We start from the raw sequence: 46,398 nt of genomic DNA on the forward strand, positions 1-46,398 counted from the left end.
ACGGCGACGAAGCCGCGGTGAACCTCGCCGAGATGGTCCTGCGCATGCTGGGCGTCCCACCGGACGACGCCCACGAGGTCGCCCGACGCCCCCTCCCCGGCCCCGCCTCACCGGCCACCCCTCTCGGCGGACAGGTCCGGTGACTCGGAGGCCCGCCCGGTACAGGGAGGCGGGCCGGGTCACCTGACCCGGCCCGCACCTGAGTATTCCGCTGTGTCACCGTAGGCCCGGCTCGCACCTCGTGCGCCCCCGGCGCGTCAGGGGTGTGCGGCGAAGTACCGGGCGATGCCCGCGATCCCCTCACTCACGGCTCGCTCGACGATGGGCGCCAGGGCCTCGGGAAGGATCTCCTGGCTGTAGACCACGCGTGAGCCGTCCACGTCGGGAAGCACGTCGATGGTGCCCAGGTGGAAGTCGATCGGCTGGGGCATGCCCGCGACGAACCGGTACTGGAAGCGGCGCAGCGCGTCGTCCTTCGTCACCACGAGGGACTTCAGCGTGCCCTCGGGCGTGGTCAGGTGGCGGTGGGTGCCGTCGAAGTGGGCCTCCTGTACGGCCGGGAACCACTGCGGAATCTTGCTCACGTCGGTGAGGACGGCCCAGACTCGGTCGGGGTCCTGTGCGACTCGGGTGTCGAAGCGGAACGTTGCCATAGGGACTCCCTGATGGTGGTGATGACGGCTTTGGGCAGGGGCAGTACCCGGCAGGATCGAAAGCGGTGGCGGGAGCGCTTTGTGGATCGCCGAAGGGTGCCTGCGTGCCGGCTACGGCGTGGTGCAGTTCCGCATGCTCGTGCAGATCGGTCGACACGGTCGCCGGATACAAGGCCCGCGCGGCCTGCCACCGCCGGTCAGGACGCGGGTCAGGCGCCGATCATGTTGAAGCCGCCGTCGGCGTTGAGGTAGGCGCCGGTCATGTGGGCGGCGTCGTCGGTGGCGAGGAAGAGGGCGGTGCCCGCGAGTTCGGCGGGGCCCGGGATGCGCCCCATCGGGGTCTTGGCGATCATGTCCTCGCGGCGGCCGGACTTCCAGTCCGCGCGGCTGAGGAGCATCTCGGTCTCGATGAAACCGGGGGCGAAGGTGTTGACCCGCACGGCGGGGGCGAACGCCTGGGCGTAGGACTTGGTGATCCCGAGGATGCCGTACTTCGCGGCGGCGTACTGCGGAGCGCGGGCGCTGCCGCGCACGATCACGGTGGAGCCGATGTTGACGATCGCTCCGTGGCCCTGCTCCAGCATCCTTGAGCCGAACTCGTGGACGCACAGCATCGTTCCCTTGATGTCCACCGCGAGGACGTGGTCGATGGACTCCTCGGTGAGTTCCCGCCAGGACATCTGGTCGCCCGCGACGTCGCCGACGTTGTTCACCAGCACGTCCAGGCCGCCGAAGTGGCCGAACACCTCCTCGGCCATGCGGATGACGTCGGCGTGGACGGCGATGTCGGCCTGCACGGTGAACGCATCGCCGCCGGCCTCCTTGATCCGGGCGACCGTTGTGTCGGCTCCGGCCGCGGAGTTGCGATAGTGGACGGCGACGCGGGCGCCCTCCTGGGCGGCGCGGACGGCGATCTCGGCGCCGTAGCCGGTGCCGGCACCGGTGACCAGGACGGTACGGCCGTCGAAGCGGCGGGGAATGCTCTGCTCTGTCATGGGACGTCCCTTCAGAGGTGTACGGCCGTGAAGCGCTGCCGGATCTCGCCGATGCCCTCGATACGGCTGACGAGTTCGTCGCCCTCGGTGAGATATCGGGGCGGATCCATCCGGTTGCCGACCCCGGCCGGGGTGCCGGTGAAGACCAGATCGCCTGGGAACAGCGGCACTACGGCCGACAGGCGGGCGACGAGCTCCGGCACCGGGAAGATCATGGACTTGGTGCGATCGTGCTGGACGGGCACACCGTTGAGCAGCCCGGTGATCTCCAGGTCGTCGGGGTCGTCGAACTCGTCCGGGGTGATGAGGACCGGCCCGGTGGGGCCGAAGCCCGTATACGACTTGCCGAGACTGAACTGAGCGGGTTTGCCTCGCAGTTGTGTGACGCGTTCGGAGAGGTCCTGGCCGACGGTCAGACCGGCGACAGCCTCCCAGGCCTGGTCCTCGCTCGCCCGGTACGTCTCCCGCCCGATGACGGCGACGAGTTCGACCTCCCAGTCCACCTTGCCCGCCGGGAGGGCCACCGTGGTGTGCGGGCCGGTGACGCAGGCCGGGAACTTGGTGAAGACGAGGGGCTCGTCGGGCGGGGTGAAGCCGGCTTCCGCGGCATGCGGCGGGTAGTTGAGGGCGATGGCGAACACTTGCCGGGGGCGCGGCACCGGCGCGCCCAGTGCGGTCGGATCGACGGGGATGTCGAACGCCCCGTCGGCCAGTCCGGCCGCCCACTCGCGCAGCCGGGGCCACTCCTCCAGCAGGGGCATCGGGTCGGTGGGCAACCGTCCCTTCGAGGCCCATCGGACATCCGCGGCCCGGTCACCGCGGACCACGACGGCCCGCCCGTCGATGACGCCGAGTCTCACCAGTCCACCTTCTTCGGTACAGGCGTTCCGTGGCCCTGCTCCCAGCTGACGATGGGGTTGCGCAGGACGCCGAGCCGTTCGACCTCCGCCTCGACGACGTCACCGGGCTTGAGGTACATGTCGGGATCGCCGCTGAAGCCGGCGACGCCCTGCACCGTGCCGGTGGTGATCAGGTCGCCCGCGCTGTAGCCCTGCGGGGAGTGGTAGGCGACCAGATGCGGGATGGAGACCGACATCCGGTTGGTGTTGGACTTCTGCCGGACGACGCCGTTGACCCTCAGTTCCATGTCGAGGTTCTGCGGGTCGGGGATCTCGTCGGCGGTCACGATGTACGGGCCGACGGGGCAGAAGGTGTCGATGGCCTTGCAGAAGGAGAAGACGCCCGACTCCATCTCACGGCGCTGGATGTCGCGGGCGGTGATGTCGTTGAAGACGACGTAGCCGGCGATGTGCTCGGGAGCGTCGTCCACGCCGAAGAACTTGCCCGGTTTGCCGATGACGACGGCAATCTCCAGCTCGTAGTCGAGTTCGCTCGTCAGGTGCTCGGGGTGGATCACCGGCTCGTCGGGGCCGACGATCGCGTCGACGTTCTGGAAGAAGACGATGCCCTTGTGCATGGGGTGCGACCAGTCGACGTTCTTCGACTCGTCCTCGTGTTCACGGAAGTTGCCGGAGGTGTGGAAGAACTTCTTCGGCACGATCGGCGCGCGCAGCGTCACGTCGTCCAGGGCCAGGCGGTCCCCTGTCTCCGCGACCAGGCCCTCACGCTCGAAGTACTCCCGCGTACTGGCCACTTCCAGTGGAAGCACCAGCCGCTCTTCGAGTTCGAGCCTTCCTACGCGTCCGTCGTCGAACGTGACCAGCTTCATCGTGTACCGCTTTCGGTCTGGGGTGGGTCGCAGGGATCTGCGGGCTCTTCTCCCGCGAAGACGCGCAACTGCAGGGCGAGCAGGGCGTAGTAGCCGACCAGGGCCGTGAGTTCGAACAGGCCTCGCTCTCCCCACGCGGCCACCGTGTCGTAGTACTCGCTGTCGCTCAGCGCGCCGGTTCGGGTCAGCGCGGCGGTCGCGGACAGCGCCGTCCGCTCGGCCGGGTCCGGCAGGTTCGGCAGTCCTCCCGAGCGCAGGGCGTGCAGTTCGGGTTCAGTGAGGCCGTGCGCCCGGCCCACGGCCTCGTGCGCCGCCCACTCGAAGGCACTCCCCCAATGGGCGGCGACGACCAGGATGGCCATCTCGCGGACCCGGTCGGTCAGGACCGACTCATAGCGCACCGCCGCCCCGACCGCCTGGACGGCCAGCCCGACGGGCGGGCTCAGCAGCATGGCGTTGAACGGTCCGCGCAGCCGGCCCCCCTCGTCGACGAGGGCGAACGCCTGTGGTCCCGCGGCCCGGGGGCCTGCTGTGATGGTCCGGTAGACCTCGCTCTGCTGCTCGTCCAGTTCGCCGGGCAGCAGTCCGGCAAGGCGTGCGGTCATCCGCGCTCCCTTCGAGGCAGATCCAGGGTGTCGGGGGGCCGAAGGAGTCGGAAGCTCAGACGAGCGTGCGGCCGCCGTCCACGTAGAGCACCTGTCCGGTGACATACGAGGCGCGAGCGGAGGCCAGGAACAGCACGGCTCCGACCACGTCCTCCGGCTGCCCCAGGCGTCCGGCGGGGACCAGGCCGGTCATCTCCTCACGCATGCCGGGCTTCGCGAGGTAGGCGCGGGTCAGCTCGGTCTCCGTGTAGCCAGGGGCGACGGCGTTGACGGTGACCCCTTCGGCGGCCCATTCCCGGGCCATGACCTTCACCAGCTGGTCGAGGCCGCCCTTCGACGCCGCGTACGGGCCGTGGTGGCGGTGCGCGAGCAGGGAGGAAACGGAGGAGAAGAACACCATGCTGCCGTGGCCGGCCTCGCGCATCAGCCGGCCGGCGGCGCGTCCGGCCCAGAACGCCGTCGAAAGGTTCAGGGTGATGATCCGGTCCCACACCTCGTCCGGTGTGTCCACCACGGGACGGCGGTCGTTGGTGCCCACGGCGTGTACCAGCACGTCCAGGCCACCGAGTTGGCGGGCCGCCGTGGCGACCGCCCGTTCGCAGGCCTCGGACGACGTCAGGTCCGCGGTGAGTGTCCGTACGACGGCGGCCCCGCAGTCCGGATCGTCGCGCAGGGCCTTGAGGCGGGCCTCGTCCGCGTCGACGACCGTCAGCCGTGCTCCCGCTTCCGCCAGGCCCCGGACGCAGGCGGTGCCCAGTCCGCCGGCCCCGATGACGAGCGCGCGGCAGCCCTCAAGGCCGAGCCACCCGGCGGGCGGCCTGTGTGTCTGTCTCGAAGAAGCCGTCACGTGAGCTCGATTCCGGCCCCGGCCGCCACCCGCTGGTAGTCGGCCCCGACGTCCCGCAGGCACATCTGCAGCATGTTGTCCGCCAGTGCGTTCCCGCTCTCGCTGAGACCGCCGTCGTGGATGGACAATGCGCTGCGCGGTCTGATCTCCCGGGCGTAGTCGATGACTTCGCCCGTCTTGGACCACGGGCCGTGGACGGGCAACAGGAGCGTGTCCACCGGGCGCGTGGGGACGGTGAAGGCGTCGCCCGGGTGGAAGACGGTGGCTGTGTCGGTGTCCCCTACGAGGAAGCCGACGTTGGTGACCCGCGGCAGGTCCGGATGGACCACGGCATGCAGTTCTCCGTGCACCTCGACGCCGATGCCTTCGATGTCGAAGGCGTCCCCGTCACCGACCACGGTGACCCGGCCGCCGCCGAGCCCGGCAAGCTGGTCCGCCACGGCCCGGTCGGCCCAGATCCGCAGGCCGGGGTCGGCTTCGGCTGCCGCGCGCAGCACGGGCTCGGCGAAGTGGTCCACATGCTCGTGGGTCACGAGCACGGCGTGGGCACCGTCGAGCGCGTGCGGGTCGGAGTAATTGCCGGGGTCGATGACGATGACGACGCCGTCCTGCTCCAGCCGGACGCAGGCGTGGCCGCGCCTGGTGAGTCGCATGGGTCTGCTCACTTTCCCAGTTCGTCGGCGGGCACCCAGGTGCCGTGGAAGCCGTACCGGAGCCGGAAGGGGATCTTCACGGTGGCGATCGGGCCGGCGGCGATGTCGAGGGCGTCGAGGACGACCAGGTCGTGCCGCATCTGATCGCGCCGGCCGACCAGCGCCAGCAGATAGCCGTCGCCCTCGGCGGCGTCCGCCGACTTGGGTACGAATACGGGCTCCTCGGGCGCGGAGTGCTCGCCCGGGGTCCAGAAGTCCGTCGCGCCGGTGTGGTCGTCGCGGTGGATGAGGGAGTTGAACGGCGGGCCCATGGGGCCGATCGCGGCCATCGGCACATCGGGGTGCATGCCACCGACCCAGGAGTGCCGGTTCTTCTCCATCAGCACGCGGGGGTCGACCCGGGGCATGTCACCGGGCGAGGAAAGGAGCTTCTCGCTGCGGTAGGTGTCGGTGGCGTCGTCCCAGTGGGCGGCGCCCTGGGTGAGGTCGAAGGTCCAGCGGTGCAGGAACGGCGGCTGTTCGGGCAGGAAGCCGGCGGTCGTCTTGGGGAACTGGGAGAACCAGCCGGACTTGGTGGTGAAGTGGTCGCCGACGAGGGTGTCGCCGTCCGTCCAGGCGTTCAGGGTGTGCGTCTCCAGGAGCCGCTCGCTGCGGAACCACTTGATGCCGCTCACGCCCTCGTCGCGGGGGATGATCGCGACGTAGGTCTCCCGGTTCGGGTCCCAGACGAAGTACTGCTCCTCCGTCTTCAGCTGCTCCGGGTCGGCCACCATGGGCGAGATCGTGAAGACCAGGTGGTCCCGGGTGACCAGCCAGTCGTGCACCATCGACGAGTACGGCACCTCGAAGGTCTGGGTCCGGGTGACCTTGCCGTCCGCGGCGATCTCGTAGATGTGGATCTGCTTGTCGGGCAGACCGCTCGCGTTGTAGGCGAAGGCCATCAGTTCGCCGGTGCGCGGATCGTGCTTGGGGTGCACGGTGAAGGTACGGCCCGGGATCTGGCCGGAGAAGTCGTAGACGCCCTTCGTCTCCAGTGTGGCCGGATCCAGCTCGTACGGAAGGGCCGCCTCCTTGAGTGCGAGAAGCTTGCCCGCGTGCCAGACGATCGCGGTGTTGGCGTTGCTGTCGTCGATGCCGGCGACGGAGGGGTCGTCGGTGTAGGGGTTGCGGTAGGCGCCGAACAGGGCCTGGCGCGCCTGGCGTTCGAGCTGGAAGCGCTGGGTGCGGACGTAGCGCGTCTTGAGATCCGCGTGTCCGTTGTCGAACCGCACCATGTGGATCATGCCGTCGCCGTTGATGTACACGTCGTTCGCGAACCGCGGCGGGTACTGGGTGTCGGCGGCGGCGCGATAGAAGGCACCGTTCAGCTCGGGGGGTATACGGCCCTCGACCTCCAGGTCGTATACGTCCGCCTCGATCCGCGACGGAGCGAAGAACCCCTGGAAGTGCCGCGTGTCCGGGAACTGCATCGTTTCCGGAGGCGGCTGGGTGCCCACGGGCTTCTGCCCGGGTGTCCCGTCGGACTGCGTCGTTGCAGTGGCCATGGCTCTCTCCCTTGTGGCAAGGTCGGATCAAGCGAAGGATTTGATTGATTGATTCGTCGGCCGGCGGCGCTCTGTTGCGAGAAGAGGCGCAGCGGAATCTGATGAAACCGTGCTGATCGGCTGGTGCTGACCATCATGTCCTCGGGATGTCATCGGCGTCCAACACTGAAACACGCACGAAACGATCGGAGAATGCGATGGATCTGCGGCAGATGGAGTACGCGGTGGCCATCGCCGACGAGCTCAACTTCACCCGGGCCGCGGCGCGCTGCCGCATCGGTCAGTCCGGGCTCAGCCACCAGATCACCCAGCTCGAGCGGGAGGTCGGTGCCCGGCTTTTCGAACGGACGAGCCGCAGCGTCCGGTTGACCCACGCGGGCCAGACCTTCGTCGCCTGCGCGCGACGGGTGCTCCAGGCGGTCCAGGAGATGCAGGCCGAGATCGCCTCGCTCGACGGGCCTGTGCGAGGACGGTTGCGCATCGGTTCGCTGCCGCTCACGGCCGGGAAGATCGACCATCTCGGCCTGCTGCGGGAGTATCAGGAGGCGTACCCCGCGGTTGAGGTGACCGTCTCCGACGCGGACGGTGTGGAAGCCGCCACGCAGCTCCTGACCGGCGAACTCGAAGTCGCCGTGATCGCCCTGCACGAACCGCAGTTGCCCCAGGGCATCGCGTACCACCTGCTGCGTCTGGCGCCGCTCGTGGCCGTCGTGGGCCGCAGGCACCGGCTGCGCGGAACCGGCGTCATGGATCTGGGCGAACTGGCCGACGAGCGCTTCCTCGAATGCAGCCCGGACACCGGACTGCGCATGCAGGTGGACGCCGCGTTCGACCGGGCGCGCGCCCGCCGCCGCAGTGTCTGCGCGTTGCGCAGCGCGGGAGACCTCGCCTCACTTGCGTTGGAGGGCATCGGAGTCACCATCGTGCCCCGGCCGGTGGCCGACGCGGTCATCCCGGGCGATCACGCCGACTGCGTCCTGCGCCTCGACGACCCGCAGGCGCTCCAGCCGCTGGCCCTCGCCCATCGCGACCCCGCTCCGGCCTCTCCGGCCGCGCAGGCGTTCCTGCGTCTCGCGCTCACCCGCCTGCCCGGGCCGGGGGCACTCGGGTTGGAGGAGGTGCCGGGTTCGGCCGAGCCCGGCGAGCGGTGACGGGCTGCTGTCCGGGCCGTCGGACGGGCCCCCGGCGGCAGTGACCGGCGGTTTCTACGGCCTCTCGCGCTCGTTCGTCCTGTACGGCCGCGAGGTGACCGTCTTCTGCACCGCCCGTGCTCACACGCACGACCGTCACGGGGCGGAGGCCAGCTGCCGGAGCTTGCGGACCGGCATCGTGTGGTTCACCGTCGCCGCCGCGCCGGCCGACCAGCGCAGAAGCAAGGAACTGCCGTCGGCATCGACCCGATCCGGTTCACCGAGTTCAGCCGGCTCCCCTGCGACCTTCGCCTCGACGCCGAACTGGTTGGTCCAGAAGTACGAGGGAAGCGAAGCCCCGGCCACGTCCTCTCCCAGCAGTGCGGCCGCGGCCACCCGCGCCTGCTCCACCGCGTTGGTCCAGTGCGGACGGCGGCACGTCCCACGGACCACCGCCGCATCCCCCGCCGCGACGATGCCGTCCGCGACGCGGCCGCGAGAGTCGGTGACCACACCGCGGTCGAGTGTCAGGCCGGAACCGGTGAGCCAGTCGACGGCGGGTACGTCCCCGACCGCCGACACGATCACGTCGGCTGTGAGAAGGTCACCGTCGGCGTCGACGCCCTCCAGCGTGTGGGATCCGACCAGCCGGACGCCGCAGGGCACCGTCCTGAGCACCACTCCGTACTCACGCGCGGCACTCGTGATCATCTCGGCGAGCACCGGCCCGAGCACCCGGCGCAGCGGCGGGTCCCGGTCGACCACCGTGACCTCCAGGCCGAGAGTCCGGCACGTCGATGCGATCTCCATGCCCAGCAGCCCGGCTCCGACCACCAGGACGCTGCGAGCGCGCCTCAGGTCCTCGCGCAGCGCCGCGCAGTCGGCGAGTGTGCGCAGCACCCGTTCTCCCGACATGCCGCGAGGGCTCAGCCGCCGGGCCCGCGCCCCTGTGGCGATCACGAGACCGTCGTAGGGCACCGGCTCGCCGCTGTCGAGGATCACCCGGCGTGCCCTGGTGTCCAGCGAGACGGCCCGGGCCCCGAGCCGCAGCACGACGCTGTCGTCGAGGGGCGGCAGTGCGGTGGAGGCGTCCGTCGCCTCGCCGGACAGCACGCTCTTGGACAGGGGAACCCGGGTGTAGGGCTGCTCCGTCTCCGCACTCAGGAGCGTGACCGTCCCGTCGAAACCCCGCACACGCAGCCAGCTCGCGGCGGTCACCGCGGCGATCGAGCCACCCACGACGACGATCCGCTTCATGACGTCGCCCGCAGGGCCGCGACAGGGCAGGAACGCACCGCCGCGAGGGCGGTTGCGTCGTCGTGCTCACCGCCGGGGACCAACTGCACCATTCCGTCGTCGTCCACCTGGAACACCTCCGGTGCGACGGCCTCGCACACAGCGTGCCCCTCACAACGGCCAGGAACGATTTCGATGCTCACGGTCACAACCTTCCGGTGGTTACGGTGACCGGCAGGCTGTCCAGCCCGCGGATCACGTTGTTCAGGTGCCGGCGCGGCGGGCCGGCGAGTTCGATGCGGTCGACACGATCAAGCAGCGCGGAGAAGACCGCCTGCGCCTCGATGCGCGCCAGCCCCTGGCCGGCGCAACCGTGGACGCCGTATCCGAAGCCGACGTGGTCCATCGGCTTCCGGTCGACCTGGAAGCGGTCCGGATCGGTCCACTTGCGGGAGTCCCGGTTCGCCGATCCGAACAGCAGGCTTACCTGTGCCTGCTCCGGGATCACCACGTCCTCGTACGCGACGGGGCGGGTGGTCCTGCGGAAGAACATCTGAACGGGCGATTCGTAGCGCAGGATCTCTTCGAACACCGACGGCACGAGGCTCCGGTCCTTCCGCAGCGCCCGCCACGCCTCGGGTCTCTCCGCGAGCAGCCACAGACCGCTGCCGATCGCGTTGATGGTGGTGTCCATGCTCGCCACGAGGTACGCCCGCAACAGCGGTACGACCTGATGCGCGCCGATCACTCCTCGGTCGGCGGCGCGGTGGACGGCCTCGCCCCAGCCGCCCGGTTCGAGGTTGTCGCGGCTCATCATCGCGGCGAGTTCGTCGAACAGCGTCTCGGCGATCGGCAGGGATTGCCGGGTGCGGTCGTTGAGCGGGCCGAAGGTGTTGAAGAAGGCGTCGGCGAACCGCAGCACCTCCTCCCGTGCCGCCAAGGGCATCCCGATCAGGTCGGCGACGACACTCACGGGGAAGACGCGGGCCAGGTCCCGGACCACGTCGAAGGTCTTGCGCTCCACGAGCGGGGCGACGAGTTCTCCGGCCCTGCGGCCGATGTCCGTCCGCAGCCTGGCGAGGGCGCGCGGCGCCAGGCTCTCGGACAGGACACCGCGCAACACCTCGTGTTCCGGCGGGTCCGACGCGAGAACTCCGCCCCGGCGCCGCTCGTTCAGAGCCGGTTCGAGACCGACACTGTCGACCGAGGAGAACCGCCCGTGATCGCCCAACGCCGCACGCACCTGCGCGTACCGCGGGAGTACCCAGCAGTCGTGGCGCGACAGGTAGACCGCCGCCCCGAGACCGCGCAGGTCTTCGTAGACGGGGTACGGGTCGTTGAGCACCTCGTCGTCGAAGATGTCCACATCGGAGACGGGTGTGGTGGTCGAGATCATCCTTGGTTCCTGTCGCTGTGTGGTCGGCGCGCCGGCGCGGGGCGGGCGCCTCGCCGGACCTTCAGAAGGGGTAGGAGGCGTGCTGGGTGGCGAGGGTGATCCAACGGGTGTTGCTGAAGGCCTCCATGCCCCAGCGGCCTCCGAAACGGCCGTAGCCGGAGGACTTGACACCGCCGAACGGCGCCTGAGGGTCATCGGCGACGGACTGGTCGTTGATGTGGACGATGCCGGTCCGCAGCCTTTGGGCCACCCGGAGCCCGTGCGTGCCGTTCTCCGTGATGATGCCGGCGGTCAGACCCTGGTCGGTGTCGTTGGCCATCGCGACGGCCTCGTCGTCGTCGGCGAAGGTGTCGACGACACAGACCGGCCCGAACGCCTCCGCGGTGTGCAGGTCGGCGTGGGCAGGGACCGCGCTGAGGACGGTCGCAGGGTGCACGGCGTCCTCGTTCTCGCCGCCGACGAGCACGGTGGCGCCCTTGGCGACCGCGTCCTCGACCAGGGCGGCGATCCGCCGTGCTGCGAAGAGCCCGCATCGCTGGTCGGGGTCCGTGTTGACCAGCGGGCCGATCACCGCGGCCGGGTCGGTGGGATCGCCGGACGGCAGCGCGGCGACCTTGGCCGTGAACTTGGCGGTGAACTCCTCGGCGAGCGACTCGTGCACCAGGATCCGGTCGGCGGACATGCAGATCTGCCCGGAGTTCATGAACGCCGCGAAGGCGGCGGCGTCGACCGCGTAGTCGACGTCGGCGTCGTCCAGGACGATGACCGCGTTCTTGCCGCCCAGCTCCAGGAGCGCGGGCTTGAGATGGCGAGCGGCAAGCTCGCCGATGATCCGGCCTATGTGCGTCGAGCCGGTGAAGTTCACCGCGCATACCGCCGTGTGGGCGATGAGGGCTTCGGCGATGTGCGGAGCGTCGGCGGGGTCGTTCGTGATCACGTTGAGGACCCCGTCGGGCAGTCCGGCATCACGCAGCACTTCCCCGATGAGGAGTCCGGCGGACAGAGGAGCCACTTCGCTCGGTTTCAACACGACCGTGTTGCCGGCGGCGAGAGCGGCGGCTACCGCGCGGGTCCCGAGAATGACGGGGGCGTTCCACGGCGAGAACGCGGCTACCACGCCCAAGGGTTCGCGCACCGCCAGGCTGAGGGCGCCCTCGTGCGGGGTGGTGAGCACCTCGCCCCGGGGAGCGGTGATCAGAGCGGCTGCCTCGCGCAGCATCGTGGCGGCGAGTGTCACGTTGAACGAGGCCCACAGCCGGGTCGCGCCCACCTCACCGGCCATCAGGTCCACGACCTGCTCGCGCCGCTGCTCCATCAGGTCGGCGGCGTTGACGAAGATCGCCCGACGGGTGAACGGATCTGTCCTCGCCCAGTCCTCGAACGCGGCGTGGGCGGCGTCGACGGCGCTGCTGACGTCCTGGACGCCGGCCGCGGCCACGGTGGCGTACATCGCGCCGGTGGAGGGGTTGATGACGGGCATGGTGCGGCCGGATTGCGCAGCCTGCTCTTTGCCGTCGATCAGCAGTTCATGTGTGATGGCCATGCGGGCGGCTCCTTTGCCGGGAAGGTTGCACCGCGGGCGCGATGCGGGGTTCGCCGGTCCACGCGGTGGGTCTCCGCACCCAGGGAGACAGTCGGGCATGACAGGGCCGGGCCCGCTGTCGGCGACGCCACCGGCGAGGACGGCTCAGGCCACGCCGATGTCTGCGGATGCCTTTGTGTGGATGGCGAGAAACTGCGAGCGGGGCACGCCGGAGTGGTCGGCGCCCTTCGCCCGTTGTCGAGCGGCGCTGTCTGTTGTTGCTGTCCCTCGCTGATGATGCTGCTCAGCCGGCGACGAAGTCCAACACGGATGCTGGCACGCAGCCATCGAAGGTGACGATCGATCAGTGCCAGTTCGTCGGGTTCACACCCTTGCACGACGGCCCGGAGAGCGTCTCACGCTCCGCGCGGTCCATGGCGTGGGACATCGACGATTCGAATCCTTCGATCATTGCGTGCGCGATTCAGCGTTGGACCACGGCCTGTGCCGCTAGGCATCATCGACGGAACAGCGAGCGTCTCGCGTGAAGCGGCCGGCCTCCTCGTGGACCGCCCGAGCCGAAGATGACGCGGACTTCTGCAGAAAGCACGGCACTCACAGCGGATGCACACCGTGACAGCCGCACCGGCTGACACGGCGGCCGTCGACCCTGGAGCCAATGATGCCCCCAACGACCCTGCCCTCGAGCGACGTCGACCTTTTCGCCACCACCACGCTTCTCGATCCGTATCCGGTGTATGCGCGCCTCCGGGATGCGGGACCGGTGGTCCGGCTCAGCCGGTTCGACGCGTGGGCGTTGCCGCGCTACGAGCAGGTCAGTGCCGCGTTGCGTGATCACGAGACGTTCAGCTCCGCGTCCGGAGTGGGCTTCGGGGCCGGGATGAACGAGCTGATGGCCGGCGGCGTGCTGGCCTCCGACCCGCCTCACCACACCACCCTGCGCGGCATCCTCTCCCGGATGCTGATGCCACGGGCGCTGCGGGACCTCGGTCCCTCGGTGACCACTGCGGCGGAGGAAATCGTCGACCGCTTGGCGGCCGGTGCGGAGTTCGACGCGGTGTCCGACCTCGCCGAGGCATTCACTCCGAGGTTCGTCGCCGATCTCATCGGTCTTCCCGAGGAAGGCCGCGACCAGCTCCTCGAGTTCGGCGCCTCCACCTTCGAGGGTCTGGGTCCCCTGGGGGAGCGGACACCTGCCGCGATGCGACAGCAGCAGGCTCTGCTGCAGTACGTCACCACCACCGCCGCCCGGGACCGGCTGACCGAGGGCGGTCTCGGAGCCCGCGTCTGGGAGGCGGTCGACTCGGGCGAGATCGACGAGGCCGCCGCGGTCACCCTCATGATGGCGTTCCTCGCCACGGGCATGGACACCACGATCCTCTCCCTGGCGGCCGCCGTCCGGCTGTTCGCCGAACACCCCGACCAGTGGGACGCGCTGCGGGCCGACCCTTCCCTGGTGCCCGCCGCCTACCTCGAGGTTCTGCGCATCGCGTCTCCGGTCACCGTTTTCAGCAGGGTGACCACGAGGGACTGGGAGTGCGACGGCGTCACCATCCCCGCGGGCGATCGCGTCGCCGTCATGTACGCCTCCGCCAACCGCGACGAACTCAAGTGGGCCGACCCGGAGCGCTTCGACATCACGCGGAAGCCCTCCGACCATCTGACGTTCGGCGTCGGCATCCACGCCTGTGTCGGCCAGAACCTGGCCAAGCTGGAGGCGCACGCCCTCCTCACAGCGCTGCTCGCGCGGGTGCGCCGGTTCGAGATCGGCAAGCCCGAGTTCATCGTGAACAACACCCTGCACGGACTGGGCAAGCTGCCCTGCCGCATCGTCACCTGAGCGAGCCGCGAGGACGAATCCCTCAGGCTGCTGGTCCCGTACGGCTCACGCCGCACTTCCTGCGGTCCGCACCTCCGGTCTGGACCGCCGCGACGAGCGTGGCGTCGGCCCGCCGTGCCGGGGAACGCGGGCTGAAGATGTGCGGTGGCTTCGCCGATGTCGAGAAGCTGGCGCCGGTGTTCGCTGCCTATCGGGAGGGTGCCCGCTCGGCGGGGCAGCCGACGGGGCCGGACCAGGTCGCCGTCCGCCGCAAGGTCGTGCTCGTGGAGGACGAGGCGGACCGGGACCGGGCCGCACAACTCGGCCGGGAGGCCGTCGACGAGCTTCACCGCTTCCGCGTCGATGTCATGAAGCTGCCCGACGCTCCGAGAACGCGGAGCTCATCCACGGCACTCCCCCACAGGTGGCCGACGAGATCATCCGCCAGTGCCGGGCCTCTGGCGTCGGCAACTTCCTGGCCGGCTTCCACATCTTCGAGCCGGAAGCGCTGCGCAGGACCCACGAGTTGTTCGGCCGCGAGGTCGTTCCCCGACTGCGTGAGGCAGAGATCGATCGACCCGGGTGATGAGTGAGTCCGACCTGCCGTCACGTCAGTTGTGACCGATGCGTCCGTGTCCGGCAATGCGGCGGCCTGCTCGAACCGCGCGCCCCCGCGTCCGGACAGGCAGTCGTAGAAGTCGCCACGAAAGCATGCCGGCAATACGAACGCCTGCCGCTCGTCCGGCCACGGCGTCCGGAGCGACCGTCGACGAGTTCGCCTCACATACGGGTGCCCGCTCTGGGCCCATCGATTAAGTCCTTTGACATAGCTATCTCTGTATACCTATATTGGAGGCATGCCTCAGCACAGCGCGTCCGCGCAGGACATCGATCACGTGTCCGCTGCGCTCACGGCATGCCTGCCCGCGCTGCACCGGGCGCTCGACCGGCAGGTCGGGCTGGACTTTCCGCACCCCAAGCCCCCCGAGGCCCAGCTCGCGCTGCTGCGCCATGTCGAGGCCCATGACGGGGTCACCGTGCGCGCGGCCGCCGAGGCGCTGCGCATGAAGCCGAACAACGTCAGCGCGCTGGTCAGCCAGATGACCGAGCAGGGACTGCTGGAACGCCGGCAGGACCCCGCCGACAAGCGCATCGCGCACCTGCACCTCACTCGCACCGCCCAGCAGCGGCTCACCGAGGTCGCAGACCTGATGGGGGCCCATCTCGGGCACGCGCTGCGCTCGCTCACCGACGGCGAACTGGAAGCCCTCGGCGCCGCGTTGGGCGCGCTCCGATCACTCACCGAGCAGCTGCACCGCCCCGCACGCTGAGTGGCGCGCCCCTAAGTCGTCGCTCCGGCATCCAGGACTTTCCGACGAAGACAGGCACTGTCGTATGCCCTCCATCACCACCACCGATCTGTCCACTCCTCCCTCAACCACCGACCGACCGCGCGGCCCGCGGGCCAAACCCTGGCTGACCCTGATCGCCGTCGCGTTCGGCCTGTTCATGGTCGGTCTCGACGGCTCGGTCGTCTCGATCGCCAATCCCGAGATCGGCCGGGACCTCAACGCCTCGACGGCCGATCTCCAGTGGGTGACCAACTCCTATCTGCTGGCCCTCGCCGCCGCGCTGATCCTCGGCGGCAAGCTCGGCGACCGGTTCGGCCGCCGCACCTTCTATCTGGTCGGCGTCGCGGGCTTCACCCTCGCGTCCGTCGCCATCGGGCTGGTCGGGTCCATCGAGGGCGTCATAGCCTTCCGGGCTGTGCAGGGCTTCTTCGGAGCCCTGCTGATGCCCAACACGCTGGGAATGCTGCGGGCCGTGTTCCCGCCGCGGAAGTTCGGCATGGCCGTCGGTATCTGGGCGATGGTCTCCTCGGTCTCCACCGCCCTCGGACCCATCGTCGGCGGACTGCTCGTCCAGCACGTGAACTGGGAGTCCGTCTTCTACATCAACGCCCCCATCGGAGTCCTCGCACTCGTCTTCAGCGCCGTCGTCCTGCCGCAGAGCAAGAACGCCGCCGCCGCCGACGAGAGCTTCGACGTCGTCGGCGTCGTCCTGCTTGCGCTGGGGCTGCTCGCCGTCGTGTTCGGCGTCGTCAAGGGCGAGACGTGGGGCTGGCTTTCGAGCGGCACGCTGGGCTCGATGGCGGCGAGTGTGGTGATCCTGCTGCTCTTCGGCCTCCACGAGACCCGGACCGCCGCGCCTTTGCTGCCCATGCGTCTGTTCCGCAACCCGGCACTGACCATCGGCACCGTCATCACCGCGCTCAACTTCTTCGTGCTGCTCGGTGTGATCTTCTTCGTCATGCTCTACCTCCAGAACGTACGCGGTTTCTCCCCCGTCGAGGCCGGTGTGCGCACCCTGCCGCTGAGCCTCACCTCGGTCGTGGCGTCCCCGCTGGGCGCGGCGCTCACAGCGCGGTTCGGGCCGCGTCTGACCATGCCGCTCGGCATGGCGCTCCAGGCCGTCGCCTGCTTCGCGATGCTGGGGTGGAGCGCGGAGTCGTCGTACACCGCCATGTGGCCGCCGTTCGTCGCGCTCGGTCTGGGTGTCGGCATGGTGATGGCGTCCTCGTCCGACGCCGTCGTCGGCAACGCGCCGGTGCAGGACGGCGGGGTGGCGGGCGGCCTCCAGTCGACCGCGCTCCAGATCGGTGGCGCGCTCGGTACCTCGGTGCTGGTGTCGCTCATCGGCAGCAGGGTCGGCTCGACCCTGACCGGCGAACTGACCGGGGCAGGAGTACCGGTCCAGGCTGCGCAGGGGCTGAGTGAGGCGAAGGACGCCGTGGCGATGGGAGTCGCGCCGGTCTCGGGTGAGATGCCGGCCCAGCTGAAGGCCGCCGTGGTCGAGGGAAGCCACCAGGCGTTCATGAACGGCGTGCATACGTCGGTGCTGGTCGCCGGTGTGCTGTGCGTCGTGGGCGCGGTGGTGGCGGCCGTGGGCGTGACCGGGCGGCAGCAGCCCTAGAAGGCACATGAAGATCTTGAGATCTCGGCCTCGCCGTATGAACGGCGGGGCCGGACTCGTTGCGTGGCGAATGCAGGGCTCCGGTTCGTCGGCGGTGACGAGGTAGGGCCGAGGGTGGCGGCCGCGTCCCTGCCTTGCACGGGCCCAGCCGACCTGCATCTCGCGGTACCGCAGGTCGTCGGCCTGCTCCGGCGTCAGGTCCCGCCCCTGCCGACCGATGACGGCGGTGACCTCCAGGTCGACATCGAGGACTTCGCTGCCCGACGGTACGCAGAGCGTGGCGGCTCCGGCGCGCAGGAGCACGTCGAGTCCATCGCCGGAGCGGATCAGCTCCGTGAGCGAGCGCGCGCCGGGAACTGGGCGGAGGGTGCCGTACAGCTCCAGGGTCCTGCGGTCCTCGACAGCATCGCAACACATCTGCACTTGACACAGCCACTTATCGGTAACAGTGTATCCATTATGAGTACCTGGTCTGAGCCGCAGCTCGATTCCCGGTTCGTCGTGGTGGACGGGCTGCGGATGCACTACAAACGCGCCGGGCACGGGCCGGCGCTCTTGCTGCTGCACGGCAGCGCGTCGTCGCTCCAGCACTTCGACCGTGCGGCGGACCTGCTGTCGGAGTCTTTCGACGTGATCCGCCCCGACCTGCCGGGGTTCGGCCTGACCGGCCCGCGTACGGACCGCGACTACCGCATCCCGGCCTACGCCGCGACGGTGGCGGGCTTCCTGGAGACGCTGGCCGTGCCGCGCTACGCGGTGGCCGGCAACTCCCTGGGCGGCAACATCGCCTGGAACCTCGCGCTGGACCACCCGGAGCGACTGACCGGCCTGGTGCTGGTCAATGCCACCGGCTACCCGGAGAAGGCGGTGCCGACGGGCATGCGCCTGGCCCGCAACCCGCTCCTGCGCCCCGTTTTGCGGCGCGTGATGCCGCGCGGCGCCATCGAGCGCAACCTGCGCTCGAACGTCGGCCCACGCTCCACGATCGTGGACGACGCCATGGTGGACCGGGCCCACCAGCTCATGAGCCGGTCCGGGAACCGCTCGGCCTTCGTCGACTTCTGCAACACCGACCAGCCCGACCGTTCGGCACTGATCCCCCGCATCGCGGCCCCCACGCTCGTGCTGCGCAGCGCCGGCATCGACGGCCAGCACTTCACCCGCGACATCCCGGGCGCCGAGGAGCTGGTGCATCCGCACGGCGGTCACCTGCTGCCGGAAGAGGAACCGCAGTGGGTCGCGGACGCGATCGCGCAGTTCCTCGGCTCCACCACCGACACCCCCACGCACTGAGGCCGAGGAGGCCCGTTCCATGAAGTACTTCGTCGCGTCAGGCGAGGACCTCCACCTCACCCCCGCGTCACGGCGAGCTCTGCGCGGCAGTTTCATCGAGCTGTCCGACGGCGTCACGCACTACGAACTGACCGGCCCCGAGGACGGGGATGTGGTCGTGATGGCAGGCGGACTGACCATCCCGCTGTTCTACTGGGACGGTCTCGTCACCGAGCTGCACGCCCGCGGCCTGCGGACGCTGACCTGCAGCGCGTACGGCCGCGGCTACTCGGACCGGGTGCGGGCGCGCTACGACGAGGGTCTGTTCGCGCGGCAGCTGTCCGAGCTGACGGACCGGCTCGGACTGACGGGGCGGCCTCTGCACCTCGTCGGTACCTCCATGGGCGCGTTGGTCGCCATGACCTACGCCGCCCGGCACCGATCGTCGGTGGCCACCCTCACCATCGTCGGCCCCGCCGGTCTCGCGAAACCGCAACCGACCTCGCCTCACCGGCTGCTGCGCAGCGATCTGCTCGCCGGCCTCGTCGCCCGGCGACGCGGACGTCAGATACTCCAGGGGCACCTCGGGCACAACGTCCGCGACCCCGAGCTCGGTGCGCGGCTGACCGGGATGGTCCTCGACTCGTTCCGCTTCGAGGGTTCGCTGTACGCGGTCTTCGACACGCTGCAGCACCTGCCCGTCTCCGGCCGTGACGACCTCTTCCGCCAGACCGGGACGCTGGGCATCCCGACACTGCTCCTGTGGGGCGACGAGGACGACGTCACGCCACTGGCCCACTTCGACACGGCACGCGCCTTGCTGAAGCCCCGGCACCATCACGTGATCCCGGAATGCGGGCACATGGCCCCGTTCGAACGGCCCCACAACGTCGCCGACCAGATCGCCCCGTTCGTGACCGCACAGAGCGAGAGGCTCGACTCGTGAACAACCCGCGGGTCATCGACGTTCTGGTCATCGGCGCCGGACCTTCGGGTACCGCCCTGGCGATCGACCTCGTACGCCGGGGACTGGACGTACGGATCGTCGACAGGGCTCCCCATGCTTTCGACGGCTCCCGCGCCAAGGGCGTACAGCCCCGCAGCCTCGAAGTCCTCGGAGACCTCGGCGCCCTCGACGACGTGCTGGCCGGCGGCAGCATCTACCCCAAGCTCGGGATCCATGCGGGACCCCTCGCCGTGCCGTGGAAGATGTTCCCCCACAAGGAGGCGACCCCGGACGTCCCCTATCCGAACACCTGGCTCATCCCTCAGTTCCGCACCGACCGCGCCCTGCACGCCCGGCTCGGCGAGCTCGGCGGCGTGATCGAGTTCGGCAGGGAACTGACCGAGCTGACACAGGACGAGGACACGGTCGTCGCCAAGGTGACGGGCACAGACGGCACCGAGGAGATCGCCGCCCGCTATCTCGTGGGCGCCGACGGCGGCTCCAGCGCGGTGCGCAGGCAGCTCGGCGTCGGTTTCGTCGGGACGACGGACGACAGCGACCGGATGCTCATCGTCGATGCCTCGGTGACCGGTCTGACCCGTGACCGGTGGCACATGTGGCCCGGACGGAGCGGCAAGTTCGTCGGCGCCTGCCCACTCCCCGGCAGCGACATGTTCCAGTGGATGATCCGGCTGACGCCGGACGAGGAACCGCCTTCCACGAAGAACGGCATCCTCAACCGGATCCACGACCACACCCACAACCGGCGCATCCAACTCCACGAGATCCACTGGAAGTCGGTGTTCCGGCCCAACATCCGCCTGGCGGAGAGCTATCGCCGAGAACGTGTCTTCCTCGCCGGTGACGCCGCACACGTCCACACCCCGGCCGGCGCCCAGGGCCTCAACACCGGCATACAGGACGGCTACAACCTCGGCTGGAAACTCGGCCAGGTCCTCGCCGGAGCGGACCCGAAGCTGCTGGACACCTACGAAGCCGAACGGCAGCCGATCGCCGCCGGCGTCCTGGGCCTGTCCACCGAGAAGTGGGGCGGCATCGCCAAGCTCGACCCGTCGAGCATGAAACGAGGCAAGGACGAGCAGCAACTCACCCTGACCTACTACGGCGGCCCGCTCGCCCCCGCCGACGGCATGCGCACCGGGACACTGCGCGTGGGTGACCGCGCCCCGGACGCCGAGCTGCTCGACGCCGACGGCGTTCCTGCCCGGCTGTTCGACGCCTTCCGCGGGCCCGACTTCACCGCCATCGCCTACGGCCACGGTGCCGCCCGGGACCTCGAACAGCTCCCCTGGCCGACCGCGGGCGCCCGGCTGAAGCGGCTCACCGTCGGACCGGCCGCCGCCCACGGCCTCACCTTCTCCGACCCGAAGAACACACTGCGGCGTGCCTACGGCCTGACCGGCGACACGCTGCTGCTGATCCGTCCCGACGGCTACATCGGGCACATCGCCACCCGGGACTTCCTCAGCACCACACAGACCGCCGTCCGGGCGATGACCCCGCAGGCAAGGAGCCGCACCATGCCCCAGCGCAGCCACCCCTCCCCCGGTTCGGGGGCCACCGCATGAGCCCCGTACTGCTGCGCGGAGCGCGCGTCATCACGATGACGCCGGGCCGGCCAGACGCCGAGCCCCTCGACATCCTCGTCGACGGCGACCGCATCGCAGCCCTGGCCGAGAACATCGAGGCGCCCGACGCCGATGCCGTCGACCTCTCCGGCCGTATCGTCATCCCCGGCCTGGTCAACGCCCACCTGCACACCTGGCAGACCGCGCTGCGCTCCGTGGGCGCCGACTGGACGCTGATGCAGTACCTCACCCATCTGCACGGCGAGTGCGTCGGGCACTACACCCCGGCCGACATGCACATCAGCAATCTCGCCGGCGCACTGAGCCAGATCAACTGCGGAACGACGACCCTCGGCGACTGGTGTCACAACGTCCTGTCGCCCGAGCACGCCGACGCGGCCGTCGAAGGACTGGTCCAGGCCGGGATCCGCGCCGTCTTCCTGCACGGCACGCCCTACCGTTCCCCTGAAGCCCCCCATCCGCTCGCCGAGATCGACCGGCTGCTCGACGGGCCCGTGCGCGACCACGCCCTCCTCACCCTGGGCATGGCGGTCCAGGGGCCGCAGTACTCCTCCGTCGAGACCGCGGTGGCCGACTTCCGGGCCGGCGCGGAGCGTGGTCTCGTCGTCTCGACGCACCAGAGCGGCGGTGAACCCTCACCCGGCTGGGAGGCCCTGCGCGCCGCCGGGCTGTTCAGCCCCCTGACCAACATCGTGCACGGCATCGACCTGCCCGACGACTGGATCAAGACGCTCGTCGATGCCGGCGTCACCTTCACCACCACCCCCGAGAACGAACTGGGCCAGGGACACGGCACGCCCGTCACCGGCTCCCTGCTGCGTTCGGGGGCGGCGCCCTCCCTGGGTACGGACATCGACACCGCCGTACCCGGCAGCCTCCTGACGGCCGCCCGGATCGCCCTGGCCCACCAGCGCAGCCTGGACCACGCCCAGCACCGGCAGACGACCGGCACGCACGCCGACACCCCTTCGGTCACCGCCAAGCAGGCGCTGGCCTGGGCCACCGCCGAAGGGGCGAAGGCGCTGGGCCTGGCCGACCAGGTGGGCCGGATCGAGGTGGGCATGCAGGCCGACCTGGTCGCCGTCGACGCCCGGGCGCTCAACCTGTGGCCGGCGCACGACCCTGTCGCCACGGTCCTGCACGCCGACATCGCGAACATCGAGGCCGTGATGGTCGCCGGCACCTGGCGCAAACGCGATCACGCCCTGCTCACGTCCGGCCTCGACGAGGTCAAGGACCGGCTCTACGCATCCGGAGAACGACTGCTGCACACCATCCGGCCCGCGGGCTCCCCCACCTGACACCGCAACAGCCCCGAAGGCACGAACGCGCGCCGCGCGCGACACTCCCTCGTCGTCGGCGCGACGTCTCCCCGCCCATGCGAATGCTCGGCAGTCGACTCGGCACCACCGGGGCGGCACTCTACTGGCACGTCAGGAGCAGAACGATCCACTCCTGCCGCCGCTGACATCGTCCGGGGCCGTATACCGCTCCCCGGTCTCGACGACCTTCCGTGGCGAAGGAGCAATCCGTTCGCAGAACTTGCCAGGGTGATCGCGCCGCTCTGTCAGGCCTCGTCGCGCAGATGGGCAAGCCCGCTGAGAAGAAGCTCGAGACCGAAGGAGAACTCGTCCTCGATCGGAACGGGCAACACCCCGGCCACGGTGACGGTGGCCGGGAACAGGTCCGGATCAACGCTCTGGAAGACGGCCGCCGGCTGGGCGTCGTCGGGCTGTCCTGCGCCGCCATGCCCGTTGGCCTGCACGGCGAACCCGAGGACATAGCGGGCCAGGGTCGCGAACGCGTACGCGGCGACTCGCGGCGGGAAGCCACAGTCGAGCAACACCGCGACGCAGCGCTCCCGCAGTGCCATGGCGTTGGGCCCAAGGGGAATCTGCTCGACCAGCAGGCGCGCCGCGTTCCGGTGCCGGGCCAAGGCGTCGAACATGGTGTGGGCGACCGTCCGCAGCGCCCGCTCCCAGCCCAGAGCGGTGAGTTCGTCGCCGTTCAGCTCCACGCTGCCGAACATGCGGTCCACGACATGGGCGACCAGCGCCGCCCGGTTGTCGAAGTGCCGGTACAGCGTCGCCGTGCCCGAGCCCAGACGCTGGGCCAGCGTCCGCATCGAGAGAGCGTCCGAGCCCTCCTCGTCCACGATCTGCAGTGCTGTAGCGACGATGCGCTCCAACGGCACCGGCGGCCGCCCCGGAGAACGCCGAGCCGCTGCCGCGTCCGCTCGCGCGGGCACAGGGTCCACCACGGAACGTCCCACCTCCTCGGCCAGCACCATAACAGTAACGCCGTAGCCGATATAGAGGTCGCCGATCGGACGAGACGCCTGATCATTTTCCCGGCACGCGGCCGAGGAAAGGCACTGCACGGCCACCACCGGCGGCGCTTCGGCGAACCTCCCCGGCACGCCACGGCCGAATTCCCGCCTGCACAGACCTTGACACCTTCTCGCCGAGCGGCAAAGAATTCCCGCTGCAAACACCGGAATGAAACGATTCAAAACCGTGGCGTCGCCGCATCCCCTCTTCCCCGGTCTCCGCGCCCCCCAACCCCCGCATCACCGCACATCGACAGTAGGAGCCCGCATGTCCTCTGTAACGCGCCGGTCCGTCCTGTGCTCCGCCATAGCCGTGGCGCTCACACCCACCCTCGGCTCGGTGCTTGTGCCGGGTCTGGCTCCCGTGGCGTCGGCCGCCGTCTCCTGGACCGCGAAGTGGATCTGGGCTCCATCCAGCTCGACGAACCAGTGGGTGGCGTTCCGCAGATCGTTCACCCTGGGTTCCGCACCGTCCAAGGCGGTGACGCAGATCGCGGCGGACTCCAAGTACTGGCTGTGGGTCAACGGCACGCTCGTCGTCTTCGACGGGCAGCTCAAGCGCGGCCCCGACCGCACCGGCACCTACTACGACGAGATCGACCTCGCCCCGTACCTCACGAGCGGTCGCAACACGGTGGCGCTGCTGGTGTGGTACTTCGGCAAGCAGGGCTTCTCACACAGCAGCAGCGGCAAGGGCGGTCTGCTCTTCCAGTCCGACATCACCACGGGTTCCACCACCACCCGGCTCGTCAGCGACACCAGTTGGAAGCACATCGTCCACCCGGGCTACTCCAACAACACCGGCGGCACCCAGGTCAACTTCCGTCTGCCCGAGTCGAACGTCTACTACGACGCCCGCAACGCCACCGCCATGGCCGCCTGGGAGTCGGCCGGTTTCGACGACAGCGGGTGGAACGCCCCCACCGACCTCGGAGCCGCTGGAGCCGCGCCCTGGAACAATCTCGTCCGCCGGCCGGTACCTCAGTTCCGGTACTCGGGCCTGAAGTCCTACGGCAACGCGTCGTCGCTGCCGTCCACGGGACAGGGCGCCACCGCCATCACGGCCACCTTGCCGTCGAACCTCCAGGTCACGCCCTATCTGAAGGTGGATGCTCCGGCCGGTGCGGTGATCGGCATGCAGACCGACCACTACGCCGACGGCGATGGCCTGACCGGCCTCACACCCGGGGCGGAGAACAACGTCCGCGCCACCTACGTCTGCGTGGGCGGGGTCCAGGAGTTCGAGGCGCTGGCCTGGATGAGCGGCACGGCGGTGAAGTACACGATCCCCACGGGCGTCACCGTCCTGGACCTGAAGTACCGGGAGTCCGGCTACGACACCGACTTCGCCGGCTCCTTCAGCAGCAACGAAGCCTTCTTCGACACCCTCTGGGGCAAGGCGGCGCGCACGATGTACGTCAACATGCGCGACAACTACATGGACTGCCCCACCCGCGAGCGCGCCCAGTGGTGGGGCGACGTGGTCAACCAGCTCAAAGAAGGCTTCTACACCTTCGACACCCGCTCCCACGCCCTCGGCGCCAAGGCCATCGCCCAGCTGACCGCCTGGCAGAAGCCCGGCGGAGTGCTGTACTCCCCCATCCCCTCCACCATCTGGACCGCTGAACTGCCCGTCCAGATGCTCGCCTCGGTGTGGGCCTTCGGCACGTACCACCTGTACACCGGCGATTCCGACGCCGTCTCCGGCACCTACCCGGCGGTGAAGGCCTACCTGAACCTGTGGAGCCTGGACTCGGCCGGGCTGGTCAGCCACCGCGCCGGGGACTGGGACTGGGAGGACTGGGGCAGCAACATCGACGCCCGCGTCCTGGACAACTGCTGGTACTACCTGGCCCTCGGCACGGCCATCACCCTCGCCGGCCTCAGCGGCAACAGCGGCGACGTCGCCTCCTGGCAGGCCAAGCGCGACAGCATCAAGGCCAACTTCGACCGTGTTCTGTGGAACACCTCCAGGAACGAGTACCGCTCACCCGGCTACAACGGCGACACCGATGACCGCGCCAACGGCCTCGCCGTCGTCGCCGGCCTCGCGCCCGCCTCCCGCCACCGGGCGATCACCGAGGTGCTGCGCACCCACCTCAACGCCAGCCCCTACATGGAGTTCTACGTCCTGGAAGCGCTTTACCTCATGGGAGCGGCCACCGTCGCCGAGGAGCGGATGCGTAACCGCTACGCCGCCCAGGTCGCCGACCCCGCCTGCTACACCCTGTGGGAGATATGGGACAAGTCGGGCGGCACCGACAACCATGCCTGGAACGGCGGCCCCCTGTACACCCTGTCCGCCTACGCCGCCGGGGTCCGTCCCACCAAGCCCGGCTGGGAGACGTACGACGTCGTCCCGCAGACCGGCACCCTCACGAAAATCAACACGGTCACGCCGACCGTCAAGGGCGACATCCGCTTCGGCATCACGCGTGACGGCGACCAGGTCACCCTGACCCTGACCTCCCCGGGTGCGACGAGCGCGCGGGTGGGTGTCCCGACGTACCGCGGCTCATCGCCGGTCATCAAGGCCAACGGAACCACCGTCTTCACGGGCGGCGCCGCCACCGGCAGCGTCCCCGGCCTCAGCTATGCGAGCAAGGACTCCTCGTACGTCCACTTCACCCTCCAGCCGGGCAGCTGGACGTTCACGGTCACGGGCGCCGGCCGCCTCGACAACCTCGCCCTCCGCCGGCCCGTCACCAGCAACAGCAGCCTGGAGAACGGCGACTGGGGCAAGAACCGGCTCACCGACGGCAAGCTCACCAGCGTGACCGGAGCCAAGGGCTACACCAGCATCGACTTCCCCTCCGCCGACGTCAGCGCGAACCCCGTCTGGGTGGAGATCGACCTCGGCACCGACACCGACCTCGACGCCGTACGGCTCTTCCCCCGCACCGACACCCCGGCGGCCGGCGGCGGCACGGCCGGCTTCCCCGTCGACTTCACGATCCAGACCCGCCCCGACGGATCCAGTACCTACACCACCGTCCGCACGATCACCGCCGAACCCAACCCGGGCGGGCTGGTGCAAACGTACGGCTTCAAGACCACGACCGCCCGCTACGTGCGCCTGCAGGCCACCAAGCTCGGTACCCCTCCCGTCGACGAGACCACCAAGTACCGCCTCCAGCTCGCCGAACTCACCGTCCCCACCGCCGCGACCGCCGTCACTGCCAACTACACGCTGGAGAACGGCGACTGGGGTAAGACACGCGTCCTCGACGGCAAGCTCACCAGCGTGACCGGCGCCAAGGGCTTCACCAGCATCGACTTCCCCTCCGCCGACGTCAGCGCCACCCCGCTGTGGATCGAGGTCGACCTCGGCGCCGACCGGGCCATCGGTTCCGTCACCCTGCACCCCCGCACGGACGCCGGCGCAGCGGGCGGCGGCACAGCGGGCTTCCCCGTCGACTTCACGATCCAGACCCGCCCCAGCGGGACGAACAGCTACGCCACCGCCCGCACCGTCACCGCCGAACCCAACCCCAACGGAGCCGCTCAGACGTACACCCTCACGTCCGCCACCGGCCGCTATCTACGCCTGAAGGTCTCCAAGCTCGGCAAGCCCGCCTCGGACGAGACCAACAGGTACCGCCTCCAGCTCGCCGAGATCCGCATCAAGTAGCGGGTCATACCGGGACGGGCGGCGGTGCAGGGCGTTCACCGCGACCTGCACCGCCGCACCCCCGGAGAAAGCGACGACGCGGCCCGGCGGCATTCTCGCCCCCAGCGAGTCGCCCGGCACAGCCGTCCCGGCGAAGCTGGGGCCGGAGCAGACCGGGCGGATTCCAGGAAGCGTCGCAACACGTGATCATTCCGGTGCTGCGACGAGCTCAGTGACCATCGGGTGACGCGGTCATGGACGCGAGGACCTCACGCGCCACCCGGAAGCTGTCCAGCGCGGCGGGTACTCCACAGTAGACAGCTACTTGCAGGAGTACCTCCTTGATCTGCTCGGGCGACAGTCCGTTGTTGACGGCGCCGCGGACGTGCGTTGCCAGTTCGTGCGGGCGGTTCAGCGCCGCGAGCATGGCCAGATTGATCATGCTCCGCTGTGCTGGCTCGAGGCCCGGGCGGTTCCAGATGTCGCCCCAGCAGTACTGGGTGACGAGCTCCTGCATGTCCCTGGAGAAGCTGTCGGCTGAGGCCAGGGAGGCGTCAACATAGGCATCGCCCAGCACCTTGCGGCGGGTGGCGAGGCCCTGGTCGAAAAGATCTTGATTCAGCACCGAATTCTCCTTACTTGGAGGAACGCTTAAAATCGTCGATTCCACTTGGGTGGAACGCGTTCGGTCGGCGACACCGCCGCTCAATCGCGACCGAAGACCCGAAGCAGGTGGTCCGTTATGTGAACGGCGACCTCGAGGGGCCGTTCCAGTGCGCTCAAATGGGCCGTGTCGAGGTATTCCACGGTTCCATCTGCTACTGACTTGGCTATCAGTTCCAATGCTTCGGCAGGCGAGGCGACATCCCGGGTGCCGGCCAGAGCGAGAACAGGGCAACGGAAGCCGGGCAGGTGATCCACTACGTCGAATCGCCCCAACGCTTCCCATGTTTGAGCCCAGCGCTCCGGTGTGATCTGCGCGAGAGCATGCCGGATGTAGCCGTTCACCTCGTTGTCTGCCGCAGGATCCGATACCCACCTGGCGAGCGTGTCGTCGACTTGGCTGGCGACTCCATTGACTTTGCCTCGCGTGGCACGGTCGTACATGGCGGCCCGCGGGAACTGGGAGGACGTTCCCAATAGCGCCAGGGATGCGATGCGGTCGGGTGAGGCCAGCGCGGCCGCCTGCCCCACTGCGCCACCCAGGGACAGTCCAACAACATGGACCGGCCTGGTGGTCAGGTTCAGGCAGATCGCGAGGAGGTCGTGAGCCAGTTGGTCGATTGAGACGATCGATTCTGCTGCGGCCGCGCCGTGACCACGAAGGTCATAGGCGGCCAGAGTGAATGGTTTTCCGGTGACGGAAAGCCGGCCAGCGATCTCGTACATCGTCCGATACCAGGCGTGTCGATCAAGGAGGGCGGAGTGAACGAACAGGACCGTCGACGATTCACCGGCAGGCCCGGAGGTGAGTTGACTGAGCAAAGTCTCGTGGTCACCGGCCAGTACGGCATTGCTGTGGGGAAAACGCGGCCAGGGCGTAGTCATGGGGCGAGGGTATGTCGATCACAATTATCTAGTCAACCAGTTGACGACTTCGCCCGTGATTCTTTGGTCGGCCGAGAGCGGCCGAGCACGCGCACGCGTTCTCGCGGGTTCTACTGGCGCCGCCAGAGCACAACCCGGACGCAATAGGAGGAAGCCCTTGTTCGAGCGCTTCTGCGGGCGCTGATGCGAGAACGTGGACCCCCACCGCCAACTGTGGCCTGTCGGCCTTCACATGAGCGCCACCTGGAGCAGCCCATCAGGTGTGGCGTGTAAGCTACGTGCGTGTCAACTCCGTCGAAGCCCGGCCGTTCGAACAGGAAGCCGCGCGATGAGTCCGGGCAGCGTCCGGCGTCAGGGCCCATCATCCCGCTGATCCACCGTTCCGTCGTTGCCGTCACGAACTACGTCGAGCATGGTCTCCGCGCTGCTGGGTACGACATCTCGCCGCCGCGCGCGGGAAATGTGATGCGAAACCTGACCCCTGACGGGGTGACGATTGTTGATATCGCGCGGGCGTGCGGGGTGAGCAAGCAGGCCGTCAGTCGGCAGGCAGAGGCACTACGAGAATTGGGTTACGTGGTCATCGAGACCAGCGCCGCTGACGGGCGGGTGAGGATCGTGAAGCCGACAGCCAAAGGCCTCCAGTCCAGATACGTCGCTGACCACGTGTACGAAGAATTCGAGGCTGACCTCGAAAAACGGGTCGGAGCGGCCGATGTCGCAGCCTTCCGAAGGGTCATGGCAGCGATACATGAAATCGGCGAGGGTACCGACACGACATGAGAGTGACCCAAGTCAAGGGAGTGAAATGCCGGTCAGCAGGGAACGGCTTTTCCCGGGGCGGCGGGTTCCTCGGACAGCACGAGGTCGAGGAATTCGAGTCGCCCACCTTTCCTTGGCGTTGACCTCGCAGTCCGCGACGGTCGAGTGCATCGCTCCTGATCACCGCCGGGAGTAGGTTGTTCGACAGCCTCTGCCCCGCCCAGCGGACGCACCGAGCGGGGCGAAGGCGACCGGAACCCTGTGGCTCCGGCCCCCAGTGAACCGGCGGAAGCGGATCGGGCGGCTGCGGCCTCGCCCGCGTGGCCGTGCAAGCCGGTGACGATCTCGGTGAGCTGGGCGGCGACCTCGGCGTGGTTGGCTGCGAGACAGCCAGTCGATGGCGTTCTTCAGGACTGCCGGAATGCTGCCGATGTACTCGGGGCCTATGGGCCGCGGCGGTCGACCGCACGACGGGTGCTCATCAGGCGGTGGACCTCGCGCCCAGTACGAAGTCGGCCGCGCGCTCTCCGATCATGATGGTCGGACCGTTCGTGTTGCCGCTCACCAGGGTGGGCATGATCGATGCGTCGGCGACCCACAGGCCCTCGACCCCGTGCACCCGCAGCGTCGGGTCGACGACCGACTCGCTGTCCACACCCATCCGAGCCGTGCCGACCTGGTGCTGGCCCGTCACCGTCGCCCTGCGGACGTACTCCCGTACTCGCTCGCGGGTGCCGAAGTCCGGCCCAGGATGCACCTCACCCTTGTGCAAGGACTGCAGGGCCGGCTGCTCCCCGATCTCCCTGATCTTGAGCAAGCAGTCGACGAGGACCTCGAGGTCGTCAGGCTCGGAGATGTACCGCGGGTCGATCAACGGCGCCACGGTCGGGTCCGCGGAGCGCAGCGAGACGGTCCCCCGGCTGAGCGGGTGCAGCACCTGGCCGGTGATGGTGAAGCCGTACTCCGGCAGCCGCCCGCTGATGAAGGGGTACACGAAGGACATCAGCATCGGCTGCACGTTCGGAGCCAGCAGCCCCGGCCTGGTCCGGCCGAACACACCGGCCTCCAGTCCCTGGGTCTTGGGGAACACGGGCTCGGCCGTCTCGAAGATGACCGGGCTGGTGACGTGGTCCTGCAAGTTGCGCCCGACGCCCGGTACGTGCACCTGGACGTCGATGCCCAGCGAGCGCAGCTGCGCCGCGTCACCGATCCCGGACAACTGCAGAATCTGTGGGGTGCCGAAGACACCCGCGGACAAGACCACGCGATCGGACCGGACCTGGTGGAGCTCACCGCCGCGCAGGTACTCCACGCCTGTGGCCCGGCCGCCCTCGACCAGGATCCGGATGACGGTGGCCCCGGTGACCACCGACAGTCTGGGGTTGTCGGCAACGGGGCGGACGTAGGCCTCCCAAGACGAGACCCGGCGACCGTCGCGAATGGTGGTCTGCAGGTAGCTGACGCCATCGCTGAGCCCGCTGTCGTCGTTGTAGTCGTCGTTGTAGGGGTAGCCGGCCTCCTCGGCCGCCTCGACGAACGCCCTGACGATCGGGGAGGGATCGGGCAGGCGCTGGATGTGCAGCGGACCGCCCACGCCGCGCCCCCCGACTGCTCCGCCGTCGTAGTCCTCGAGCTTGCGGAAGTACGGCTCGACCTCGCTCCAGGTCCAGCCGGCCGCACCCTGCAGCACCCAGGCGTCGTAGTCCGACGGGACGCCGCGGGCGTAGATCATGCCGTTCAGGGAGCTGGTGCCGCCCAGAGTGCGGCCCCGCGGCTGCAGCAGCTCCACGCCGTTGGCGCTGGTCTGCGGCACAGTCCGGAAGTTCCAGTCGAACTCCGAGCCCAGCAGATGCACGGACTGCAGCGGGTCGTGGATGGCCTCGGCCTCGTCGGACGGGCCGGCCTCCAGCACCGTGACCGCCAGGCCGGCATCCAGCAGGCGGCGCGCGACGACGGCACCCGCCGAGCCGGCGCCGACCACCAGGGCCTCCGGCCGGTCGTTGTTGGATGTGCTCATCTGTCATGCTCCTCTCGTGCCCCTCGGTCGCCGAAGGGGACATGGTCCGACGCGGTGGTCACCGCGGCAGGTAGGTGCTCTTGAGGATTTGGTAGGCCTCGAGACCCTCCGGGCCGAGCTCGCGGCCCATTCCGGAGGCTTTGGTGCCGCCGAAGGGGGCGGCCGGGTCTGCCAGGAAGCCGTTGACGCCGATCGCGCCGGTGTCGATCCGGGAGGCCACGGAGAGCCCGCGCTCGACGTCGGGGGTCCAGACAGTGCCGCCCAGGCCGTACGGGGAGTCGTTGGCGACGCGTACGGCGTCGTCGTCGTCCGTGTACTTGATGATCGACAGCACCGGCCCGAAGATCTCCTCGCGGCCGATGGTCGAGCGGTTGTCCACGTCCGCGAACACCGTCGGGTCCACGAACCAGCCCTGCTCACGGGGTCGGCCGCCGCCGGTGGTGAGCCGGGCGCCCTCCGCCTTGCCCTTGGCGATGTAGTCCTCGACGCGCTTCTGCTGCTGAGCCGTGGCGAGCGGGCCGACCCGCGTAGCGGGGTCGAGCGAGTCGCCTACGGGCAGAGAGCGGACGAAGTCGGTGATGGTGTCGACGACCTCGCCGTAGCGGGAAGCCGGCACCAGCACGCGGGTGCCCAGGTAGCAGGACTGCCCGTTGTTGAGCATGGTGGCCATGAAGAAGCCTTCGAGGTCCTGGGTGAGGTCGGCATCGTCGAGGACGATCGCCGCCGCCTTGCCCCCCAGCTCGAGGGTTACCGGGCGCAGCATCCGTCCGGCTGTCTCGGCCACCCAGCGGCCGACCTTCTCCGAGCCGGTGAACGACAGCTTGTCCACCCCGGGGTGCTCCACAAGGTAGGCGCCGGTCCTCGGGCCGCCGGGCACGATGTTGATCACACCGGCCGGTAGCTGGGCCTCCTCGGCGGCCTCGGCGAACAGCATCGCGTCGAGGACGGTCTCGGGGCTGGGCTTGATCACCAGGGTGCAGCCCATGGCCAGCGCCGGACCGTACTTGTGGGCGCCGATGGTCTGGGGCACGTTCCATGGCACGATCGCGCCGACGACCCCGACGGGCCGGCGGCTGACCCGGATCCGGCCCATGACGCCGTCGCGCTCGCTGTCGAACTCGATCTCGCCGGTACGCAGCATGTTCGCGTAGTAGCGCAGCATCATCTGAGGCATGGTGTTCTCTGCCCGGCCGGAGATGGCGATCGGCATGCCGTTCTGCGAGGAGACGCGGATCGGCATCTCGTCCGCGCGGGCGTCGAGTGCGGCGGCGAAGCGCTCGATGGCGTCCGCCCGGCGCTCCGGGGCCCAGTTCGCCCAGCCAGTGGGGTCGTCGAAGGCCTTGCGGGCCGCAGCCACGGCCGCGTCGACGTCCGGCTCCAGGGCCTCGGGTACACGTCCGATGGCCTGTTCCGTGTTGGGCGAGATCACGTCGATCGTTGATGACGACGAGGGGGCGACCCACTCGCCGCCGATATAGAGGGACTTGTACATCAGGCTCATCGCGTGCTCCGCACGATCGTGGCCCCGTGACTTTGGTCCAGGGGCGCTTGGGGTTGGCAAAAGGTGCCGTCGCGGAGCATCGCTGAGCGCACGTCGGCTCGTCGTCGCGCGGGGCAGAGGGGTACGTCGGTGTGGTGCTATCCCTGAGCGATCTTCTTGTCGTATCGGGCCCGCGAGACCAGGTCGGCCGCTGCGGACCGGCGAGGAAGACAGCCCGCTCGAGCTGTTGTTCCTCGTCGGGAGGCTGTTCCCTCGGGGCAGGGAACCCGAGCTGCGGCGGGCGTCAGCCCGGCGTAGGAAGCCGGGTGAGCCGCGGACAGGAAAGCGGTGCCGTCCCCGGTGTTACCAAGGATCCTTGTTCCCGTCCTGGACGCCGATCCCCGGCATGGACGTCAGGACCGCGGCAGGTGTGATGTCGTCGATCAGGATCCGGGCCGCAAAGCAGAACCGGTCGAGCAATGTCGGCACGGCTGGCTGCTGGATGCGCGGGCCGACAACCCGCTCAAAGTACGGGTGGATCATGTAGCACACGATCTCAGGGGGTGTGGGTGTCGATACGAGCCCGGACCAAGGTGCTGTTCCGCTGGCGCCGCTGGCCTTTGCCGTTCCAACGAGGGCCGGTGGAGCGGAAGACGTCGTCGGTGACGGCGGCATTCGTGTAACCCCCGTCGGCGTAAATCACGGTGCCGGTGACGAAGTTCGAACTCGGACCGGCAAGGAACAGAGCCGGTCCGATGAGATCTTCCTCGCTCGCGAGCCGGCCCAGAGTCATCCTGCGTAGCCGCTCGTTGCGTTCGACCTCGGTGTATTGGGTGGAGTCGGTGGCGCCGCGGGCCAGGCCCATGCAGCGCACCCCAAAGGGGCCGAGCGACTGGGCGACTGAGCGGGTAAGCCCGTCCACTGCGGCCCGCGATGTGCCGTACAGAACGGCACTTCCGGCACCCAGCACGCCCATGATCGAGGTGATGTTGATGATCTTGCCGTACCCGCGGCGGGACATGCGCTCACCCAGCGACTGGCAAGTGAGGAAATAACTCTTCAGACCGATCGCCATGCTTCGGTCCCACTCCTCCTCTGAAATGCCAAAGAACTGACCATGACCGCCCCAGAGTGCCGTGTTGATCAGGATCTCTATATCGCCGATCTCCGACTCGGCGGCCTGCGCCATCTCGTCCGCCGCGGCGCCAGAGGTGAGGTCCCACGTCCCATATCCGACTTTGCCCGGCGTGCGCTGCGCGAGATCAGCGGCGTTACGCTCAAGAAACTCCGCGGAATCTTCCCAGTCCTGGATATAGACCGATGCACCCTGGTCGGCGAAGGATTCTGCCAGCACCCGTCCGAAACTTGCTCCCGCGCCGGTGACGAGAACACCCTTACCGTCGAACTGCCCCATTTGGTTACTCTCCTTTTTGCGCTTTGCACACGCGCGGACCAGCGAGCCTGTTGCGCGACGATCCAAAGTGCTGCTGAGCTGATTCACGCGTCAACGGCAGTGGGGTCCACGAAGTCTTTCCAGCCACCCTTTTCCCGATGGGCTGGCTTGCCTGAGTACGGCGCGGTGATGAACTCCCACTGATGCCCATCCACCGGGTCGTGGATGTAACACCCCCGGCCGCCATAGAGGTTGTTCACACCGGGCTCGTCGTAGAACATGTCCTGATACGGCTGCACACCGTGGCGCTTCAACTTCTCCAGCACGATGTCCAGTTCTCCCTCGGACATCAGAAAGGCCAGGTGTGTTGTCGGGATGTGGTCATTCGCGACGTTATCCTCGATGTTCTGGAACTCGATGTCAGTCTCACCGGTGTGCACCCGGACGAAAGGTCCGAACGCAGTGGCCTCCGACTCCACCATATCGGCCAGGAATTTGGCCGCCGCCCACTTGTCCTTGGTCAAGACGATCGTGTGGTTCAGCGATATGGCCACCGTTGCCTCCGAACGAGATGTCGACGCTAACGCATTCGAACGTACTCCCACGTGCAGCAGATCGTCAACCTGTTGACGACTTGATTGGGTCGAGTCCCCGTTGCCGGGGCGCGCAGGCCGGCGAATCGTCCACCGAGACGGTCCAGCCCACGTCGTCATGGGCGGCCGCGTCCTCGAGGACGGCCGCGAGGACCCATTACCGTGTGCCGTCCATGGCCCACCTGATCAGGCGCTTGTGTCCGGCCTGAAAGGGGCCGAGCTCTTCTGGCAGAACGCGCCAGGGTGAGCAGGTGCGGTCCACGCGTCAGCTTCCACAGCCCAGCGGTGGTCGGCCCGCCCGAGGCCACGGACCGGAGCGGTCGGCATCAACAGCTCGATCCGGTCCCGCATCGCATCAGTGATCACCCATCGGACAGACACATCCGATCAACTGATCAACCCAGCAAAGAGACCCGCTCTAGAAGACGAGCGGACGCGTTTCCCCCGGGGTGCGGCCGAAACGGCTCCGGAAGACCCGGGTGAAGTGGGCCTGGCTGGCGAAGCCCCAGCAGTGGGCGACTTCGGCGATCGTCAGATGGCGGGAGCCTGGATCGGCGAGCACCTGCCGGGCCTTGCCGAGCCGCTGTTCGAGAATGTAGCGGGAGGGGCTCACCCCGGCCGGCTGGAAGATACGGCTCAGGTGCCGCGCGGACACTCCGACCGCCTCGGCGACCTTCTCCGAGCTCAGCCCGGGGTCGGCAAGGTGCCGGGCTATGTAGTCCTTGGCCACCGCCAGCTGGGAGAGCGTGGCGGGCGGCGCGGAACCGCCGAGCGCCGGTGCGGCCAGCGTGCGGACGAGGTCCAGCACGGTGGCCTGGGTGCTGACCGAGTCCTCGCCGCCCTCCCCCGTCACCCAGCCGGCCAGCAGTGCCTCCAGTGCGGACGTCCGCGCACCTTCGGCCGCCGACGTCCTGCCGAGCAGTATCGGCGCGGATACCTCGCCGGGGGCACATTGCGCGGCGAACACCTCACGGGGGATGTCCACCAGAAGTTGCCGCATGGGAGAGGGGAAACCGAACAGATAGGGCCGACGCGTGTCGTAGAGGATCACGTCGCCCGTCCGCAGAGTGACGCAGCCGCCCTCGTGGAAGAACACCCCGCAGCCCGCTGTCAGCAGCGTGACGAAGATGGAGTCCTTCGGCAGGGTCCGACAGGTCTGTGGGGTCCGTTCGATGACGTGCTCGTTGCCGGCGATCTCTGCCAGCCGCAAATCTCCCAGCTCGACGTTCGTCTCCGTGGCCAGCAGGCCCTCCTGCGCGTATGACGAGCAGGTCAAGCCCACCAGGGCCTGTCGGTTGTGTTCTTCCCAGAAGTCGATGCGGTCCGCCGGATCGACCGACTGCGTGGACACGCAGGAGACGATAGGCAGGTTCACCTGAATCTCCTTTCCAGCCCGTGCATTCCCGACGACTGTGAGGCAGGACCGCTCTGCTGTGACGCCAGGCCGTCGATGCGGTCGCTGGGCTGGGCCTCGTGCTCTGACGTGAGGGGCCGTCAGAGGTGCGTGGTGGTGTCTCCCGGCGAGGGTACCCCCGGTGCGCTGCCGCGTCACGGGCCGCGCCTGAAGCCAGGACCAGCGTTCGCACTGGCGTGGCCGTGCGCCGGCAGCCGGGTGAGAACGGTCGCCGTCCGCCGGGCCGAGCGGTTCAGACGGTCGAGGAGCCGTCATCGACCGGAGAGTTCCGAACGCTGGGAAAGAGCCGCGCCGGGGAGGACCGCCCCCGTCGCCACAGCAGACGGCAAGTGGAAACGGGGAGCGGACCTCAGCACCTCTTCAGCCTCTCTTCTCGCGGTCTGAGGTCCCCTGCACCGCGGTCCCGGATGATGCCGCGCAGGGAACGAGGTGGTCGGGGCGGTCACGGTGTGCGCCCGGATGGACGAGGATCTTGACCTGGTTTCCCGGACCGTCCAGCAGCGCCTCGAAGCCGTGGGGAACCAGGGCGTCGAGAGCTATGGTCGAGGTGACGACCGGTGTCAGGTCCAGCCCTCGCTCCGCGACGAGCCGGACGAGTTCCGGATAGGTGTCGCGGTAGCCGACGCTGGCGACGATCGACTGCTCGTTGTTGACCAGCGCGAAGGTGTCCAGGGATACCTCCCGGGCCAGGCCGACGAGGACGACCCGGCCGCCGCGCCGGGCCGCGGACAGGCAGGTGCGCAGGGCGCTCTCGGATCCGACCACCTCGAACGCGACATCGACGCCCTCACCACCGGTCAGCTCTCGTATCCTCTCCCCCGCACCTTTCTCCGGGCCCGCGTCGATCAGATCGGTGGCGCCGAGTCCGGCCGCGCGGCGCAGGCGAGCGGGGGAAACGTCGACGGCGACGATGCGCCGCACGTTGCGTTCCGCGGCGAGCCGGACGGTGAGCAGGCCCACCGGCCCCAGGCCGACCACCGCCACGGTGTCCGGGGTGGGCCCGGCACGCCGCAGTGCGTGCAGGGCGACCGAGGCCGGTTCGAAGAGTGCGGCCTGCTCCAGTGACACGGTCTCCGGGAGGCGGTGCGCCATGTAGGCGGGAATGACGGCGTACTCGGCCATGCCGCCGTTCCCCATCAGCCCGGCGAACCCGAAGTGCCGGCAGATATTGTACTCGCCTGCGCGGCATCGCGGGCAGGCCCCGCACCGGTAGTTCGGTTCGACCGCCACCCTGTCACCGATCGTCAGGCCGGTCACCGACGGTCCGAGGGCCGTCACCGTCCCGCAGAACTCGTGGCCGAGGACGAGCGGGGCTGTGGCCCCGGAGCCGGGATGCGGCTCCGCGACGGGGATGGCGTGCGGCCCGTCGGCGTACTCGTGCAGGTCGCTGCCGCAGATACCGCAGTAGGCGACCTCGATGAGCACCTCGCCGCGCCGAGGTGTGGGAACCTCCACCTCGGCTATGCGGACGTCCCTGGCTCCGTACCAGACAGCGGCCTGCATACGCTGCGTGCCGGCCCTCATTCGGCCGCTCCCGTCACCATCGCGCCCGAACCGACCGCGACCGCGGCCCGCTCGGCCCGCCGGCGCAACACCCGCGGCGCCGTCTCCCGCAGGCCGAGGGAGAACAGGACGACGGCGACGGCACCGCCGGCGGACATGAACATGGCCGTCTGCAGGCCCCAGACGTCCGATGCGCGCCCGGCGATCATCGGGGCGAGGAAGCCACCGGCCAGCTCGCCGACCCCCATGACCAGGCCGAGTGCGGTGGCCAGCGCTGCACGGGGCACTGTCTCGGCGGGGATGGTGGCCATGAACAGGGTGAAGCAGCCGAGCCCGGTGTAGGTGAGCACGACGACCAGGCCCAGCACCACCGGATCGGTGACATAGACCATCGCGAGCGGGCACAGGGCCGCTGTGGCGGAGAACGCGATCATGGTCGGCTTGCGGCCGATGCGGTCGGAGACGGCCGGGGTGAGGAAACCCCACAGCACCCACCCCGCGCCCAGGCAGGTCATGACTGCGCTCATGGTGCTCGGGGAGAAGCCTTTGACGGTCAGCAGGTAGGTGGGGGTGAAGGTGACGATGACGATGAACCAGGTGAGGTAGCAGCACGCGACCGCCATGCACAGGACGATGTTGCGGTGCCCCAGAACCTCCCGCACCGACGGCTTCGGGGCGGCCGTCGTCTCGGGGACGGCCTCGGCATCGGCGGTGGCGACATGGATCCGGCCGCCGGGCGGCACCTCCCTCACCGACGTGGCGATCCAGGCCGCGATGAGCAGACCGGGCACGATGGTGACGAACAGGGCCGTGCGCCAGCCATGGAGCTCGGCCAGCCACACCACCGCCGGCGGAGCGAGGATCCCGCCCATCAGGCCGGCCGACGAGCCCTGGAGCAGCCCCATGTTGAGACCGCGACGGCTCTCCCGGGACGCCTCCACCATCAGCGACTGGGCCAGCGGCAGCACGGCTCCCTCCGCCACGCCCATCAGGGCCCGCGCGACGAGCAGACCGAGGAAGCCGGTCATGAGCCCGCCCGCCGCGGAGAAGCACGAGAAGAGGAGTACCGCGGCGATCAGAATGGGCTTGCGTCTGCCGAGCTTGTCCGACAGACGGCCGGCCACCAGCCCGGACAGTGCCCACGTGAGGGCCAGCACTCCCGACAATGTGCCCAGTTCGGTGTTGGACAGATGGAAGTCCTTGCTGATGAACGGGGCAAGGAACGGCAGCGCCTGGCGGTCGAAGAAGACGAATCCAAAGGCCAGGAAAAGGATCAGCAGCAGCCGGTTCTCATAGCGGTGTGCTGCACCGTTGCCGGCCGCGGGCGCTTCCGCGCCGGGCCGCACTCGGGTACGGAAACGTGACATCGGAACCTCGTTCGGAGCGGCGGGACCGAGGTCACCGGAAGAGCGAGTTGACGTAGTCGGCACCGATGCCGACTTTGTCGTAGTGATTCCTGCACAGCTCGATGTAGTCGTGGACATCGAAGTAGCCGGTGGTTCCGCCGTCCTCGTCCAGCCAGATCAACGGACCCTTGACGATGAAGAACGCCTTCATCGGCTCGTCGCTCTCGTAGGCCACCAGCGTGTGCCCCTCGCCCGGAGCCTCGTAGACGAAGTCACCCGCCCGCGCGGTCCAGGGGCGCTCCAGGTAACCCCACTTGCCGGAGATCGTGTACGCGAACACCTCGTGCGGGTGGTAGTGCCGGTTGACGAGTCCGGCCTGCGTGGCGCAGAGGATGTCGGCCCAGGAGTTGTCCTTGACGTTGATCCACAGGGGGCGTGAACCCACGGTGTCGCTGAGCGGCGCGTAGTACCGGTCGTCGTCTGTGGCCACCTGGGACAGGTAGACCTCCGGCTGTGCGTCGGGTTTCACCGAGTCGGTGATCGGCTTGAGGCCCTTCCAGAATTCCGACTTGGCTTCCTCGGGCATGTTTCGGCTCCTTCTCGTCGAGGTGGCCGACAGTGAACCCTGAGAACCGAGCGCGGGTCTTTCCCGTGGCGGACATGGCGGATTGCCTGTTCGGGACATGCGCGGGCCGCAGTCGTTGACCGCAGTGCCGCCTCCCTTGGGTCTGGAGCGGAAACCCCCTGATCTTCGATGTCCGTCAAAGCGGATCAAGCCCACTCCGGCTCCAGCGGCAATGAGGATCGGGTGGCTGGCTCGGCGTAGTCGTGGCATCGTCCAGTCGCCAGGTCCTCGCCGTGCTGGTGACCGCCAGACGGCCGTCGCATCGATGGGCTCGACCGCTACATCCGCCGTGCACGTGATGACGCCCGGCATGGAGCATTACGTCAAGAGCCGGTACACCGCGGCTGTGGCGTGCCCGCCTGGCCGGCCGCGGTGAAGCCGAACGACGTGGTGGCGCCCGGTGAAAGGGAACCGTTGTGGGCGGCATTGCGGACGGTGGCCCGGCCCTGGGCCGCTGACAGGGAACCGTTCCAGAGGCTGGTGACGGTCGAGCCGTTCAAGTCCCAGGCGACAGACCAGCCGGTGAGTGGGCCGGTGCCGGTGTTCTTGACCGTGACCTCCGCCTGGTAGCCGCCGGACCAGGACGAGACGGTCTTGAAATCGGCGACACACGTCTCGGGTGCGGGCTGGGGGCCCGGGCCCGGTCCGGGGTTCGTGCCGTAGGTCAGGCCGTGACCGTACGGGAAGAGAGGGCCCTTGCCGTCGCCGTCGTTGATCGGTTGCTGAGACGCACTGCGCATCCAGGTCATGGGCAGTTTGCCGCTGGGCGCATGGTCGCCGAAGAGCACGTCTGCTACTCCGCTCCCCTCCGTGCCGGGCAGCCAGGCCGCCAGCAGGGCCTTCCAGTCGGGCAGTTGGGCGGCGATGTCGAGCGGACGGCCGGAGACCAGGACCACTACGACAGGTACTCCGCTCGCCTTCAGCCTGGCGAGGGTCTGCAGGTCCTCCTGGTCCAGTTCCATGCTCCCAGGCCGGTCTCCACGCATCTCCGCATACGGTGTCTCTCCGACGATCGCCACGGCGGCCGAGTAGCCGGCGTCGATGCCGTTGCCGTAGCGGTTGTACGTGACCTGGGAGGAGCCGGCGGCGGCCCGGATGCCCTCAAGGATCGTGGTGCCCTCGGTGATCGGGCCACTACGGCCCTGCCAGCCAAGGGTCCAGCCGCCGCTCTGGTTGCCGATGTCGTCGGCGGACTTGCCGGCCACGAACAGCTTCGCGTTCTTCGCCAGCGGCAGGATGCCGCCCTCGTTCTTCAGCAGGACCTGCGAGGCGCGTACGGCCTCGCGGGCGAGCGACCGGTGCTCTGCGGATCCGACACCCGTCGTGTACGAGCGGTCGGTGAGCGGGTTCTCGAAGAGGCCGAGCTGGAACTTCTTGGTGAGGATGCGGCGGTTTGCGTCATCGACGCGAGCGACAGGGACCCGCCCGGCGGTCACTTCGGAGCGCAGCAGGCCGAGGAACTTCTTGTAGTCCTGCGGAACCATCACCATGTCCACGCCCGCATTGACGGCCGTGGCGATCTCTGCACCCGTGAAGCCGCTCTGCCCGTCCAGCTGGTCGACGGCGGCCCAGTCGGACACGACGAACCCGTCGAACTTCAGCTCGCCCTTGAGCAGGTCGGTGACCAGGTACCTGTGTGCATGCGATTTCACGCCGTTCCAACTGCTGTACGAGAGCATCACCGAGCCCACACCCCGCCGCACCGCCTCCTGGAAGGGCGGCAGATGGATCGCGCGCAGCTCGGCCTCGGACAGTTCCGTGTTGCCCTGGTCGACGCCGCCGGCGGTTCCGCCGTCACCGAGGTAGTGCTTGGCGGTGGCGAGCACCGAGGCGGGGCCGGCGCCCAGGGTCTCGCCCTGCAGGCCGGTGATGAACGACGTCATGGACGTGGGCAGTTCGGGCTTTTCGCCGAACGACTCGTACGTGCGTCCCCACCTGTCGTTGCGGGCCACACACAGACAGGGAGCGAAGGACCAGTCGATGCCGGTGCCGGCGACCTCCTCGGCGACCGCGCGCCCGACCCGCCGTACCAGGGCGGGGTCCCGGGCGGCGCCGAGACCTATGTTGTGCGGGAAGATCGTCGCCCCGTACACCGCGTTGTGGCCGTGCACGGCATCGATGCCATAGATCATCGGGATGGCGAGTGGGGTACCGAGAGCCGTGCGCTGCAGTGAGTCGTAGGTGTCCGCCCACGTGCGGGCGTTGTTGGGGCTGACCGTGGAGTCTCCGCCGGAGAGCACCGAGCCGATGCGGTATGCGGCGAGGTCTGCCTGCGGCACCAGGGCATCCTTCTCGACCTGCGTCATCTGCCCGAGCTTGTCGTCGAGCGTCATCCGGGACATCAGGTCGGTGACACGGTCTGCCACCGGCAGGGCGGAATCCCGGTACGGCAAGGCCTCGGAAGCCGTCGAGGCGGCGGATCCACCGGCTCGAGCGGGCAGTGCCGCGCCGGTCAGGCCGATCACTGTGAGAGCGGCGGCGCACAGGGCGGCGACGAGCGTGGGACGTCGGGAGGACGGGGCGAGGCTCTGGCTCATGGCGTAAGGCCTTTCCGGGGGGCGCCGGAGGAGCGAGGGAGCGGAATGGTTGCCCCGGGGCCCACCCTTTCGGCATGGGAGTGGAGGGCAGGCCCCGGGGCGGTCCGGTGAGGAGATGGTGCGACGTGCCGCACCGGGTCACGCGCAGGCGGTGCCGTTCAGGCTGAACCCGGTCGGCCTGGCGAACGAACCGCTGTAGGTGGCCTGGAAGCCGAACGTCTGGCTGCCACCGGGCGCGATCTGCGCGTTGTGGCCCAGGCCGCTCGCCGTCACCGCCCCGGAGGAGGGGGAAACGGTGGCGTTCCAGGCGTTGCTGATCCGCTGTCCGGAGGGCAGGGCGAAGGACAGCTTCCAGGCGTCCAAGCGGGACGAGCCGGTGTTGGTGATCGTGACGTCGGCGGTGAAGCCGCCCTCCCAGACGTTCGGCGCGTAGGTCACCTTGCAGCTCGCCTTCGGGTCGCCGGGGTCACCCGGGTTGCCCGGATTGCCCGAGCCGCCGGTGTTGACGGTCGACGAGAAGGAGTTCACCGCGAGTCCCGCACCGTTGTGCCACGGCTCGAAACCGGCCTGCACGCTGGTCAGATACCAGTCGTTCTGCGCCATCCCCCGGGAGACGGTCTGCCGGACGAAGTCCATGACGTCGAAGCTCCATCCGCTGATCGCCGAAGGGGCGACGAAGGAGATCACGTCGTTGGAGCCGTTGTTGCCCGTCCACACCTGCCAGCTGCGTCCGCCCACGGAGGCCGTGCCGCTCGGGGAGCCGATGGGCTGGATCGAGCCGACCTTGTTGAACCAGATCATGATCTCGGTGCGGTTCACCCCGTCGGTGCGGGGCGTCGGATCCAGCCAGATGTCGTACGAGGCGTTGTACGAGGCGTCGCCGACGAAGCCGTAGGAGATGCTGCTGGGCGCGCTGCTGATGCCGTTGATCCGAGCCGGGAGGTTGGTACCCGGTGAACAGTTGGTGTAGTGGCAGCCGTTGTAGACGGAGGGGTAGGACTTCGGGGCGCCGTTGGTGGGCACGGAACCGTCGGCCTGAGTGACACGGAAACCTGTGTCGGTGGCGGTGACACACTGCGTCGCGCTGGTTCCCCAGCGGTTGTTCTGGACGACGTAGCGCCCCTGGATGACCGTCGAGCCGAACGGCTGACAGATCGTGGTGTCGGCCTGCGTCGCCGGCGCGACGGCCACCAGGGCGGCCAGGGTGGCGAAAGCCGTGAGCAGCGCACCGAACAGGGTGCGCGCGGTGAGTGGGTGACGTGGTGACGATCGCATGTGGGGGCCTCTTCGGGAGAGTGGAGCGGACGGGTGACGCAGATGCGGGACGCCCCGCCCGATGAATGTTGGGAGCGCTCCCACTCATTGCTTCGGTGAGGGACTGTAGAAGCGCTCCATGTCCCTGACAACCCTTCAGACGGTGAATCCAGTGAAGTGATCTGGAATGGCCAGGTCACGGGTCGACGGGAGGCGCAGTGGCGCTGCGTTCACTCGGGCGTGTTCGGCAGCGCTCCCCAGGCTGCGCGAGGAGTCGTCGGCCCGGGCCGCCGCACAGCCTGTAACGGTCGCACCGTCGGGGGCGTCGCGGTCCGCCGGGCCGACTCGTTCGAACCGGTCCCGGCGGACACTCACCGTGTCAGAGGATTACGGCAGCGGCGGGTAGGCGTTCTGCATGAGCTGGCGGAACTGGGCGGAGAACCAGTGCCCGGCCACTGGCGCGTTCGGCAGGGCACCGGTGGGGTTGTTCCCGTTGCGGGCATTACCGCCGTAGGTGGGGTCGCACATTCGGTCGAAGCCCTTGCCCTCGTCGTTGGGGACGGCGGAGCTGGAGCCGTCGGACTCCCCCGGCGGCTTGACCCACACGTAGGCGTCGATGCCGGCGGCCGGAGCCGCGGTGTGCCGCTCGCCGAGGCCGGCGCCGCTCTGGTTGCACCAGTTGCCGGCGTGGATGCGCCGGTCGATGCGGCTGCCGTTGACGTAGTCGTCCACCGAGGTCTTCGGCCCGGGACCGGCCGGCCGTGCGGAACCGCCCCAGCCGTTGCGCGAGGTGTCGATCAGCATGCCCAGACCGGAGTTGAAGCCGGCCGCGACGAGCTTGTCCCGCAGGGCGAGTGCGAACGACTGCTCATCCACGTACTGGTTCCAGTCCACCCACTTGGACTGCCGAACCGTCTGACCGTTCACCGAGTCGGTGACCTTGTAGTGCGGCTCCTTGGTGGGGCTGGTGTTCGCGGTGTTGACGATGAACCCGGCCACGTCGTTCACGCTCGCGCCGTTGGTGGTGGCGGTCCTGTAGAACTCCTGCACGGCGGGGCCCAGGTTGCTGTCCCAGCCCAGCCAGCCGTGGTGACCGGCGTCGATGTAGTTGTAGACGTTCGGAATGGCGCCGAGCTTGTCGAGAGCGTAGGCGACGCCCTTCTCGTAGTTGCCGTTGGCCTTCATGGCCACGCAGGCGTCGGTGGTGGTGGGGGTGCCGCCGGCGTTGGTGACCAGGTTGGGCAGCGAGTCGGGCTCGATGACGGTGGCGACCCTGAGGGAGGCGTACTTCGACTCGGAGAGGATCGAGGCGATGGGGTCGATGTACTGGGTCTTGTACTTGTCGAGGTCGTTCGGGCCGAGTTCGCCGTTGGACGCGAGGGCGGCGCAGTCGCGTCCCGGAAGGTCGTAGATGACCAGTTGGATGACCAGGTCGCCGGAGCCCTTCTGCTTCAGGGCCTCGTCGAGGTGGGCGCGCAGACCCATGCCGCCGTTCACACCGTTGATCGCGGCGATGCGGTCGAGCCAGACGGCGGTGGGCTCGTCGGCGATGCGGCTGCCGCCCGGCTCGGCGGCGGCCTTGGCCGACCACTCCGGGTTCACATAGGCCTTGGCTCCGACGTAGGGATTGGCCACTCGGCCGTCGGTGCCACCGCCGTTGTCGCCTCCGTCCCCTCCGTCGCCCGGATCGCTTCCGCCATCGACGTTGCAGGTCACGCCGTCGAGAGTGAACGTGGCGGGGATCGCGTTGCTGCCGCTGTAGCTGCCCTGGAAGCCGAAGCTGACCGAACCTCCGGTGGCGAGCGAGCCGTTGTACCCCTCGTTGGCGGCGGTGACGGCCGCCCCACTCTGGCTGATCTTGGCGTTCCAGCCGTTGGTGACCCTCTGATTACCGGAGTACGACCACTTCACCGACCAACTCGACTTGGCGGACGCGTTGTTCGTGATGGTGACGGCGGCGGTGAATCCGGTGTCCCACTGGTTCTGCACCTTGTAGTCCACCGTGCAGGGCGCGGCGGCGGTGGCGGCACCGGCGGGTGCCGCAAGGAGCGCAGTACCGGACGTTCCGGTGAGGAGCGCGAGAGCGGCGAGCAATGAGGTCCTGGTGCGACTCATGACTGGGGGTTCCTTCTCCTTTGGGGATGTTCTCTGCTGTTCGATGCGCAGGCGATCACGCAGTCAGGTGCCGTACGACGGCGTTGCACCGTCGCATTCCGAGATCAGCGGGGTTCCGGTCACCGGGGGCTTCGCTAGGACGCCGGCACTTGCACACCCTTCGGGCCACCGGGGACGCCCCGTCCAAGAACGGGGCGTTGACGGTGTGCAGGCGATGGAGTGGTAAGCGCCTGGTACTGGCTGCCGGCAGGGGATGCGTACGTCCGAGCGGCGCACCGCTTGTCGGCGTGCCGACGGCGGTGCTGGTCGACCCTCGGATCCTGTCGTGCGCTGCGAAACGGTCCGGGCTGATCCTTCACGGCGCCGACGGGTTCACACCCGCTCGATCCGGTGTGACGCGTGTGGAGGCTACGAGATCGTTGCCGCCTACCGCGGCTCCGAGCAGTGAAGGTGGGGGGTGTCGCATGAGCGACTCCTTGCAGTTTGGCGCCCCTTGACCGGCGCGTCGACTGATGGAACCGCTCCCACTGGTGCGAGCAAGGTAGCGCCGAACGGCACGGTTGCCCAGAGGTTCTGCGAAACTTTCGATGAACTCAACCGTTCTCCGTCTTCGACTCTTCAAGCGTCTTGACCGCTGTCATGCTCATCCCCATTATGGGAGCGCTCCCACTGGCCAAGAGTTGTCCTTCCCCGAGCCGCTAGCCGCTAGGAGGAACCAGTTCATGGATCCCGGACGCAATCGCAGAACAGTTCGGCGGGTGTGGACCGCCGTGGCGGCCGCTTTAGCCCTACCCCTGTCGATGCTGGCCACCGGCACACCGACCGCGCAGGCTGCGGCACTTCAGTGCAGTGTCGACTACAAGACGAACGACTGGGGCTCCGGTTTCACCGTGGACCTCACCCTCACCAACCGCGGCACGG

40 protein-coding genes and 3 pseudogenes are annotated in these 46,398 nt (G+C 68.8%); 13 read left to right on the forward strand and 30 right to left on the reverse strand.

Going from position 1 to position 46,398, the window contains the following annotated elements; all coding sequences use genetic code 11:
• Positions 1–257: 257 nt before the first annotated feature.
• The 8 genes from ADK65_RS25910 to ADK65_RS25945 form a co-directional block, all read right to left on the reverse strand.
• A complete protein-coding gene (locus tag ADK65_RS25910; RefSeq protein ID WP_053673151.1) occupies positions 258–653 on the reverse strand; it encodes an SRPBCC family protein in 396 nt (131 codons plus the stop codon).
• Positions 654–862: 209 nt separating this feature from the next.
• Positions 863–1,648, reverse strand: a complete 786-nt coding sequence (locus ADK65_RS25915) for an SDR family NAD(P)-dependent oxidoreductase (RefSeq protein WP_053673154.1) — start codon at positions 1,646–1,648, stop codon at positions 863–865.
• 11 nt (positions 1,649–1,659) lie between these two features.
• Entirely contained in the window at positions 1,660–2,508 is an 849-nt protein-coding gene (locus ADK65_RS25920) for a fumarylacetoacetate hydrolase family protein (RefSeq protein WP_053673156.1), read from the reverse strand.
• Positions 2,505–3,377, reverse strand: a complete 873-nt coding sequence (locus ADK65_RS25925) for a fumarylacetoacetate hydrolase family protein (RefSeq protein ID WP_053673157.1) — start codon at positions 3,375–3,377, stop codon at positions 2,505–2,507. The genes ADK65_RS25920 and ADK65_RS25925 overlap by 4 nt, the downstream gene beginning before the upstream one ends.
• Positions 3,374–3,982, reverse strand: coding sequence for a carboxymuconolactone decarboxylase family protein (locus tag ADK65_RS25930; RefSeq protein ID WP_053673159.1), 609 nt, complete (start codon positions 3,980–3,982; stop codon positions 3,374–3,376). Before ADK65_RS25930 ends, ADK65_RS25925 begins: the two co-directional genes overlap by 4 nt.
• Positions 3,983–4,037: 55 nt before the next feature.
• On the reverse strand, positions 4,038–4,829 hold the full coding sequence (locus tag ADK65_RS25935; protein WP_053673162.1) for an SDR family NAD(P)-dependent oxidoreductase: 792 nt from the start codon (positions 4,827–4,829) through the stop codon (positions 4,038–4,040).
• Positions 4,826–5,482, reverse strand: coding sequence for an MBL fold metallo-hydrolase (locus ADK65_RS25940; protein ID WP_053673164.1), 657 nt, complete (start codon positions 5,480–5,482; stop codon positions 4,826–4,828). Before ADK65_RS25940 ends, ADK65_RS25935 begins: the two co-directional genes overlap by 4 nt.
• Before the next feature lie 8 nt (positions 5,483–5,490).
• A complete protein-coding gene (locus ADK65_RS25945) occupies positions 5,491–7,026 on the reverse strand; it encodes a carotenoid oxygenase family protein (protein WP_234352958.1) in 1,536 nt (511 codons plus the stop codon).
• A 197-nt stretch (positions 7,027–7,223) separates the two neighbouring features.
• On the opposite strand from ADK65_RS25945, the gene ADK65_RS25950 reads away from it, so the two are divergent.
• Positions 7,224–8,177 carry a LysR family transcriptional regulator gene (locus tag ADK65_RS25950; RefSeq protein WP_053673168.1) on the forward strand — a complete coding sequence of 318 codons (954 nt, stop codon included), beginning with the start codon at positions 7,224–7,226 and terminating at the stop codon, positions 8,175–8,177.
• Positions 8,178–8,312: 135 nt separating this feature from the next.
• On the opposite strand, the gene ADK65_RS25955 is transcribed toward ADK65_RS25950, so the two are convergent.
• From ADK65_RS25955 to ADK65_RS25970, 4 genes are all read right to left on the reverse strand, one after another.
• Positions 8,313–9,413: an NAD(P)/FAD-dependent oxidoreductase gene (locus ADK65_RS25955; RefSeq protein ID WP_053673169.1), complete on the reverse strand. Its 1,101-nt coding sequence runs from the start codon at positions 9,411–9,413 to the stop codon at positions 8,313–8,315.
• Positions 9,410–9,601, reverse strand: a complete 192-nt coding sequence (locus ADK65_RS25960) for a ferredoxin (RefSeq protein ID WP_078956142.1) — start codon at positions 9,599–9,601, stop codon at positions 9,410–9,412. Before ADK65_RS25960 ends, ADK65_RS25955 begins: the two co-directional genes overlap by 4 nt.
• Positions 9,598–10,788: a cytochrome P450 gene (locus ADK65_RS25965; RefSeq protein ID WP_053673171.1), complete on the reverse strand. Its 1,191-nt coding sequence runs from the start codon at positions 10,786–10,788 to the stop codon at positions 9,598–9,600. Before ADK65_RS25965 ends, ADK65_RS25960 begins: the two co-directional genes overlap by 4 nt.
• 61 nt (positions 10,789–10,849) lie before the next feature.
• Positions 10,850–12,331 carry an aldehyde dehydrogenase family protein gene (locus ADK65_RS25970; RefSeq protein ID WP_053673172.1) on the reverse strand — a complete coding sequence of 494 codons (1,482 nt, stop codon included), beginning with the start codon at positions 12,329–12,331 and terminating at the stop codon, positions 10,850–10,852.
• 661 nt (positions 12,332–12,992) lie between these two features.
• Here ADK65_RS25970 and ADK65_RS25975 point away from each other — a divergent pair.
• The 5 genes and pseudogenes from ADK65_RS25975 to ADK65_RS25985 all read left to right on the forward strand — a co-directional run bounded on the left by ADK65_RS25975 (position 12,993) and on the right by ADK65_RS25985 (position 17,123).
• A complete protein-coding gene (locus tag ADK65_RS25975) occupies positions 12,993–14,171 on the forward strand; it encodes a cytochrome P450 (protein WP_234352959.1) in 1,179 nt (392 codons plus the stop codon).
• Between the two features lie 17 nt (positions 14,172–14,188).
• Positions 14,189–14,488 (forward strand): annotated as a pseudogene (locus ADK65_RS39990) (LLM class flavin-dependent oxidoreductase); the annotation flags it as partial.
• A gap of 86 nt (positions 14,489–14,574) precedes the next feature.
• Positions 14,575–14,736 (forward strand): hypothetical protein, encoded by a 162-nt coding sequence (locus tag ADK65_RS39370; RefSeq protein WP_234352960.1) that lies wholly within the window; start codon positions 14,575–14,577, stop codon positions 14,734–14,736.
• 271 nt (positions 14,737–15,007) lie between these two features.
• Entirely contained in the window at positions 15,008–15,481 is a 474-nt protein-coding gene (locus tag ADK65_RS25980; protein ID WP_053673176.1) for a MarR family winged helix-turn-helix transcriptional regulator, read from the forward strand.
• Positions 15,482–15,545: 64 nt separating this feature from the next.
• A complete protein-coding gene (locus ADK65_RS25985) occupies positions 15,546–17,123 on the forward strand; it encodes an MFS transporter (RefSeq protein WP_053673178.1) in 1,578 nt (525 codons plus the stop codon).
• A gap of 75 nt (positions 17,124–17,198) precedes the next feature.
• Here the strand turns inward: ADK65_RS25985 and ADK65_RS39375 are convergent.
• Positions 17,199–17,540: pseudogene (locus ADK65_RS39375) on the reverse strand (hypothetical protein); the annotation flags it as partial.
• Between the two features lie 42 nt (positions 17,541–17,582).
• Here ADK65_RS39375 and ADK65_RS25990 point away from each other — a divergent pair.
• Genes ADK65_RS25990 through ADK65_RS26005 form a run of 4 tightly spaced genes read left to right on the forward strand, consistent with a single transcriptional unit; the run spans position 17,583 to position 22,252 of the window.
• Positions 17,583–18,416 carry an alpha/beta fold hydrolase gene (locus ADK65_RS25990; RefSeq protein ID WP_053673213.1) on the forward strand — a complete coding sequence of 278 codons (834 nt, stop codon included), beginning with the start codon at positions 17,583–17,585 and terminating at the stop codon, positions 18,414–18,416.
• Between the two features lie 19 nt (positions 18,417–18,435).
• Positions 18,436–19,341 (forward strand): alpha/beta fold hydrolase, encoded by a 906-nt coding sequence (locus ADK65_RS25995; RefSeq protein WP_053673180.1) that lies wholly within the window; start codon positions 18,436–18,438, stop codon positions 19,339–19,341.
• Positions 19,338–20,930, forward strand: coding sequence for an FAD-dependent oxidoreductase (locus tag ADK65_RS26000; protein ID WP_053673182.1), 1,593 nt, complete (start codon positions 19,338–19,340; stop codon positions 20,928–20,930). The genes ADK65_RS25995 and ADK65_RS26000 overlap by 4 nt, the downstream gene beginning before the upstream one ends.
• On the forward strand, positions 20,927–22,252 hold the full coding sequence (locus ADK65_RS26005; RefSeq protein WP_053673184.1) for an amidohydrolase family protein: 1,326 nt from the start codon (positions 20,927–20,929) through the stop codon (positions 22,250–22,252). The genes ADK65_RS26000 and ADK65_RS26005 overlap by 4 nt, the downstream gene beginning before the upstream one ends.
• A 266-nt stretch (positions 22,253–22,518) precedes the next feature.
• Here the strand turns inward: ADK65_RS26005 and ADK65_RS26010 are convergent, their stop codons facing one another.
• Positions 22,519–23,145 (reverse strand): TetR/AcrR family transcriptional regulator, encoded by a 627-nt coding sequence (locus ADK65_RS26010; protein WP_053673215.1) that lies wholly within the window; start codon positions 23,143–23,145, stop codon positions 22,519–22,521.
• Between the two features lie 403 nt (positions 23,146–23,548).
• Here ADK65_RS26010 and ADK65_RS26015 point away from each other — a divergent pair, with 403 nt between their 5' ends.
• On the forward strand, positions 23,549–26,911 hold the full coding sequence (locus ADK65_RS26015; protein ID WP_234352961.1) for a discoidin domain-containing protein: 3,363 nt from the start codon (positions 23,549–23,551) through the stop codon (positions 26,909–26,911).
• Positions 26,912–27,119: 208 nt separating this feature from the next.
• Here the strand turns inward: ADK65_RS26015 and pcaC are convergent, their stop codons facing one another.
• The gene (pcaC, locus tag ADK65_RS26020) at positions 27,120–27,515 is read right to left on the reverse strand and encodes a 4-carboxymuconolactone decarboxylase (RefSeq protein WP_234352962.1); all 396 of its coding nucleotides are present in this window, start codon (positions 27,513–27,515) and stop codon (positions 27,120–27,122) included.
• 80 nt (positions 27,516–27,595) lie between these two features.
• Positions 27,596–28,438, reverse strand: coding sequence for an alpha/beta fold hydrolase (locus ADK65_RS26025; protein ID WP_078956143.1), 843 nt, complete (start codon positions 28,436–28,438; stop codon positions 27,596–27,598).
• A gap of 282 nt (positions 28,439–28,720) precedes the next feature.
• On the opposite strand from ADK65_RS26025, the gene ADK65_RS38670 reads away from it, so the two are divergent.
• Positions 28,721–29,221: a MarR family winged helix-turn-helix transcriptional regulator gene (locus ADK65_RS38670; RefSeq protein ID WP_159038831.1), complete on the forward strand. Its 501-nt coding sequence runs from the start codon at positions 28,721–28,723 to the stop codon at positions 29,219–29,221.
• 159 nt (positions 29,222–29,380) lie between these two features.
• On the opposite strand, the gene ADK65_RS39995 is transcribed toward ADK65_RS38670, so the two are convergent.
• The 14 genes and pseudogenes from ADK65_RS39995 to ADK65_RS26090 all read right to left on the reverse strand — a co-directional run bounded on the left by ADK65_RS39995 (position 29,381) and on the right by ADK65_RS26090 (position 45,477).
• The gene (locus ADK65_RS39995) at positions 29,381–29,647 is read right to left on the reverse strand and encodes an NAD(P)H-dependent oxidoreductase (protein ID WP_078956148.1); all 267 of its coding nucleotides are present in this window, start codon (positions 29,645–29,647) and stop codon (positions 29,381–29,383) included.
• 34 nt (positions 29,648–29,681) lie between these two features.
• A complete protein-coding gene (locus ADK65_RS26035) occupies positions 29,682–31,217 on the reverse strand; it encodes a GMC family oxidoreductase (protein ID WP_053673189.1) in 1,536 nt (511 codons plus the stop codon).
• A gap of 58 nt (positions 31,218–31,275) precedes the next feature.
• Positions 31,276–32,718 carry an aldehyde dehydrogenase gene (locus ADK65_RS26040; RefSeq protein ID WP_053673191.1) on the reverse strand — a complete coding sequence of 481 codons (1,443 nt, stop codon included), beginning with the start codon at positions 32,716–32,718 and terminating at the stop codon, positions 31,276–31,278.
• 342 nt (positions 32,719–33,060) lie between these two features.
• Positions 33,061–33,240: a hypothetical protein gene (locus ADK65_RS26045; protein ID WP_053673193.1), complete on the reverse strand. Its 180-nt coding sequence runs from the start codon at positions 33,238–33,240 to the stop codon at positions 33,061–33,063.
• A 13-nt stretch (positions 33,241–33,253) separates the two neighbouring features.
• The gene (locus ADK65_RS26050) at positions 33,254–34,111 is read right to left on the reverse strand and encodes an SDR family NAD(P)-dependent oxidoreductase (RefSeq protein ID WP_053673194.1); all 858 of its coding nucleotides are present in this window, start codon (positions 34,109–34,111) and stop codon (positions 33,254–33,256) included.
• 83 nt (positions 34,112–34,194) lie between these two features.
• Positions 34,195–34,644: a hypothetical protein gene (locus ADK65_RS26055; RefSeq protein WP_053673196.1), complete on the reverse strand. Its 450-nt coding sequence runs from the start codon at positions 34,642–34,644 to the stop codon at positions 34,195–34,197.
• A 79-nt stretch (positions 34,645–34,723) separates the two neighbouring features.
• Positions 34,724–35,064: pseudogene (locus tag ADK65_RS39385) on the reverse strand (transposase); the annotation flags it as partial.
• A 37-nt stretch (positions 35,065–35,101) separates the two neighbouring features.
• A complete protein-coding gene (locus ADK65_RS26060) occupies positions 35,102–36,058 on the reverse strand; it encodes a helix-turn-helix domain-containing protein (protein WP_234352963.1) in 957 nt (318 codons plus the stop codon).
• Between the two features lie 399 nt (positions 36,059–36,457).
• Entirely contained in the window at positions 36,458–37,621 is a 1,164-nt protein-coding gene (locus ADK65_RS26065; RefSeq protein ID WP_234352964.1) for a 2,3-butanediol dehydrogenase, read from the reverse strand.
• Positions 37,618–38,967 (reverse strand): MFS transporter, encoded by a 1,350-nt coding sequence (locus tag ADK65_RS26070; RefSeq protein WP_078956145.1) that lies wholly within the window; start codon positions 38,965–38,967, stop codon positions 37,618–37,620. The genes ADK65_RS26065 and ADK65_RS26070 overlap by 4 nt, the downstream gene beginning before the upstream one ends.
• Positions 38,968–38,998: 31 nt before the next feature.
• Complete coding sequence (locus tag ADK65_RS26075; RefSeq protein WP_053673203.1) at positions 38,999–39,532, reverse strand: 2,4'-dihydroxyacetophenone dioxygenase family protein; 534 nt, start codon at positions 39,530–39,532, stop codon at positions 38,999–39,001.
• A 362-nt stretch (positions 39,533–39,894) separates the two neighbouring features.
• The gene (locus ADK65_RS26080) at positions 39,895–42,108 is read right to left on the reverse strand and encodes a glycoside hydrolase family 3 N-terminal domain-containing protein (protein WP_053673205.1); all 2,214 of its coding nucleotides are present in this window, start codon (positions 42,106–42,108) and stop codon (positions 39,895–39,897) included.
• A gap of 138 nt (positions 42,109–42,246) precedes the next feature.
• Positions 42,247–43,383 (reverse strand): GH12 family glycosyl hydrolase domain-containing protein, encoded by a 1,137-nt coding sequence (locus tag ADK65_RS26085; protein WP_053673207.1) that lies wholly within the window; start codon positions 43,381–43,383, stop codon positions 42,247–42,249.
• Positions 43,384–43,749: 366 nt separating this feature from the next.
• Positions 43,750–45,477 carry a glycoside hydrolase family 6 protein gene (locus ADK65_RS26090; protein WP_053673209.1) on the reverse strand — a complete coding sequence of 576 codons (1,728 nt, stop codon included), beginning with the start codon at positions 45,475–45,477 and terminating at the stop codon, positions 43,750–43,752.
• A gap of 722 nt (positions 45,478–46,199) precedes the next feature.
• Between ADK65_RS26090 and ADK65_RS37455 the strand changes: the two genes are divergently transcribed.
• Positions 46,200–46,398 (forward strand): hypothetical protein (locus tag ADK65_RS37455; RefSeq protein WP_159038832.1); only part of this gene is annotated, 199 nt, incomplete at its 3' end.

This window comes from Streptomyces sp. NRRL B-1140, from assembly GCF_001280065.1.
Classification (GTDB): Bacteria; Actinomycetota; Actinomycetes; order Streptomycetales; family Streptomycetaceae; genus Streptomyces.

Excerpts from the sequence above, each read along its gene's own strand:
- ADK65_RS25910 (WP_053673151.1), bottom strand. The coding sequence starts at position 653 with ATGGCAACGTTCCGCTTCGACACCCGAGTCGCACAGGACCCCGACCGA.
- ADK65_RS25915 (WP_053673154.1), bottom strand. The coding sequence starts at position 1,648 with ATGACAGAGCAGAGCATTCCCCGCCGCTTCGACGGCCGTACCGTCCTG.
- ADK65_RS25925 (WP_053673157.1), bottom strand. The coding sequence starts at position 3,377 with ATGAAGCTGGTCACGTTCGACGACGGACGCGTAGGAAGGCTCGAACTC.
- ADK65_RS25930 (WP_053673159.1), bottom strand. The coding sequence starts at position 3,982 with ATGACCGCACGCCTTGCCGGACTGCTGCCCGGCGAACTGGACGAGCAG.
- ADK65_RS25940 (WP_053673164.1), bottom strand. The coding sequence starts at position 5,482 with ATGCGACTCACCAGGCGCGGCCACGCCTGCGTCCGGCTGGAGCAGGAC.
- ADK65_RS25945 (WP_234352958.1), bottom strand. The coding sequence starts at position 7,026 with ATGGCCACTGCAACGACGCAGTCCGACGGGACACCCGGGCAGAAGCCC.
- ADK65_RS25950 (WP_053673168.1), top strand. The coding sequence starts at position 7,224 with ATGGATCTGCGGCAGATGGAGTACGCGGTGGCCATCGCCGACGAGCTC.
- ADK65_RS25955 (WP_053673169.1), bottom strand. The coding sequence starts at position 9,413 with ATGAAGCGGATCGTCGTCGTGGGTGGCTCGATCGCCGCGGTGACCGCC.
- ADK65_RS25965 (WP_053673171.1), bottom strand. The coding sequence starts at position 10,788 with ATGATCTCGACCACCACACCCGTCTCCGATGTGGACATCTTCGACGAC.
- ADK65_RS25970 (WP_053673172.1), bottom strand. The coding sequence starts at position 12,331 with ATGGCCATCACACATGAACTGCTGATCGACGGCAAAGAGCAGGCTGCG.
- ADK65_RS25975 (WP_234352959.1), top strand. The coding sequence starts at position 12,993 with ATGCCCCCAACGACCCTGCCCTCGAGCGACGTCGACCTTTTCGCCACC.
- ADK65_RS25980 (WP_053673176.1), top strand. The coding sequence starts at position 15,008 with ATGCCTCAGCACAGCGCGTCCGCGCAGGACATCGATCACGTGTCCGCT.
- ADK65_RS25985 (WP_053673178.1), top strand. The coding sequence starts at position 15,546 with ATGCCCTCCATCACCACCACCGATCTGTCCACTCCTCCCTCAACCACC.
- ADK65_RS25990 (WP_053673213.1), top strand. The coding sequence starts at position 17,583 with ATGAGTACCTGGTCTGAGCCGCAGCTCGATTCCCGGTTCGTCGTGGTG.
- ADK65_RS25995 (WP_053673180.1), top strand. The coding sequence starts at position 18,436 with ATGAAGTACTTCGTCGCGTCAGGCGAGGACCTCCACCTCACCCCCGCG.
- ADK65_RS26005 (WP_053673184.1), top strand. The coding sequence starts at position 20,927 with ATGAGCCCCGTACTGCTGCGCGGAGCGCGCGTCATCACGATGACGCCG.
- ADK65_RS26015 (WP_234352961.1), top strand. The coding sequence starts at position 23,549 with ATGTCCTCTGTAACGCGCCGGTCCGTCCTGTGCTCCGCCATAGCCGTG.
- ADK65_RS26025 (WP_078956143.1), bottom strand. The coding sequence starts at position 28,438 with ATGACTACGCCCTGGCCGCGTTTTCCCCACAGCAATGCCGTACTGGCC.
- ADK65_RS26035 (WP_053673189.1), bottom strand. The coding sequence starts at position 31,217 with ATGAGCACATCCAACAACGACCGGCCGGAGGCCCTGGTGGTCGGCGCC.
- ADK65_RS26040 (WP_053673191.1), bottom strand. The coding sequence starts at position 32,718 with ATGAGCCTGATGTACAAGTCCCTCTATATCGGCGGCGAGTGGGTCGCC.
- ADK65_RS26045 (WP_053673193.1), bottom strand. The coding sequence starts at position 33,240 with ATGATCCACCCGTACTTTGAGCGGGTTGTCGGCCCGCGCATCCAGCAG.
- ADK65_RS26050 (WP_053673194.1), bottom strand. The coding sequence starts at position 34,111 with ATGGGGCAGTTCGACGGTAAGGGTGTTCTCGTCACCGGCGCGGGAGCA.
- ADK65_RS26065 (WP_234352964.1), bottom strand. The coding sequence starts at position 37,621 with ATGAGGGCCGGCACGCAGCGTATGCAGGCCGCTGTCTGGTACGGAGCC.
- ADK65_RS26070 (WP_078956145.1), bottom strand. The coding sequence starts at position 38,967 with ATGTCACGTTTCCGTACCCGAGTGCGGCCCGGCGCGGAAGCGCCCGCG.
- ADK65_RS26075 (WP_053673203.1), bottom strand. The coding sequence starts at position 39,532 with ATGCCCGAGGAAGCCAAGTCGGAATTCTGGAAGGGCCTCAAGCCGATC.
- ADK65_RS26080 (WP_053673205.1), bottom strand. The coding sequence starts at position 42,108 with ATGAGCCAGAGCCTCGCCCCGTCCTCCCGACGTCCCACGCTCGTCGCC.
- ADK65_RS26085 (WP_053673207.1), bottom strand. The coding sequence starts at position 43,383 with ATGCGATCGTCACCACGTCACCCACTCACCGCGCGCACCCTGTTCGGT.
- ADK65_RS26090 (WP_053673209.1), bottom strand. The coding sequence starts at position 45,477 with ATGAGTCGCACCAGGACCTCATTGCTCGCCGCTCTCGCGCTCCTCACC.